The 54,511-nt window shown below is 62.3% G+C and carries 72 protein-coding genes (1 of these 72 running past the window's edge); 62 read left to right on the plus strand and 10 right to left on the minus strand.

Annotation, left to right across the window (positions count from 1 at the left end):
* The first annotated feature begins 454 nt into the window (after positions 1-454).
* From CXY72_RS13600 to CXY72_RS13675, 19 genes are all read left to right on the plus strand, one after another.
* Positions 455-763 (plus strand): hypothetical protein, encoded by a 309-nt coding sequence (locus tag CXY72_RS13600; RefSeq protein ID WP_104128199.1) that lies wholly within the window; start codon positions 455-457, stop codon positions 761-763.
* Between the two features lie 323 nt (positions 764-1,086).
* Entirely contained in the window at positions 1,087-1,338 is a 252-nt protein-coding gene (locus CXY72_RS13605; protein ID WP_104128200.1) for a hypothetical protein, read from the plus strand.
* Positions 1,332-1,586: a hypothetical protein gene (locus CXY72_RS13610; RefSeq protein WP_104128201.1), complete on the plus strand. Its 255-nt coding sequence runs from the start codon at positions 1,332-1,334 to the stop codon at positions 1,584-1,586. The genes CXY72_RS13605 and CXY72_RS13610 overlap by 7 nt, the downstream gene beginning before the upstream one ends.
* A complete protein-coding gene (locus CXY72_RS19605; RefSeq protein WP_158252574.1) occupies positions 1,583-1,744 on the plus strand; it encodes a hypothetical protein in 162 nt (53 codons plus the stop codon). The genes CXY72_RS13610 and CXY72_RS19605 overlap by 4 nt, the downstream gene beginning before the upstream one ends.
* On the plus strand, positions 1,741-3,012 hold the full coding sequence (locus tag CXY72_RS13615; RefSeq protein WP_104128202.1) for a hypothetical protein: 1,272 nt from the start codon (positions 1,741-1,743) through the stop codon (positions 3,010-3,012). The genes CXY72_RS19605 and CXY72_RS13615 overlap by 4 nt, the downstream gene beginning before the upstream one ends.
* Positions 3,009-3,602 (plus strand): YqaJ viral recombinase family protein, encoded by a 594-nt coding sequence (locus CXY72_RS13620; protein WP_104128203.1) that lies wholly within the window; start codon positions 3,009-3,011, stop codon positions 3,600-3,602. The genes CXY72_RS13615 and CXY72_RS13620 overlap by 4 nt, the downstream gene beginning before the upstream one ends.
* Positions 3,599-4,540: a hypothetical protein gene (locus CXY72_RS13625; RefSeq protein ID WP_104128204.1), complete on the plus strand. Its 942-nt coding sequence runs from the start codon at positions 3,599-3,601 to the stop codon at positions 4,538-4,540. Before CXY72_RS13620 ends, CXY72_RS13625 begins: the two co-directional genes overlap by 4 nt.
* Positions 4,533-5,000 carry a hypothetical protein gene (locus CXY72_RS13630; RefSeq protein ID WP_104128205.1) on the plus strand — a complete coding sequence of 156 codons (468 nt, stop codon included), beginning with the start codon at positions 4,533-4,535 and terminating at the stop codon, positions 4,998-5,000. Before CXY72_RS13625 ends, CXY72_RS13630 begins: the two co-directional genes overlap by 8 nt.
* Positions 4,997-5,236 carry a hypothetical protein gene (locus tag CXY72_RS13635; protein ID WP_104128206.1) on the plus strand — a complete coding sequence of 80 codons (240 nt, stop codon included), beginning with the start codon at positions 4,997-4,999 and terminating at the stop codon, positions 5,234-5,236. Before CXY72_RS13630 ends, CXY72_RS13635 begins: the two co-directional genes overlap by 4 nt.
* Entirely contained in the window at positions 5,205-5,597 is a 393-nt protein-coding gene (locus tag CXY72_RS13640; RefSeq protein WP_233197833.1) for a hypothetical protein, read from the plus strand. Before CXY72_RS13635 ends, CXY72_RS13640 begins: the two co-directional genes overlap by 32 nt.
* A 53-nt stretch (positions 5,598-5,650) precedes the next feature.
* The gene (locus CXY72_RS13645; RefSeq protein ID WP_104128207.1) at positions 5,651-6,076 is read left to right on the plus strand and encodes a hypothetical protein; all 426 of its coding nucleotides are present in this window, start codon (positions 5,651-5,653) and stop codon (positions 6,074-6,076) included.
* A 299-nt stretch (positions 6,077-6,375) separates the two neighbouring features.
* Entirely contained in the window at positions 6,376-6,573 is a 198-nt protein-coding gene (locus tag CXY72_RS19845; RefSeq protein ID WP_104128208.1) for a hypothetical protein, read from the plus strand.
* Positions 6,573-6,704, plus strand: a complete 132-nt coding sequence (locus tag CXY72_RS20375) for a hypothetical protein (RefSeq protein WP_255409287.1) — start codon at positions 6,573-6,575, stop codon at positions 6,702-6,704. The genes CXY72_RS19845 and CXY72_RS20375 overlap by 1 nt, the downstream gene beginning before the upstream one ends.
* Positions 6,704-7,588: a hypothetical protein gene (locus tag CXY72_RS13655; protein WP_104128209.1), complete on the plus strand. Its 885-nt coding sequence runs from the start codon at positions 6,704-6,706 to the stop codon at positions 7,586-7,588. Before CXY72_RS20375 ends, CXY72_RS13655 begins: the two co-directional genes overlap by 1 nt.
* Complete coding sequence (locus CXY72_RS13660) at positions 7,585-8,763, plus strand: AAA family ATPase (protein ID WP_158252575.1); 1,179 nt, start codon at positions 7,585-7,587, stop codon at positions 8,761-8,763. Before CXY72_RS13655 ends, CXY72_RS13660 begins: the two co-directional genes overlap by 4 nt.
* Positions 8,745-9,047 carry a hypothetical protein gene (locus CXY72_RS13665; protein ID WP_104128211.1) on the plus strand — a complete coding sequence of 101 codons (303 nt, stop codon included), beginning with the start codon at positions 8,745-8,747 and terminating at the stop codon, positions 9,045-9,047. The genes CXY72_RS13660 and CXY72_RS13665 overlap by 19 nt, the downstream gene beginning before the upstream one ends.
* Positions 9,048-9,200: 153 nt before the next feature.
* Positions 9,201-9,362, plus strand: a complete 162-nt coding sequence (locus tag CXY72_RS19610; RefSeq protein WP_158252576.1) for a hypothetical protein — start codon at positions 9,201-9,203, stop codon at positions 9,360-9,362.
* 559 nt (positions 9,363-9,921) lie between these two features.
* Positions 9,922-10,446, plus strand: a complete 525-nt coding sequence (locus CXY72_RS13670) for a single-stranded DNA-binding protein (protein ID WP_104128212.1) — start codon at positions 9,922-9,924, stop codon at positions 10,444-10,446.
* A gap of 257 nt (positions 10,447-10,703) precedes the next feature.
* Positions 10,704-11,012, plus strand: a complete 309-nt coding sequence (locus tag CXY72_RS13675; RefSeq protein ID WP_104128213.1) for a hypothetical protein — start codon at positions 10,704-10,706, stop codon at positions 11,010-11,012.
* 35 nt (positions 11,013-11,047) lie between these two features.
* On the opposite strand, the gene CXY72_RS19615 is transcribed toward CXY72_RS13675, so the two are convergent.
* Positions 11,048-11,197, minus strand: a complete 150-nt coding sequence (locus CXY72_RS19615) for a hypothetical protein (protein WP_158252577.1) — start codon at positions 11,195-11,197, stop codon at positions 11,048-11,050.
* 272 nt (positions 11,198-11,469) lie between these two features.
* On the opposite strand from CXY72_RS19615, the gene CXY72_RS13685 reads away from it, so the two are divergent.
* From CXY72_RS13685 to CXY72_RS19620, 4 genes are read left to right on the plus strand one after another with little or no spacing between them, the layout of a single operon-like run.
* Positions 11,470-11,826 (plus strand): hypothetical protein, encoded by a 357-nt coding sequence (locus tag CXY72_RS13685; RefSeq protein ID WP_104128215.1) that lies wholly within the window; start codon positions 11,470-11,472, stop codon positions 11,824-11,826.
* Entirely contained in the window at positions 11,823-12,083 is a 261-nt protein-coding gene (locus tag CXY72_RS13690) for a hypothetical protein (RefSeq protein WP_104128216.1), read from the plus strand. Before CXY72_RS13685 ends, CXY72_RS13690 begins: the two co-directional genes overlap by 4 nt.
* A gap of 44 nt (positions 12,084-12,127) precedes the next feature.
* Positions 12,128-12,385 (plus strand): hypothetical protein, encoded by a 258-nt coding sequence (locus tag CXY72_RS13695; protein ID WP_104128217.1) that lies wholly within the window; start codon positions 12,128-12,130, stop codon positions 12,383-12,385.
* Positions 12,382-12,660 carry a hypothetical protein gene (locus CXY72_RS19620; protein ID WP_104128218.1) on the plus strand — a complete coding sequence of 93 codons (279 nt, stop codon included), beginning with the start codon at positions 12,382-12,384 and terminating at the stop codon, positions 12,658-12,660. Before CXY72_RS13695 ends, CXY72_RS19620 begins: the two co-directional genes overlap by 4 nt.
* A gap of 61 nt (positions 12,661-12,721) precedes the next feature.
* Here the strand turns inward: CXY72_RS19620 and CXY72_RS13705 are convergent, their stop codons facing one another.
* Positions 12,722-12,901 (minus strand): hypothetical protein, encoded by a 180-nt coding sequence (locus tag CXY72_RS13705; RefSeq protein WP_104128219.1) that lies wholly within the window; start codon positions 12,899-12,901, stop codon positions 12,722-12,724.
* 256 nt (positions 12,902-13,157) lie between these two features.
* Here CXY72_RS13705 and CXY72_RS20380 point away from each other — a divergent pair, with 256 nt between their 5' ends.
* The 14 genes from CXY72_RS20380 to CXY72_RS13770 all read left to right on the plus strand — a co-directional run bounded on the left by CXY72_RS20380 (position 13,158) and on the right by CXY72_RS13770 (position 23,375).
* On the plus strand, positions 13,158-13,280 hold the full coding sequence (locus CXY72_RS20380; RefSeq protein WP_255409289.1) for a hypothetical protein: 123 nt from the start codon (positions 13,158-13,160) through the stop codon (positions 13,278-13,280).
* A 304-nt stretch (positions 13,281-13,584) separates the two neighbouring features.
* Positions 13,585-13,842, plus strand: a complete 258-nt coding sequence (locus CXY72_RS13710) for a hypothetical protein (protein ID WP_104128220.1) — start codon at positions 13,585-13,587, stop codon at positions 13,840-13,842.
* Positions 13,839-14,603, plus strand: a complete 765-nt coding sequence (locus CXY72_RS13715) for a hypothetical protein (RefSeq protein ID WP_104128221.1) — start codon at positions 13,839-13,841, stop codon at positions 14,601-14,603. The genes CXY72_RS13710 and CXY72_RS13715 overlap by 4 nt, the downstream gene beginning before the upstream one ends.
* Entirely contained in the window at positions 14,596-14,814 is a 219-nt protein-coding gene (locus CXY72_RS13720; protein ID WP_104128222.1) for a hypothetical protein, read from the plus strand. Before CXY72_RS13715 ends, CXY72_RS13720 begins: the two co-directional genes overlap by 8 nt.
* Positions 14,815-15,568: 754 nt before the next feature.
* Entirely contained in the window at positions 15,569-15,889 is a 321-nt protein-coding gene (locus tag CXY72_RS13725; RefSeq protein WP_104128223.1) for a hypothetical protein, read from the plus strand.
* A 23-nt stretch (positions 15,890-15,912) separates the two neighbouring features.
* On the plus strand, positions 15,913-16,413 hold the full coding sequence (locus CXY72_RS13730) for a hypothetical protein (protein WP_104128224.1): 501 nt from the start codon (positions 15,913-15,915) through the stop codon (positions 16,411-16,413).
* A gap of 145 nt (positions 16,414-16,558) precedes the next feature.
* Positions 16,559-16,903, plus strand: a complete 345-nt coding sequence (locus tag CXY72_RS13735; RefSeq protein WP_104128225.1) for a hypothetical protein — start codon at positions 16,559-16,561, stop codon at positions 16,901-16,903.
* Between the two features lie 17 nt (positions 16,904-16,920).
* Entirely contained in the window at positions 16,921-18,552 is a 1,632-nt protein-coding gene (locus tag CXY72_RS13740) for a hypothetical protein (RefSeq protein ID WP_199184045.1), read from the plus strand.
* Positions 18,553-18,576: 24 nt separating this feature from the next.
* Positions 18,577-19,986: a DUF935 family protein gene (locus CXY72_RS13745; protein WP_104128226.1), complete on the plus strand. Its 1,410-nt coding sequence runs from the start codon at positions 18,577-18,579 to the stop codon at positions 19,984-19,986.
* The gene (locus CXY72_RS13750) at positions 19,983-21,491 is read left to right on the plus strand and encodes a head maturation protease, ClpP-related (protein WP_104128227.1); all 1,509 of its coding nucleotides are present in this window, start codon (positions 19,983-19,985) and stop codon (positions 21,489-21,491) included. Before CXY72_RS13745 ends, CXY72_RS13750 begins: the two co-directional genes overlap by 4 nt.
* Before the next feature lie 14 nt (positions 21,492-21,505).
* Positions 21,506-22,426, plus strand: a complete 921-nt coding sequence (locus CXY72_RS13755; RefSeq protein WP_104128228.1) for a hypothetical protein — start codon at positions 21,506-21,508, stop codon at positions 22,424-22,426.
* Entirely contained in the window at positions 22,426-22,671 is a 246-nt protein-coding gene (locus CXY72_RS13760; RefSeq protein ID WP_104128229.1) for a hypothetical protein, read from the plus strand. The genes CXY72_RS13755 and CXY72_RS13760 overlap by 1 nt, the downstream gene beginning before the upstream one ends.
* 18 nt (positions 22,672-22,689) lie before the next feature.
* Positions 22,690-23,049 (plus strand): hypothetical protein, encoded by a 360-nt coding sequence (locus CXY72_RS13765; protein ID WP_104128230.1) that lies wholly within the window; start codon positions 22,690-22,692, stop codon positions 23,047-23,049.
* On the plus strand, positions 23,046-23,375 hold the full coding sequence (locus CXY72_RS13770; protein WP_104128231.1) for a hypothetical protein: 330 nt from the start codon (positions 23,046-23,048) through the stop codon (positions 23,373-23,375). Before CXY72_RS13765 ends, CXY72_RS13770 begins: the two co-directional genes overlap by 4 nt.
* Here CXY72_RS13770 and CXY72_RS19320 read toward each other — a convergent pair whose 3' ends face one another.
* On the minus strand, positions 23,376-23,930 hold the full coding sequence (locus CXY72_RS19320) for a hypothetical protein (protein ID WP_146071184.1): 555 nt from the start codon (positions 23,928-23,930) through the stop codon (positions 23,376-23,378).
* 26 nt (positions 23,931-23,956) lie between these two features.
* Between CXY72_RS19320 and CXY72_RS13780 the strand changes: the two genes are divergently transcribed.
* From CXY72_RS13780 to CXY72_RS13870, 19 genes are all read left to right on the plus strand, one after another.
* On the plus strand, positions 23,957-24,274 hold the full coding sequence (locus CXY72_RS13780; RefSeq protein WP_104128233.1) for a hypothetical protein: 318 nt from the start codon (positions 23,957-23,959) through the stop codon (positions 24,272-24,274).
* Complete coding sequence (locus CXY72_RS13785) at positions 24,267-24,680, plus strand: minor capsid protein (RefSeq protein WP_233197834.1); 414 nt, start codon at positions 24,267-24,269, stop codon at positions 24,678-24,680. Before CXY72_RS13780 ends, CXY72_RS13785 begins: the two co-directional genes overlap by 8 nt.
* The gene (locus CXY72_RS13790; RefSeq protein WP_104128235.1) at positions 24,677-25,450 is read left to right on the plus strand and encodes a phage tail tube protein; all 774 of its coding nucleotides are present in this window, start codon (positions 24,677-24,679) and stop codon (positions 25,448-25,450) included. Before CXY72_RS13785 ends, CXY72_RS13790 begins: the two co-directional genes overlap by 4 nt.
* A gap of 3 nt (positions 25,451-25,453) precedes the next feature.
* Positions 25,454-25,852, plus strand: coding sequence for a hypothetical protein (locus tag CXY72_RS13795; RefSeq protein WP_104128236.1), 399 nt, complete (start codon positions 25,454-25,456; stop codon positions 25,850-25,852).
* Positions 25,853-25,926: 74 nt separating this feature from the next.
* The gene (locus CXY72_RS13800) at positions 25,927-26,172 is read left to right on the plus strand and encodes a hypothetical protein (protein ID WP_104128237.1); all 246 of its coding nucleotides are present in this window, start codon (positions 25,927-25,929) and stop codon (positions 26,170-26,172) included.
* 3 nt (positions 26,173-26,175) lie between these two features.
* The gene (locus CXY72_RS13805; protein WP_233197835.1) at positions 26,176-29,328 is read left to right on the plus strand and encodes a phage tail tape measure protein; all 3,153 of its coding nucleotides are present in this window, start codon (positions 26,176-26,178) and stop codon (positions 29,326-29,328) included.
* A 202-nt stretch (positions 29,329-29,530) separates the two neighbouring features.
* Entirely contained in the window at positions 29,531-30,199 is a 669-nt protein-coding gene (locus CXY72_RS13810) for a hypothetical protein (protein WP_146071185.1), read from the plus strand.
* Positions 30,199-30,669: a hypothetical protein gene (locus CXY72_RS13815; protein ID WP_104128239.1), complete on the plus strand. Its 471-nt coding sequence runs from the start codon at positions 30,199-30,201 to the stop codon at positions 30,667-30,669. Before CXY72_RS13810 ends, CXY72_RS13815 begins: the two co-directional genes overlap by 1 nt.
* A gap of 2 nt (positions 30,670-30,671) precedes the next feature.
* Complete coding sequence (locus CXY72_RS13820) at positions 30,672-31,493, plus strand: hypothetical protein (protein ID WP_104128240.1); 822 nt, start codon at positions 30,672-30,674, stop codon at positions 31,491-31,493.
* A gap of 6 nt (positions 31,494-31,499) precedes the next feature.
* On the plus strand, positions 31,500-31,904 hold the full coding sequence (locus CXY72_RS13825) for a hypothetical protein (RefSeq protein ID WP_104128241.1): 405 nt from the start codon (positions 31,500-31,502) through the stop codon (positions 31,902-31,904).
* The gene (locus CXY72_RS19625) at positions 31,901-32,287 is read left to right on the plus strand and encodes a hypothetical protein (RefSeq protein ID WP_158252578.1); all 387 of its coding nucleotides are present in this window, start codon (positions 31,901-31,903) and stop codon (positions 32,285-32,287) included. Before CXY72_RS13825 ends, CXY72_RS19625 begins: the two co-directional genes overlap by 4 nt.
* Positions 32,284-32,961, plus strand: coding sequence for a M23 family metallopeptidase (locus CXY72_RS13830; protein ID WP_158252579.1), 678 nt, complete (start codon positions 32,284-32,286; stop codon positions 32,959-32,961). The genes CXY72_RS19625 and CXY72_RS13830 overlap by 4 nt, the downstream gene beginning before the upstream one ends.
* Before the next feature lie 52 nt (positions 32,962-33,013).
* Entirely contained in the window at positions 33,014-33,532 is a 519-nt protein-coding gene (locus CXY72_RS13835) for a hypothetical protein (RefSeq protein WP_104128243.1), read from the plus strand.
* Complete coding sequence (locus tag CXY72_RS13840) at positions 33,519-33,818, plus strand: hypothetical protein (RefSeq protein ID WP_104128244.1); 300 nt, start codon at positions 33,519-33,521, stop codon at positions 33,816-33,818. Before CXY72_RS13835 ends, CXY72_RS13840 begins: the two co-directional genes overlap by 14 nt.
* A 244-nt stretch (positions 33,819-34,062) precedes the next feature.
* Complete coding sequence (locus CXY72_RS13845; RefSeq protein WP_158252580.1) at positions 34,063-34,812, plus strand: GAF domain-containing protein; 750 nt, start codon at positions 34,063-34,065, stop codon at positions 34,810-34,812.
* 983 nt (positions 34,813-35,795) lie between these two features.
* Positions 35,796-35,987, plus strand: coding sequence for a hypothetical protein (locus tag CXY72_RS13850; RefSeq protein ID WP_104128246.1), 192 nt, complete (start codon positions 35,796-35,798; stop codon positions 35,985-35,987).
* A gap of 862 nt (positions 35,988-36,849) precedes the next feature.
* Positions 36,850-38,340 (plus strand): PQQ-binding-like beta-propeller repeat protein, encoded by a 1,491-nt coding sequence (locus CXY72_RS13860; RefSeq protein WP_104128248.1) that lies wholly within the window; start codon positions 36,850-36,852, stop codon positions 38,338-38,340.
* 83 nt (positions 38,341-38,423) lie between these two features.
* Positions 38,424-39,359 (plus strand): hypothetical protein, encoded by a 936-nt coding sequence (locus tag CXY72_RS13865; RefSeq protein ID WP_158252581.1) that lies wholly within the window; start codon positions 38,424-38,426, stop codon positions 39,357-39,359.
* 700 nt (positions 39,360-40,059) lie between these two features.
* Positions 40,060-40,239 carry a hypothetical protein gene (locus tag CXY72_RS13870; protein WP_104128250.1) on the plus strand — a complete coding sequence of 60 codons (180 nt, stop codon included), beginning with the start codon at positions 40,060-40,062 and terminating at the stop codon, positions 40,237-40,239.
* Between the two features lie 200 nt (positions 40,240-40,439).
* Here CXY72_RS13870 and CXY72_RS13875 read toward each other — a convergent pair whose 3' ends face one another.
* On the minus strand, positions 40,440-41,639 hold the full coding sequence (locus CXY72_RS13875) for a TerC family protein (protein WP_104128251.1): 1,200 nt from the start codon (positions 41,637-41,639) through the stop codon (positions 40,440-40,442).
* Positions 41,640-41,885: 246 nt separating this feature from the next.
* Between CXY72_RS13875 and CXY72_RS13880 the strand changes: the two genes are divergently transcribed.
* Together CXY72_RS13880 and CXY72_RS13885 are read left to right on the plus strand one after the other, a co-directional pair.
* Positions 41,886-43,067: an enoyl-CoA hydratase/isomerase family protein gene (locus CXY72_RS13880; RefSeq protein ID WP_104128252.1), complete on the plus strand. Its 1,182-nt coding sequence runs from the start codon at positions 41,886-41,888 to the stop codon at positions 43,065-43,067.
* On the plus strand, positions 43,064-43,885 hold the full coding sequence (locus CXY72_RS13885) for an enoyl-CoA hydratase (RefSeq protein WP_104128253.1): 822 nt from the start codon (positions 43,064-43,066) through the stop codon (positions 43,883-43,885). The genes CXY72_RS13880 and CXY72_RS13885 overlap by 4 nt, the downstream gene beginning before the upstream one ends.
* Here the strand turns inward: CXY72_RS13885 and CXY72_RS13890 are convergent.
* Both CXY72_RS13890 and CXY72_RS13895 read right to left on the minus strand, forming a co-directional pair.
* A complete protein-coding gene (locus CXY72_RS13890) occupies positions 43,882-44,598 on the minus strand; it encodes a response regulator (RefSeq protein WP_104128254.1) in 717 nt (238 codons plus the stop codon). The genes CXY72_RS13885 and CXY72_RS13890 overlap by 4 nt on opposite strands.
* A complete protein-coding gene (locus CXY72_RS13895; RefSeq protein WP_104128255.1) occupies positions 44,591-46,306 on the minus strand; it encodes a sensor histidine kinase in 1,716 nt (571 codons plus the stop codon). The genes CXY72_RS13890 and CXY72_RS13895 overlap by 8 nt, the downstream gene beginning before the upstream one ends.
* 136 nt (positions 46,307-46,442) lie before the next feature.
* Between CXY72_RS13895 and CXY72_RS13900 the strand changes: the two genes are divergently transcribed.
* The 4 genes from CXY72_RS13900 to CXY72_RS13915 all read left to right on the plus strand — a co-directional run bounded on the left by CXY72_RS13900 (position 46,443) and on the right by CXY72_RS13915 (position 51,471).
* Complete coding sequence (locus CXY72_RS13900; protein ID WP_104128256.1) at positions 46,443-47,840, plus strand: cation:dicarboxylate symporter family transporter; 1,398 nt, start codon at positions 46,443-46,445, stop codon at positions 47,838-47,840.
* Between the two features lie 339 nt (positions 47,841-48,179).
* Positions 48,180-49,502 carry a glycine betaine/L-proline ABC transporter ATP-binding protein gene (locus tag CXY72_RS13905; protein WP_233197837.1) on the plus strand — a complete coding sequence of 441 codons (1,323 nt, stop codon included), beginning with the start codon at positions 48,180-48,182 and terminating at the stop codon, positions 49,500-49,502.
* A complete protein-coding gene (locus CXY72_RS13910; protein ID WP_104128257.1) occupies positions 49,499-50,446 on the plus strand; it encodes a proline/glycine betaine ABC transporter permease in 948 nt (315 codons plus the stop codon). The genes CXY72_RS13905 and CXY72_RS13910 overlap by 4 nt, the downstream gene beginning before the upstream one ends.
* A 116-nt stretch (positions 50,447-50,562) precedes the next feature.
* Entirely contained in the window at positions 50,563-51,471 is a 909-nt protein-coding gene (locus CXY72_RS13915; protein ID WP_104128258.1) for a glycine betaine ABC transporter substrate-binding protein, read from the plus strand.
* Between the two features lie 73 nt (positions 51,472-51,544).
* On the opposite strand, the gene CXY72_RS20195 is transcribed toward CXY72_RS13915, so the two are convergent.
* From CXY72_RS20195 to CXY72_RS13935, 4 genes are all read right to left on the minus strand, one after another.
* Positions 51,545-51,946 carry a DUF1801 domain-containing protein gene (locus CXY72_RS20195; protein ID WP_104128259.1) on the minus strand — a complete coding sequence of 134 codons (402 nt, stop codon included), beginning with the start codon at positions 51,944-51,946 and terminating at the stop codon, positions 51,545-51,547.
* 184 nt (positions 51,947-52,130) lie between these two features.
* Complete coding sequence (locus tag CXY72_RS13925; protein WP_104128260.1) at positions 52,131-53,123, minus strand: FKBP-type peptidyl-prolyl cis-trans isomerase; 993 nt, start codon at positions 53,121-53,123, stop codon at positions 52,131-52,133.
* Between the two features lie 145 nt (positions 53,124-53,268).
* A complete protein-coding gene (locus CXY72_RS13930) occupies positions 53,269-53,862 on the minus strand; it encodes an energy-coupling factor transporter transmembrane protein EcfT (protein WP_104128261.1) in 594 nt (197 codons plus the stop codon).
* 10 nt (positions 53,863-53,872) lie between these two features.
* Positions 53,873-54,511: the 3' portion of an ABC transporter ATP-binding protein gene (locus CXY72_RS13935; protein WP_104128262.1), read on the minus strand. Its footprint extends 42 nt past the window's final position; 639 of the gene's 681 nt are visible here — the last part of the coding sequence; its start codon lies off the right edge, out of view; its stop codon occupies positions 53,873-53,875.

Consider the following 54,511-nt stretch of genomic DNA (forward strand, 5'->3'; position numbering starts at 1 on the left):
TCTTTCCCCTCGCTCTGAGGGGAATCCGCCGGCGTGCCCTCGGGCATCCGGCAACTGCACCAAATTCCCCTGGCCGTGCGCCGCTGTCAAAGGCCGTGCATAGGAGGGGGAGCACGTTGATTGGTAACTACACACAGAACCCCGCGAAATATACGAGGGGAGGCCTCCGCACGGTTTTACACCCGGCCGGAGAGGCGCAGCCATTCGCTGCGTAACGACAAACGGGGACTGGCCCGCATAACCCAGTCACGCGCCGAGCCTGCAATCGGTATTCCGGGAGCATCACCCGGCGGCGCACTCAACCGCGGGATCGGCGGGGACAGGGATCACGGCAGCAGGACGAGGCAGGACCTCGATACCGGATGGAGAGCCGCCACGAGGGTACTCCGGACCTCACCCTCATCCCCGATTCGGCGGGACAAACCCACCAACGAATATCACGAAAGGACATCGCATGTCAGACAAGAAGATCAGCCCCCGCAAGATCCGCAACACCGCGGCGAACGAAGAACGGCACGCGGCAAACGTCGCCCGGGTCTCCACTCTGGACATCGGTTCTTACACCAGCGAGCACGTCAAGCTACGGCGCGATGCAAAGGGCAACACGTACGCGGTGACAGTCACTCGCCGCGTCAGCCCCTCGAAGATGCTGCGCACCGCCGACAGGCATCGCGCCCGCCTGATCGCCGGCCAGGTTGCGGCTGCCGCTGCGCGTGCCGAGGATGCCGCGATCGAAGCCGAGCTCGCCGAGACGGTTCGTTAACTCCAAACATGAAAAAGCCCCCGATCACTACTCGGGGGCCATGACACCGAAACGAGATCCAATGCCCAATCAGAATACCGGCTACAACAAGTACCCCAATCCTCCTTGGATGGACGACGACCTCAGCCACCTCCCAAGTTCGACGGCCGCCGCCCGTCATCCCCGTACCCGCCTGAACCCACGCACGGCTCGCGCATAATCGAGAGCGATCGACACCGGCGAGTGAGTGGACGCGCCCGTCGTCGCCTCGTCATGGAGTGGCTGCTCGTCGGCCTCATCTTGGCCTTGCTTGTGGTCGGCGGCCGATTGATTGCGATCTGGTCATGAGCACGACGGAAGACCTCACGGTCGCGATCCGTACGCTCACCGACCTGACCGACCCCCGGGCGCGCAGTGAGTCCGCACAGAAGGCCAACGATGCCGACCTGCGCGCCGCACTCAAGCGCACCGTCCCCGAGCTCCTCGCGATCATGACGGCAGGATTCGGCGGTGACGACGACCTGACCATTCATGCGGTGAATCTGGCGCGGCTCGTGAACGCTCAGCCCGACTCGCATCCCGAGCAGCCGTGTTGAAGTCGCCGGGATTCATTCCGCCGGCCATCGCAGTCGACGGCGACCGGGTCAGGGTGATTCGGAGAAACAGCGACGGCGACGGGCTGGTCGGCTACCAACTGCCCGCGCCGCCCGGCGTTGTTCGACTGGCCGCCGAGGCCGTCGACGACAACAGGAATGATCCGCCGGACGACTGGTGGCGCGCTACGTATCGCGCCGACGAAGTCCGTGTCGTCCTGATTCGACGGCGTCCGTGCGTGTTCGCATGACCGCAGCGAACTGGGTCATCGTCCTCGCCGTCATCGGCGCCCTACTCATCTTCGCGGGTGCCTGGTTCCTATCGAACCCGCTCGCACTCTTCGGCGTGGCCCTCATGGTCCCGCTGCTCTTAGTACTCGCTTTCACCTACGCAAGGAAAATGCAATGACCCAAACATTTACCGCCACGAACTTCAAGCGCCTCATCGGCGAGGCGACCATCACCCCATCAGGCAATGAGCTTGTCGTGCTCGCCGGGGAAAACAGGGCGGGCAAGTCGAGCTTTCGCCAGGCGATGCAATCGCTCCTCAAGTACGCGTCCAAGCTGATCCCTGACCCGATCCACGAGGGTCAGGACGAATCCCGCGCCGAGTTCATCGACACCGAGCTGGGCGTGAGACTCCTGCGGGTGTGGAAGCGCAAGGCGGACGGCACGATTACCTCGACGTTCAGTGCCTACGCTCTCGACGGCGCCAAGTACCCCTCAGCCGTCGCACTGGTCGCTGAGCTCATGGGTGGCAACCTGATCGACCCCAGTGAGTTCGTGGGGTTCGACGAGAAGAAGCAGCGTGACGAGTTGCTGCGTCAGGTGGAACTGCCCTTCGACATCGACAAACTCGACGCCGAGCGCAAGAAAATCTTCGACGGCCGCACGGAAAAGAATGGCGAGGTCAAGCGCCTTACCGCGCAGCTCGCCGGATTCGTTCCCCTCGATTCGACAGTTCCTGATGAGCAGGTGTCGGCCGCCTCGCTGTACGCCGAAATGGACGCGATCCGCGAGCACAACGTGGATGTGGACCGCCGCAAGGATGTCGCGGAGCGGGCGTGCATCGCCCGGACCGCTCTCGACGAGCGCGGCAAGGCGCTGGCGATTGAGATGGATGCGCTGCGTGCCGAGCGCGCGGCAATGCTCGCCGCCGAGCGTGACGCGATCGCCGCGGCTGTGTCGATCGCTCCGCAGGCGCCGGATGCCGTTGCCGCGCAGCTGGCCAGCCTTGACGAGACGAACACCAAGGTGCGCGAGCAAATCGCTCGGGCCGCGATCGCCACGGCACTCGCCAAAAGCACCGCCGACAGCGAGGGCCTTACCGCGAAGCTCGACGCGATCGACAAGCGCAAGGCTGACGGTCTCGCCGCCGCCAAGTTCCCTGTCGAGGGACTGAACGTGAGCGACGAGGGCATCACCGTCAACGAGCTGTCGTTCCTGTCGCTCAGTGAAAGCGAGCAGCTGTGGGTTGCTCTCCGCATCGCGACGGCTGGCAACCCGAAGCTCAAGCTGATCTTCCTCAAGAATGGCGATGCGTTCGACGACAAGACGCTCGCGAAGGTTCAGGCGTACGCCGCTGAGAACAAGTGGACGATCATCGCCGACCGGGGCCGCGACAACTCGGCTGACTTCGGGTTCGTCTTCGAAGAGGGAATCTTGGCGGTGGCATGAGCTACGTGGACCGCATCATGGCCGACTCGCTCGACCGGCCTGCGTGGCTCACTGCGCGAGAACCAATCATCGGGGCGAGCGACGCGGCCAAGCTCGTGAAGATGTCGTCGGTTCCGACGTACCTATCCGCGAAGCTCAAGCCTTCGACGTTCTCGGGTAACCGGTTCACCGAGTCAGGCAACGAGTGGGAGCCGATCATGCTCGCCTGGGCAGGCATCCCCCAGAACACCCTACTGATTCATTCCGCAGAACACCCGGGACTTGCGGCCACCCCCGACGGGCTGCTCGTGAAGCCTGAGGGCATCGTGCTCTCTGAGGTAAAAGCCAAACACGATCGCATCGTCTACGGCCCTACACCGGGCGAATTCCGGCAGGTCGCATTCCAGCAGTACTGCGTTGGTCCCGAGGTCCTCTACACGGAATTCATCTGGGCCGAGATCGTCAACGGCGAGATGCGCACCGAGGTTCCCAAGAGCCTGCGCATCTACCCCGCCGACGTCGCCGACGTGCTGGCCGCCATGCTGCCGATCGCCATTGAACTATCCAAGCGACTCACCACCGCACTCGAATTTGAAAGAGGTATGCCATGAGCAAGGAAGTAACTCAGTACGAAGCCGCCGGGCTGGACGAGAAGATGCGCTACGTGCAGACGATCAGCAGCGCGGGCAGCCTCATCCCTACCGGCTTGCACGAGAAGGGCCAGCCATCCCCCGGCAAGGTGCTGCTCGTGATGGAGACCGGCGCTATGCTCGGCATCCACCCAATGGCGGCGCTCGGCGGCGTGCACATCATCGAGGGCAAAGCATCCATTTCGCCCGGGCTAATGTCTGGCCTGGTACGGAAGGCCGGCCACAAGCTGCGCATCACGACAACGGGCACGATCAAGGGCGGCGATTTCGCGGCCACGGCCAGCCTGACCCGCGCCGACAACGCCGACTTCACCTTTTCCGCGACGTGGACGATGGACCGGGCCCAGCGCGCCGGACTCGCAGGTAAGGCCGTCTGGAAAAGCTACGGCGAGGCGATGTGCAAGGCCCGTGCAATCGGCGAGGTCGTGCGTGAAGGTGCCGAAGACGTCCTCATGGGTGTCAGCTACACCCCCGAGGAAATGGGCGCGCTCGTCGACGACGCCGGCGAGCTGCAGTCCACCCCCGACAAAGACGCTGAGCCCGCCGAGGATTGGGCTGCACTCGTGGCCGCGGCGACGACGATTCCCCAGCTCAAGGCGATCAGGGACCGGGCTAACGCAGCCGATCAGTACACGGCCAACCGCGCGACGTTCCTCACGAGGCAGGGCGAACTCAGCCGAGCCGAGGAATTCGCAGCGGCACCCGCACCGGCCGCCGCCGAGGCTGAGCCGGACGAGAACGTGATCGACGCCGAGATCGTTCCCGATGACGAACCTGCTGCCGAGGCACCTGCAGACCCGGCACCCGCCGAGCCCGAGGACGAAGAGTCCGCGCTGGACAAGTACGAGCGCGAGAGCGCCGAAGAGTACGCGGCAGAGATGAAGATCACCGGTGCCTGACATCTCGCCCCAGCTGCTCGACGTTCTCCGCGACATCGGCATGGACCACCCCGACCCCGAGGTACCGCTGCACACCAAGCTCATTGCGACGATCGAGCGGCTCGGGCCCGGCGCCACCTTCGGGCAACGCCTGGCCGCGATCCGGTTCGACTTCAACTGGGAGTTGAACGACGCCGGCAAGGTATTCGCCAAGGCCAAGGCTGACCATGAGCACTACCTCGATGCCGAGACGGTTCGACTGCGCGCCAACTCCGAGAAGATGTCGCGGGTCGAGGGCGAGCAGATTGTCCGTGCCCGGGACAAGGCCTACGAGCTGCGACTGCAATTTCTTCTCGCCGAGCAGCGCGAGCGGGCCATGCGGAACTTCCTGCTCACGATCCAGTCCGCGTTGGACAACCACCGTACGGACCGCGCGGACTGGCGTGCCGCGGATACCGAACACCGAACTAGCGCCACATGATGCCGGTTGCACCTGGCCGGGACGTGGTGCGGTATCCCGTCGCCGCCGGCCACAAGGTGCAGCGATGGTTCCTCAAATTCTCGGAAGCCGACGAGTTCGCACAGCCGAAGGGTCTGGACGTGTTCTTCATCGACGCGCTCAAGGTCATTCACCGGTGCGAACGACTCCCGTACGAGATCAACTTCGAACAGAAAAGGAAGCCGCATGATCAGCATGGACAAAGGGCTGACGGCTGAGACGCATCAGACGGGCGCGATCAGCTTGCCCGAGGTTGCCGCGAAAAAACCCCGCCGCAACCTCCGCAGTGCGAAAGCTGCCGGCACATGGATGGAGCGAATCACCGCCGAGTTCCTGGCGTTTCGACTCGCTGACGACCGGATTGAACGGCGCACGAAGAACGGCTCGAAAGATCGGGGCGACATCACCGGAGTGAAGACCTTGCAGGGCGGGCGCGTGGTCATCGAGTGCAAGAACGTGACGACGCTGGCGCTGCCCCAATGGCTGCGCGAGGCTGAGGCTGAGAGGGGCAACGATGACGCGGTGATCGGTGTCGTCGCCCACAAGCGGCACGGCACCGGAAACCCCGCCGATCAGTAAGTGACGATGACGCTCGAGACGTTCGCCAAGCTGCTCGAGGGTGGGTTGGCGCTGTGATCCTCCCGAAGGTCGCCAAACCCACCAAGGCGCAGGAGACGGATGCCTACGAGCTGGCCACGCTGCGAGATCTCGACACCTGCCAGCGTTGCCGCCGCCGGTGTGGCCCGTCGAACCGTGACCACCGGCAGAACCGCTCGCAAGGCGGACTGACCATCGTCTGCAATTTGCAGGTGCTAGGTGGGACCGGCACGACCGGCTGTCATGGCTGGGCGACGGCTCACCCCGCCTTGGCGATTCAAGAGGGCTGGGCGTGTCCCGGCTGGGCCGATCCGAGCACGTGGCCGGCGCGGCGATGGCTGCCCGGGAACCTCGGCACGCTGCACCTTGCGTGGGTCATCTACGACAACGAGGGCGGCTGGCTGGAACTGACCGATGAGCAAGCGAAAGCAGCCATGAGCGGTGACGGCATTATCTACTAACTCGAACATTCAGCACGTACTTGAATCTTTTTTTGTTTATTTCACAATCCGGGTAATTCGGCCCGTATTCAGAGGGATCGGAGGCGCAATTGATTAGTTATCCCCAACCTGATCCACAGATTATCGAGAGTTATTTCTGGGATTCCACATTTTGTCCACAGAGTTATCCACAGGCCGAGTTGTGGACAAGCGTTCGATCCAGCCAGCATTGCACTGCGCCTGAAAAGGCGAAGCGGCCCTGTGCTCTTACACGAAGGCCGCTTCTCATCCGCTCTCTGGATTACACCATTGAAGGGACTTTGCAAAAGTCTAACAACGGGCTCACGGCCGCGGCCGAAACCCACCTCAACCTGCTCCGTCAAGAACGGGTCACGCTCGCACGCCAGGATCGGTATTATGTCGATCTGGCGTTCAAGTACGGCGTCACCGTCCCAGAGATTGCCCAGCGGTCCGGGCTTACTGTGGCCGCCGTGCAGAGCATTTTGGTCGGCACCTGATGGGCGTCGATCGGGACAAGCTCATCGCCTGGCTGTCGACTCGCGGCAACTCAGAGAACGTCGTGGTGTTCGCGATCTACTCGGGGCTAGTAATGCGCCTCAAGCGCGGCGACTTCGACGAGGTGCCGTAGTGGCCCGCGACCGCGCGAACATCCGCGTCGACATCTGGGCAGATCAGGATTTCCGAGATCTGACCGGCGAAGCGCAACGGCTATATATGCAGCTCACGACGCACCCGACGCTGAATTATGCGGGCGTCTGCGAGTGGCGGCCAGGGCGACTCGCCGCCATGGCCCGCGATCTGACGGCAGGCAGCATCGAGCGCGCCGGCCGAGAGCTTGGCGAACGATTCTTCATCGTCGTCGACGAGCAGACCGAAGAAGTCCTAGTGCGCTCGTACGTGAAGCATGACGGTCTTTTGAAGCAGCCGAAGCTGGTTGTCTCGATGACCAATGCTTATGCGGCGATCGCGTCGAAACTGATTCGGAATGTGATCGCTTTCGAGGTGCAGAAGATGCATGACCGAGAGCCGAATATGGCCGCGTGGAAGGTCACGCAGACCGAGACGGTTCTTCGGGCCGAAGCGCAGGACGTTCGGGAGTTATCACCGGGGCTAACCCTACTGTTTACCCCAGAGCTAACCCCTGCGTTTACCCCAGGTTTTACCCCAGAGCTAACCCCTAGCTCTGGGCAGGCCCAAGGGTTAGCTACTACTACAGCTACTACTACAGCTACTACTACAGCTACTATTACAGCTATAGGAACTTCGTTCCTTACACCCGAGGCGAAGGCGAAGGAAGGTCGATTACCAACTGACTGGGTGCCGTCGAAAGCTCACTACGAGCGAGCCCAGGAACGTGGCGTCGACATTGCGACCGAGGCTGAGGCCTTCCGGCTCCATGCCGAGACTCACAACCGGCACGCGGCGCAATGGAATTCCGCGTTCACGTCTTGGCTGATCAAAGCCAAGCCTGCTGCCGCCAAGTCCAACCGTGACTCTTGGATGCAAAAGTGACCGGCTCACCTGCCGAGCGGAACCTGATCGGCGCGGTGATTCTTGATCCGCGCCAGTTCCGCTCGGTCCGTGACCTGGTCTCGGGCGCCGACTTCGAGAATCCAAACATGGGCGATGTCTTCGCCGGCATCGGTGACATGGTTGCTCGCGGCCTTCCGGTGGATCACATCACGGTCGTGAACCAGTGGCCGGCGTGGGGCATCCGCGGTATCGACGCTAACGAGGTGTTCGAATGGACGGGCGCTGAGGTGTACACCCAGGCGGCGACGGAGTACGCGCACTCGGTTCGTGACTCATCGGTGCGGCGCGGATTGAAGTCCATCGTCGGGCTCATGATGACGGGCGTTTCAGACTCGGTAGCATCACCGCTGGATATTGCAGCGATGGTGGCGACGGCGCTGGAAGGACTTCGAGCCGGATCAAGGTCCGGCGAGCTCGTGGCGAAACCGCTGGCCGAGATTCTGGCCGGTGAAGATGCCTACGACTGGATCATCCCGGGGCTACTCGAGCGTCAGGATCGTCTGGTCCTCACCGGCGCGGAGGGCGCGGGCAAAACCACGTGGGTTCGGCAGATGGCGGTGTTGGCGGCGGCGGGAATTCACCCGACAACGTTCGCCCCGATCGATCCGGTCAACGTGCTCGTGGTCGATGCGGAGAACACCGAACGGCAGTGGCGGCGTGCAGTGCGGTGGATGTCGTCTCGTGCGGCCGAGATCGGCGCGGCTGATCCTCGGCTGAGCATGCACATCACGGCGGGCAAGCGAATCGACGTGACGAGGGGTTCGCACCTCGGCGAGATTCACCGGCTGGTCGATCTGCACAAGCCGGATGTTCTGTTCATCGGGCCGCTGTACAAGCTCGTGCCGAAGGCGATCACGAATGACGACGACGCCTCACCGCTGATCGTCGCACTCGATTCGCTGCGTGAGCGCGGGCTGGCTTTGATCATGGAAGCTCACGCGGGCAAGGCGAACGGTTCGGACGGTGAGCGCAACCTGGCGCCGCGCGGATCCGCTGCGCTGATGGGCTGGCCTGAATTCGGACTGGGGCTGCGGCACAACCCCGATGATCCGAAGCTGGTTGACGTCGTTCGGTGGCGTGGTGACCGCGATGAGCGGGACTGGCCGACGCGGATGTACAAGGGCGGTGACTGGCCATGGACGCCGGCGCAGTAGCCTCCGACTTCACTCTCGCCCGCTACCTCGAATTCCCGGACGTCGTCAAGATCGAGGCCGAGCGGTTCCCGCCGCTGGCCGTGGTGTTGCGTGAGTCGTTCGGGTCTTCCGCGCATCAGCTCATGGTGATGGAGCACGAGATCCGCGTGGCCCGGTTCAACACCCGGGATCGGGATCGATCGATCATCGGCGACTGGAACGGGGACGCGCGTCTCTACGAAGCGCATGCCGAGGCGATGGCCTTTAGCGACCGACAACGAGCGATCAACTCGGACCGCGCCTAACCGCCCATTTACCCACAACGCTCCACCACGTGCCCGCTCGCACGATTACAGGCGAAAAGCACACTGGCGCGCGGGAAGCCAATCCCAACGCCGCACAGAGGCACACAGCCTCTCCGGCTGATCACGAAAACAAACAGGAAACGAGCAATTGACATGGCACGCAGAACCCCCCAGCAGGAACTGGAACACCAGATGCAGAAAATGAAAGACATGGGCGTGACCATCAGCGTCAGCCCGGCTCCCGGCGAGTGGGCCAAGACGATCGCCGAAGCCGCAAAAACTGCCGGAATATACGAGGAAAAAGAGGCAAAATAGCTGGTCAAATCGTCAAATTGGCACGGCTCCAAACCGAGTGCTGCAACACCCGCCGGGACCTGACCCACCATCGTCAAACCGATCGGAGAGCTGCCATGAATGGTACCCGAATAGACCAAATTCCATGCCTAGAGTTCGACGGAGCGCGGAACAAGAACGGCTACGGAGTGCTACCGAAGCCCGTCAATGGGTCTCGGCTCGCTCACCGCGCGGCGCTGTCATCAAAGCTGGGAAGACCGGTCATCGGCATGGCGCGGCACACCTGCGACAACCCGCCGTGCATCGAACCTACGCATCTCATCGAGGGAACCCAAGCGCAAAACATCGCTGATGCCGTAGCTCGCGGGCGAAATCGTGGTGGCCGATACAACCAGACGACCTGCTCAAAGGGCCACGCGCTCACGAAAGAGAACACGAGATTGAAGCCGAACGCAGAGTGCCGACTCGGAGTCGAGCGCGTCTGTATGACCTGCAGCAAAGAGTTCAACCGTACGCAATCTGCCCGGCGCAAACAAGCACGTCACGAACGCGGATTACTCCGCCAACGAAAGGAACTCCCATGAGTGGAGAAACCATTTTGACCGTGGTGGGTGACCTCACCGCAGATCCCGAACTCAGGTATACCCAGAACGGCCTGGCCGTGGCGAACTTAACCATCGCAAGCACACCGCGCACCTTCGACCGGGCCAAGAACGTATGGGTCGACGGCGACGCGCTGTTCCTCCGCGCAAGCGTCTGGCGCGAGTTCGCCGAGCACGTGGCCGGCAGCCTCACCAAGGGCAGCCGCGTCATTGCCTCGGGTCGCCTGAAGCAGCGGTCGTATGAGACGAAGGAAGGGGAAAAGCGCACGTCGATGGAACTGGAGATCGACGAGATCGGCCCCAGCCTCAGGTACGCGACGGCGAGCCTGACCCGTGCGCAGTCCGGCGGCCGCGGTGCTCCCGCGACGGGGGGCCAAGGGCACGACGAGCCATGGACGCCGACCGGACCCGGCGGTGCAACCTCGCAGCCCGAAGCGACCTCGGCCGCCGGCGGCGACGTCTGGAACAAGCCGGGGAATTTCTCGGACGAGACACCGTTCTAAGCGCGTAACCCGGGGGCGGCACAAGTCGCCCCGCCGAATCCGGCGCGGACATTCCGCTACTTAACTTCGCACAAAAACGCCCACCTATTCACAAGGCACCCGCCATCTGGCCGGTGCCTTTACTCGTACCCCAGAGAGGAAATCATGACGGAGCAGTTCGCAGCGTGCGAGGATCACCAATCGCTGAACGGAATGGAGTTTGAGCGGGCGCTGGAGATTGCCCGCGAATGCGATCAGTGCATGGTCGAGGCGCGGACGTGACGTTCGACCTCACCGCACCAGTCGCCCGGTTCGGGGTCGGCGATCACGTCTCGTGGATCTACCAGAGCGTCAAACCTGTGTTCGGGACCATCCGCCGCATGGACGAGCACGATGCTCGCGGCGGCGAAGACGGGTCACTGACCTCGTTCGACGGGCTCTATTACGGTCGCCGTGTCTACATCGAATGCGACAGCGCCGACTGTCACGTGAACTGCGAAACCGATGGATGGTTGCACTGCTGCAACGAGTGCCAACTGACCATCGAGGATGGGTCGCTGCCGCAACTTACTGGGGCGCTGTTTTGACCGGCCAAATTGCCTGGGACTTCGACGCCCTCGGCCTAGAACCCACCCCTGGCGCCGATCAGTGGGCGTGCATCCCTGAGCGGGTGGACGTTCACCGGGTCGGCATCTGCGGCCATTGCGAATTCTGCGGCAAGCCGTGCTTTCAGAAAATCATGGGCGAGCTTGCCCACCTGTGCGGCGGACATGAGGTCGCCGCATGACGCTCAAAGGCGCATTCAACGCGCCTCAACCAACCCCGGGCCGGTCGTGGGATTCACCACCGGCCCATATCTGCTCGAACTGTCGAACTCCGTTCGGCAAGAGCGCTGTGCGATGCCCCAACGAACCGAAGGAGACGAAATGATCACCTACACGATCCCGCAACTGGACCACATGATCGACCTCGCGCAGCAGCTGGGGTTCTGGGATGACGTAGAGCACGGACTGCAGTGCGGGCAGAGATGAAGCGGGGCAACTCGTGAGCACCCGTTGCCTGCATTGTGGCCAGACCCGCGAGGGCATCAAGCGCGATAACACCATCTGCGGGATTGAGGGCGGCTACGAGTACGTCGAACTCCAGGAGGAATGGCCGCGCCACCGATGGGCTGACTGGTCGGACAAAATTCTGACGGGTTTCGGGATAGTGCCGGAGGCGTTCGAGCGCTACCGGCGAGTCCCGGTCATGGATGTGCAGTGGTTGGCGTGCGACGACCTGAAGCGGGGCCACATTTACCCGAAGGCGAACGACCCCGAGTCCGGGTTTCGGACTAACCAGTGCATGGCCTGCGGGCGAGAAATCACAGCAAACGAGACAGAGCAAGGAGAAGAGCAATGACCACAGCAACGACAGCCTGGCAAGCCCGAGAGGTCGAGCGGGGCACGACACGCAGTTGCAATCCACAGACGGAGTTTCGGGCGGGGTTCGCGGCGGGTGAGGCTTCAATCGACGCCGCCGAGCCTGAGCGGTTCCGGGCGCTCCGCATGATCCACACCGAAGAGCAGTTCGGCGACTGCGTTGAGGACGGCGAGCGGTTCCCATGCAAGACGATCAGCATCCTCGATTGGGTGCCAGCAGAGAAGGACAACGACTGAGGGGCGCAACGTTATCGACGGAGCGGATTGCCGACCTGTTCACAATGGCAATCGCATGGCGAAGCGAAGACCCGGACGGCGGCACAGACCTGAGTGGGTTGCGCGCATCGAACCGGGCTGAGTTTGACGCATGGCTGGCCGCGCACGATCGGGAGGTAGGTTCGAAGGCTCTGGCGCTGGCTGCGGAAGCTGTATATGTGCGGATGGGCTTCGGCCTATTCGAGAGTCCAGATCAGCACCGAGAGGCTATGGCCAAGTGGCTACGCGATCGTGCCGCCGAGTATCGGGCGGTGAGCGAGTGACTGCCGACGAGTGCCGCCCGGCCTACGTGGACGGCGAGGTTGTCAGTATTCGAGGCGGCGAGCCGATGAATGCCGAGGATCAGGAGATATTCGGCGGCGTCATTCGGTCTGCGAAGGCAAGATTACTGGCCGAGCGAGCCGCGCATGATGCCGAGGTCTGGGACGAGGGCGTTGAGGCGTACCTGTCACGGTATGAGCGCGACGAGTCCCTGCCGCTCACTAACCCTTACCGCCCGGCCCCTGAGCCGCCCACAATATCAAGGGGTGACTCGTGAGCGCCGACGATGCGCACCACACCTTGACGCCTCGGGATCGCCTCAGATCGGGCGACAAGCCCTAGTACGGGCTGCCGACCGATCGGGCGCTCTGCTGTTCACTCGAGTGCTCGCGGAGAGCCGCCAGAACGGCACTTTTGATTACTGCACGCACCACGAAGATCGAAATAATCGCGCCGATCATCGTGACAGTCAGGGCGAGCAGGGACCAAAGCATCACGGTATTTGCGTCGAAAGGCATACCCGCATGCTAACGCCACCAAAGCGAATCCCGGAGTGCGGGGCATGAGCTCGCGACGGTGACGGCAGGCGGATGCCCCCGGCCGGGATGCGGGCGAAGTCGGGTCGGTTTGTCAGATCTGTCCGGCAACGATGCGAACCCGGACGCGCATATCGCAGAAGCCCATGGTTCGACAGAGCCGCAACCACCCCAAACAACATTCAACAACGAATTCAACTCACAACACGGCCGCTACGGCCAGAGACGAGCAGGACGCATGAGCGAGAACGACAAGACGGCCCGGTTGCAGAACGCGGTGCGGAAGCTCGCCGGATCGAGCGGCAACGACATCAGCGAACTGATCGAAGACGGGCTGATCGAAGACGGAGACATGGAATGAGCACGCACACGGAGACAATCGCGGAGCTAGGGTCCCTGATGGGCGACCTCGTTGCCGGGTTCGGGGTGCAAGGGCCCGGTTGCGTGACGATTCTGCAAAGTGCGATAGCAGCACTCTAAGCCGCTGAATCACCGACCACTGTTGAGTGGGGAGTGCGAGTAGGCGACACCGCACGCGTCAACAAGTTTCAGGATCGCGACGCGTGCGACCGGTTCATTCGTAACCCGCCGCTCTGGTTCGACGGAAACACGGACGCACTGAGCGTAGTCACCCGGACCGCTGCGAGCCCTTGGGTGGTGCAGTCATGACCCGCGCAATCGATTCCGGCCAGCCGCCGGCGCCCATCCCACGGTTGAAGATCACCTCCCTGGTTGGCGGCGGCCACGAGATCCGTGTGAGGCAGTCCGAGATCGACGGCCTGACCCTGAGCGAACTCACCGCGGCGATCTGCAACCTGCGCATCGGAGGTAGGCGCATCGGACCCGACGACCTCAGCCCCGCTATCGAGAAACAGTACCCACACCGATGGGTGATCCCCATCACGAACGGAGACACCGAATGACAACCGACCATGACGCGCAAGCCGCAGCGTTCCCATGTGTTCGCGGATGCATTCACCCGCACGCCGAAGATGCCCCGCCCAAGCCGAAAGGCGCGCGGCATGGGGATCTGTGCGACTCGTGCTTCTACCGGCTCGTGGCGGCGCTCAAGCTCGTGCCTGACCTGGTGGCGAACATGCGCGCGCAACTCTGGGGAATCGGCGCGGCTGACTACTCCGAGCGGGTCGGTGGGGGCGGTGCTGAAGCGCCGGCGCCACTGAACCTCGGGCCGCTCGATGCTTCGGATGCGCTGTTCGCCAAACTCGCCTCATGGATCGAAGTGTTCGCGGAAGAGTTCGGGCACACCGGGCCGAACATTCCGATGTGGGCCAATGGCCGGGAGGTGCAGGGGTCGCGTCCGGTGAGCGTTGAAGTCGCCACGGGGCAAGCCGCGCAGCAAGTCGGTTGGCTCGCTGACCGACTCGAGCGGATCTGTGGCACGACATCGGCCACTGAATTCCACAACGACATCTGCGTCGGTCACGAGGATGCACGCGGCGTGTTCAGCCTGTCGGCTGCGTACGGGGTCAAGGCTCGGCCTGTTCCGTCGTCCGAGAAGAGACCGTGCCCGGTATGTCGCGAGCACTCGGTGTTCCTCAAGCTGCCCGACAAGCTGAACGCCGAATTCGCCGTAATGTGCGAGAACTGCGAATGGGTGCAAGAGCCCGCCACGTTCGAGAAACACCTGAAACCGTTCCGAGAACTTGAGGCAATGTATGTCTAAACCGATCAACCAGAAGACGTACACCATCAAGACCGCCGCACGACGGGTGAAGCGCAGCGAATGGACCATCAAGCAGTGGATGCGCGACGGGATGCCGCGGCGCATGGTGGCTGGGGTGGTCGTCATCGAGCACGACGACCTCATGGTGCGCTACCGAGCGAACATCATGGGCAATCGGACCCGCGCAGCAGACGCGCCAGAAACGGTGTAGCGCGACCTACCCCCCCCCCGTAGGCTCAATGCTATGCATTGAGCAACTTTCGTCCCCTCGGCGGTTGCCTTCTTCGTTCCCGAGAGAGGCCGTCGCATCCCCCATGCGGCGGCCTTTTTCGCGTTAACTTTCGGTCGCACCCCCGACACAAACATGCCCTATTATAGGCCATTCACGGGCGAGTCGCGACCGAATCATCTTGCCAGGCACTCTTTCCTGGTCATGCCGGTACTGGATCTCCGGTGCAAGTAGAAACGATCTGGCGGGTGAAGTGCAGGGCTTACGAGCCTGAGTCATCGCCACCCGCGTCCAACACTTGCCACCCGGACCTACATGGAACGGGCCGTCCACCGCGCTCAGCGGCGGCAAGGCAGCGAGCATAAACAGTCAGCGTAAGGCTGGCTCACACGCACTGGTAGGCCGCAGGCGCATACGGCTCAAGCTTCCCACCCATCGTGTCAACGCCGTATGCATTGGCGGCAAAGGACCCCCACAGGCTGACTCTCTGCAGCTGGTGTACCTGCACGGATGGGTGGGGCCATACCTGAGAGGCCAGCCGTGACGGACGCCGAGATCGAGGAAGCGTACGCCGTGCAGTTCGATGACGAACACCTGCTGGAAGTGCGATAGGCGCTGATCACCTCGGTACACAGGCTTGAGAATCACGGGCTAAGACCACTCACGAGGCATCCGGAATCGACTCGCCTACCGTAAAGACGCGGAAGTCGCCCGATGTTTGTACCAAGGAGGCGGCATGGCAAGGTCGAACACCCGCCGGATGAACCTTCTGCGCGATGAGTTCTTAGCCGAGGGCCGCAAGCAATCAGAGTCCGACGATCCCGAAGTGCGCGACCTGTCCGAATGCTGGCTCTGCAAGATGCCGATCGACTACGTTGCCGACCCGCACAGCACTGACGACTCGCACAACCTCGACCACTACTTCATTGTTCGCGATTACCCCGAGCTCGAAGAAGACGTCGGTAATTTTCGCCATGCGCATCGACTCTGCAACTTGAACCGCGGAACAAAATCACCGAGCCTCGGGCTCGGCACTGCAGTCGCCGATTGGTGGTAACCACGATGACAGGAGAACCAACCATGGCCGCAATGCTACCCATCACCGGAACCGTGAGCGTTGGATTCGACGGCAGGGAGACTCAGGCAGTCGGCACGTTCAGCATCCCTGTACGCATGACCATGGATACTGAGACCGGCCTCGCCCACGTTGAGGGCGCGACCGACAGCTCTATCATCTTCGCCATGGTCGCCGCCTTGCAAGGTGCAGCCGATGAACTGCTCGCAACGATCCAGCCCGCCACGGTCGAGATCGCAGCACCTGAGTCAATGAGTGACGCGGACGCATACCGCGCGCTCCTCGAAGCATCCCGACGTCAGAGCGGCAGGATGTACCGCAGTTACGCGGAGGACATCGCCGAGCGTTGCTGGTCAGCAACCGGAGGCAGCGAGACCATCCCCACCGTCAAGGCCGAGACCATCGCCGTCTGCCCGACCTGCAGCGCTGAGCTGGGAGTAGCTGACGCATCGATCACCATCGAGCACGGTCACGACGGCGCCCACATCGAGAACCACCGATACTGACCATCGAATGCCCCTCAATAGGGGGAGTCGCCAAAAAATCCAGTCTTCGGGTTGGGGGGTGGACAGAGCCAAGGGGACCTTTCCTCCCTCCCCGACCCTCTGACCGGGGGTCGCACGCGCGCACACGCGTAGAAGGGATTCCGAAATGGGTGCAGTCGTTGAGGGAACTGTCGTTTCTGTCGCGGCCGCCGAGCACCTTGACCGTGAAGGCAAGGACGCCGGCGCGATCGCGGCCCTGCTCGCCTTGGCACACAAGATCGACGACTACGACACGATCCTCGATCACATTCTTGATCAGATCGAGAGCGACCCTGAGTCGAAGGTTCGCCCGCCGGCGTCGGACAATGTCTCTATTCCCACCTACCTGAAGTACTGCGAGTCCCTTGGCTTGACCCCTGGTGGTCGCGGCGAGCTTGCGACTGGCAAGAAGTCGGGGCCCGCTCCCAAGGATGAGCTGGCTGAGTTCCGAATGGAGCACGGTATCGCCTAGTTTTCCCGGAGGTTCACGTGGCTGCGAAGCTCCTAGGGCGCACCGAACCCCGCATTTTCACGAAGCCTCTTCGCGAATTGACCCCGGAAACGTCGCGCGGGTTCGAGGTGATCAAGTTTGCGCTGGTGATTCTCGGCGTAAATCTTTACCCCTGGCAGAAGTTTTTGCTAATCCACGCGTTAGAGATCATGCCTGATGGGCAGTACCGGTTCAAGCGCGTCATCGTTCTGGTCGCCAGGCAGCAAGGCAAGACCACTATCGCCTCCGTTCTTGCCGCGTGGTGGCTGTTCGTTGACTCGAAGCGTCACCCTGACATGGTTCCGCCGGTGAAGTTCAAGGTCGTCGGCGTCGCCCAGAACCTTGACATCGCCCGTGAGCCGTGGGCCGCGGTGAAGATGTGGTGCGATCCAGAGCCGAACACGGACGAGGAGATGGAGCTCGCACTGCCGGCCCTGCAGAACGCGACTGCGAAGGTGTCGGATACGAACGGCAAGGAGGGCATCTACGCCCGGTCTCGTGCTCACTATGAGATCCGTGCTGCGGCGAACGCTCGTGGAAAGCCTGCCGCGCGAGTGCTCATGGATGAGATGCGCGAGCAGAAGACGTGGACCGCGTGGAACGCCGTCTCGCAGACTCTGAAGTCGTTCTGGTCCGGACAGATGTGGGGCATCTCGAACGCGGGGGACTCGTCGGCGGTCGTCTTGCGAACGCAGCGCACCGCCGGTTTGGAGTCCATCGAGGAGTGGGAGACGTACGTCGAAGCCTGCGTCATGTCGGCTGAGGACTTCGCTAACGGGCACGATGTCACCCTTGGACTGTTCGAGTGGTCGGCGCCCGATGGGTGCACGCTCGACGACGTCGAGGCGATCCTTCAGGCGAACCCTTCCATTGGCTTCGGTGCGATGACGGTGCAGTCGGCGCTCTCGGATATTCGGGGCATGACTGAGGCTGGGTATCGCACTGAGGTTTTGTGCCAGTGGGTTGTCGCTGATGTGGATTCGTTCATTGACGTGAAGGAGTTTCGTCTCCGAGTTCTGCCCGCCGACGAGATCATTATTCCGAAAGGTTCCCGCACTGTGTGGGGCGTAGATGTTTCCCACGACCGCAAGACGACATGGCTTTCTTCTGCAGTGCTCACCGAGGACGGGCAGCCGTTCACCACCGTTCGCCTATCGCGTGCCGGAATGATGTGGCTGCCCGAATACCTTGCCGAGCTTGCGGAGGCGTCGGGCCAACGTGAGGTAGCTCTGAACGTCAAGGGCTGCCCCGCGATGGAGTTCCTCGAGCCGCTCAGAAAGCTCGGCCTCACCATCCACGAGTTCGACGGCCCGAAGTACGCGATCGCCACCGGCCGATTCCGGGACGCGGTGCGCGACGAGAACCTCGTCGTCAGCGCTCAGCCCGACATCGACCTAGCCGTCCAGGGCGGCGTCGTTGTTCCGTACGCCGACAACATGGCGTGGTCGCGGCCGAAGTCCCTGCCCATCGATATCTCTGGCCTCATCGCGGAGACGATCGCGCTGTACGCGCTCGAACTGCTCAATCCCGAGCCTGTCGAAGCAACTCCGCCACCCCCGCCGCAGGCCGAGATGGTCACCCGCGACGACGTCGCACCGACCGACGTGAACCTGGCGTCCGTTTCGTTTTAGCCCAATTCTGAAAGTAGGTACCGCATGCCCGACGAACAGGGTTATCAGGTCAGCGGCCTGTCGTCGTGGGCGAGCATGGCTGCGGAGTCTCACGAGACGAACCCGGATTTGTTCTGGCCGTTTTCGGTGGAGGTGTTCGACAAGATGCGCCGCGAGGATTCCCAGATCGGGTCCGTGCTGCGCGCGGTCACGCTCCCGATCCGTGGCGCCGAGTGGATGATCGATCCTGCCGGCGCGAGCGATGAGGTCGTGGATCTTGTGGCTACCGACCTCGGCTTGCCGGTGAAGGGTCGCTCTCGGGCGGAGGCGCTGCGCACTCGCGGGCGCTTCCAATGGGGCGAGCACCTGCGCCTGGCGCTGCTGGAACTGGTCTACGGCCACTCGTACTTCGAGCAGGTCTACCAGCCGGAAGGTGGAAAGCTGCGGCTCAAGAAGCTCGCATGGCGTCCCCCTCGCAGCATCTCGAACATCAAGGTCGCACGCGACGGCGGCCTCGTCTCGATCAATCAGCATGGACTCACGGCACCCATTCCCGTCGACCGGCTCGTCGCGTACGTCAACGACCGCGAGGGCGGCAACTGGATCGGCCAAAGCCTGCTGCGCACGGCGTACAAGAACTGGCTACTGAAGGATCGGATGTTGCGCGCTCAGGCTCTCACTGTGGAGCGCAACGGTCTCGGCGTGCCGGTCTACACGGGCGCACCTGTCCCCGATGGTGCGGATGCTGCCGAGCGTGTGGCGTGGCAGGAGTCGGAGAAGGAAGCTGGCCTCAAGCTCGCGAAGGGTTTCCGCGCTGGCGCCGCCGCTGGCGCGTCGATCCCGGATGGTTCAAACCTTGTTCTGATGGGTGTCACGGGCAAGCTGCCCGACACGGATCAGCCGATCCGGTACCACGACGAGCAAATCGCCCGCGCGGTGCTGGCGCACTTCCTGAACCTCGGGACCGAGACCGGCTCGTGGGCGCTCGGATCAACCTTCGCTGACTTCTTCACCAGCTCGCTCAACGCAGTCGCGGCGCACATTGCCGAGGTCACCCAGGCGCACGTGGTCGAAGATCTCGTTGACTGGAACTGGGGCGAGAACGAGCCTGCCCCGCGGCTGGTGTTCAAGCCCATCGGTTCAGGCGGGTCGCTCACTGCGGAGGCACTCAAGAGCCTCATCGATGGCGGCGTGATCAAGCCCGACGAGACGCTCGAAGCATTCATGCGGGCAGCATTCAGCCTGCCAGTGAAGGACGCGACCGAGCCCGAAGCTAATTCTGATGGGTCGCTGACGGACGCGGAGTTTGCGCGGGCGGCCGCCGAGGTGGTCCAGAAGGTCTACCTCGGGGTGGGCACCGTGCTCTCGAAGGCCGAGGCGCGCGACATCGTTCGCCGCTCCGGAGCCGCCCTCAACGCAGCAAACGATAACGACCAGCCAGAGGAGGCGGCATGACTATCAAACAGAAAGCTCGGGACTGGTTCCGCATCGAGCCACGAGCCGCGGTGGACGAGATAACTTCGGCCGACGTGTTCATCTACGACGAGATCGGCGAGAGCTTTTGGGGCGGTGGCGTATCAGCTTCGAGCATGGCGGTTGAACTCGCCGCGCTCGACGTGGACAATCTCGCCGTCTACATCAACTCTCCCGGCGGCGCAGCGTGGGACGGCATCGCAATCATGAACGCCATCCGCCGGCACCGCGCGTTCGTCACGGTGCACATCGACGGCCTCGCCGCTTCGGCTGCGTCGATCATCGCCATGGCGGGCGACAAGGTCATCATGAATCGCGGCTCCCAGCTAATGATCCATGATGCATCCGGCGGTGTCTACGGCAACGCGACGGACATGGAAGAGACTGCGGCGATCCTGCAGAAGCTGGCCGACTCCCTCGCGGATGTCTACGCGGGCCGCACCGGAACCGACCGGGCCGAGTGGCGCGACGCCATGAAGGCTGAGACCTGGTATACGGCTGAGGAAGCCGTAGCCGCCGGTCTCGCCGACGAATGGTCCGACATCCCCGCATCTCAGCCAGTGGACCGCGCGCGGTTCTCTGCACGAGCGCGAACGGCGATTCCGTCGCTCGCGTCCCTTGATCTCCCGAGCTCGTCCAAGCCGGGAACACCCAACCGAAAGGAACCGCTCATCGTGAGTGAAACTCTTCTTAAGGCTGGCCTCCGCGAGCGGCTCGGCATTACCGATTCCGCAACCACCGACGACCAGCTTCTCGCGGCCGTTGACGTGGTACTCGACCAGGCCACCGCCCCTTCCCCAACCGTCCCAGCCGGAACTGTGCTCATCGACTCCGCCGTGCTGTCTGACCTGCAGGCCAACGCCGCGCTGGGTCGTCAGGCGCACGAGTCGCAGGTCGCCGCACGCCGCACCGCGATCGTCGACAGCGCCGTTGCAGACGGACGCATCGCGCGACCTGTGGCTGACCAACCTCGCCGCGAGCGAAGAGGGCACCACTGCCGTCATCGCCTCGCTGGCGAAGAACACCGTCCCGGTGACCGAGATCGGCACCGCCGACGAACCGACCGCCGCATCCAGCCTCTACGCCGCCGCGTGGGGCACCGACACGAAGGAGGCCTAACCATGGCTGACTACCTCCCCAAGTTCAGCGCCGGCAAGTCCGTCACGTTCAACACCTCTACTGCCGTCGTCGGTGGCCGCCTGGTCGCTGTGACCGGCGACCTCACCGTGGGCCCCGCTGGTGCCGACTCTGCCGCCGTGGTGGGTGTCGCCTCAGTCGACACCATCGTGGGCGATGCCGTCACCGTTTACACCCGGCCCTCCGGCGTGCAGCGACTCGTCGCCAGCGGCGCCATCGCCGCCGGCGCGAAGGTCATCTCGGCTGCCGCCGGAAAGATCGCCACCCAGGGTGCCGGCGTCAATCCCATCGGCATCGCCCTCGAGGCTGCCACCGCCGACCTGGACGTCATCGACGTCCTGTTCATCTAAGGAGCAAAGAAGACATGGCGTCTTACACCTACCCGGTTGCGCGACCCTCGGGCGCGCTGACCACCGAGCAGATCCACCTTTTGCTCCGCAACCCGCTGCTGATCGCAAAGCGCGTTTCGACGCTCGTCGACCAGCGTTTCATCTCTGACTTCCTGCTCTCGGGCCGGTACACCGCCGAGGGTGGCGGGATCTTCTACGAGACCGGCGAGGAGATCTTCCCGACCGACGGGTCGCAGTCCGTCGCGCCTGGTGGCGAGTACCCGAAGACCATCATCAATGATGGCGGCATGGCCTCGGCCAAGACCGACAAGCGCGGCCTCGAGACCGACATCACCGACGAGCGCATTAAGCGCGGCGCACTCGGTGCCGTCGACCGCGCTCTCAACCAGATCGTCAACGGCGTTATCCGCGACGTCGACGGCATCGCGATGAGCGTCATCGCGTCGAAGGTCACCGACACGTTCGCTTCCAGCGCGTGGACCTCGATCGACAACGTCGTGAAGGCTCTCGCTGCGGCGAAGGCTGAGCGTGAGGATCTGGCCCTCGGCCTCGGCCTCGACCTCGACACCGTCGCGCTCAGTGGCGCGCAGTGGGCGAAGGTCATGGGTCTGTTCGCCTCCGCCGGCGTACTGCCCCGCGAGGATGGTAACCCCATCGTCAATGGGCAGTTCCCGACCAACCTGCTCGGCTACACGTGGGTGACCTCGCCGCACATCGTCGGCTCGAACCCGATGTTGGTCGACCGCGTACAGCTCGGCGGTATGGCCGACGAGGATCTCGGCTCCCCCGACTACACGCGCTCCGGCGACTTCAACGTGGAGACCTACTCGCAGCGCAACAAGACGGACAGCTACACCGTCCGTGCGCGCCGCGTCGTGGTGCCCGTCGTGCTCGAGCCGCACGCCGGTCTGCACATCACCGGAACGACTCTCTGATGGCTGATCGTTACGTCGTCAAGGGCGCAGCCGTCGTACTCCCCATCGAGGGCGGCACCGAGCGGTACCTGTACCGCGGCGCGCAGATTGGCGACGGTTTCACCGTCAAAGGCATCAAGCACGCCCTGGCCCTCGGGCTCATCGAGAAGCTGAAGGCGCCCACGGCTGCTGAAAAGGCGGCGGCCGATGAGGCCGCCGCAGAGAAGGCCGCGGCCGACAAGGTCGCCGCCGAAACCAAGCAGTAACGAGAAGGGGGCGATGGAGTGATTCTTCCAATCCAAATAAGTGACAACGAGAATCTCGCTCGGCGCATCCTGGTGCGCGCGCGCTCCATCGCCCCCTGTCTCAATTCGATCCCCGACGACGACGACCGGAAGCTCGACACAATCGCAATCCTCAAGGGCGTCATCGCTGAGGTGCCGGCGCCCGGTGCTCGCCGGGTCAAGTCGCGCGGTCGCAATGGCACGTCGATCAGCTACAACGACCCCGGCGGCGCATTCAGCGAGGACGACATCATGAGCCTCCGCTCGCTGTGTGACGTGGCATCTGCTGGCCTCCCGGTCGGCAGCTTCCCGAAGGCGCGAGCTTTCGGACGCGAGTGGGCCGAGGGAGAGTACTCGTGAGCTGGGATGACCCGTTCTGGTACCCGCACACGCTGAGCATCCGAAACGCCCTCTCGGCCGGTGGCATGGGAACCGGATACGGCACGGCACGCACCGTCCGAGGCGAGGTCAAAGACGAGCAGCGCCTCGTCCGCAACTCCGCCGGGGCCGAGGTCGTGTCTTCATCATCGGTGACCGTGCCGATCGGCGAACACGTCCCGGTCGGTTCGCTCGTCACTGTGTGGCCCGGCACCAGCCGGGAGCGCGCGGCGGAAGTGCTCGCTGTCGGTGTCGATGAGAACGGCGACGATGGCCTCGATTCGTTCCTTGTTCTGTCGCTTACCTGATTATTTCCAGTTCGAGTCCAACGGCCTATTCGTCGTGTCCCAGAGGAACAATTCATAATCGGTCTGAATCACCCCAAGATTCTCGTCTTGCTTTACCGAATCGCCATCAGGCACCCAGGGGCTGATCATCAGCAGCGTCACTTGCTCGTGCGTGGGCACGGCGTATACGGCCTTCGCGATGCTGTTACCCACGGCGACTAGCTCCTCGCGCATTAGGAAATCACTGCAAACACGAGCGACTACCTCGAACGTTGCAGGGTCATCCACCGAAGTAATCACCTGGACACCGAGCTTGAGTGTCACGTTTTCTGGCAGCTCTGCGTTCTGTGCCGCCGTAACAATTTCTTCGGCTCCGGTCGGCGGAGCCAATGGTTCGGTCGGGGAATAGCTCGCGCACGGCTCGACGAACGGCTCAGCCGATGGCGCGGACAATGCTTTCCCCGCGGGAGACGGCGTGCTTGTACCGGCGGACTGCAGCATTTCCCCCTCTGCACTCGAACATGCAGACAGAGACAGGGCGCTCAAGAGCACCGCAACTAATAGAAGTTTGCGCACGCCCACACGCTACCGGAAGGAACCACGTGAAGATAAATGTGCCGGTCCTTGACATTCTTGAGAAGGCCGTTCAGGACGGTCTAAAAGACGCGGGCAAGCAGATCCTCAAGCTTGCGCGCAAGAAGAGCCCGACCGATGGCGGCGACTCCGATAAGTCGGGGTTCTCCGTGGTGGACGACCTCACCCTGCAGGTCGGGTTCAAGTCGCACATCTCGCGCATTCAGCACGAGGACCTCGACTACCAGCACAAGCCGGGCGAGCAGGCGAAGTTCCTCGAGGCTGCCCTCGATGAGGTCGACGTGCGCGCGATCCTTGCGGCGGAAGTGCGGGCCGCTTTTGGATGACGTTGCGCTGACGAAAATTATCTGTGGCGAGCTCGGCGCCATAGCCGGGTGGGCGTGGCGCGAGAACGGGCCGGTCTACACGGCTGACGAGGTCGCTGTCTTCTACGGCACGCTTGGCACTGGGCCCGACAAGGCCGCCGGCGTCCGCGTGTACGGCACCACCGACGAGCGGTTCTTGGGGTGGCGCCGCGTGCAACTGCGACTGCGCGGCGGGCCTGGCCGACCCGATGGTGCCGACGCTCTTTCTACCCCGTCGTTCGCGGCTCTCCATGGACTTTCCCGTATGGGAGGGATTAGCAGCATCAGTCGTGAATCCATGGCGCCAGCCGGCGCCGACGACAACCGTCGCGAAATGCGCACGGAGAACTACCTCATCATTCTCGATAATTTGGAGGCTCTCACATGAGCAATACAGTTTCCCTTCCCGCTGGTTCTACGCTCGGTAAGAGCTTTGAGTACGGCATCGACGTCAACCTCGGTACGTATAACGCGCCGGCGTGGCAGCCAGTGCGCCGCATCAGCGGTTTCCAGCCCTCTCCGACCCCGAACATGCAGGACGCGCAGACCTACGACGACCTCGGCTCCGCAAACTCGGATGTAACTGGGTGGTCGTTTGCTCTCGCGTTCAATGTCCAGGTGAACCGCTCGATCACGACCGGGCTGTACCTGCTCGAGATCGAAGCTCTCCTCGCACGCACAAAGCCGACCGCCAAGGGCGAGTCGGCCGTGCTCGACGTGCGCTGGTATCACAAGCCGGAGTCGGGCGAACCAAACCCGAACGACGCGGGCCGTGGCTTCACGACGGTTTCCTACACCCGCCAGAACACCGGCCCGAACGGCGAGATCGAGGTGCTGTCGATTTCCCTCACCGGCAAGGGCCCCTATGAAGAGATTGCGAACCCGTTCGTTGGGTGGGGTGCAGCAGCCCCGACCATCACGTCGATCACCCCGACCGGCAAGCGGATCGGCGACCAGGTCACCATCACAGGTACCGGGTTCACCGGCGTCACTCAGCTCAAGTTCGACGCGATCGTCCTCGACGTCGACACCTACACCGTGGTGGGCGCTTCAACGATCATCGCGACGATCCCGCCGCTCGCGGCCGGCGTCGAGCCCGTCACCATCACCAATGCGGTGGGTATCTCGGCTGCGGTCAACTACACCGTGGCGGCGTAACCCGTGGGCGCTATCGACTTCGGCGAGTGGGTTGCGCCCGACCTCAGGCTCGAGCTGGGAGGGCGCACGTACACTGTGCGTCCTCTCACAGTTGAGGCAGCGAAGATGATCCTCGCGGCGGCGGTCCGCGGCGAAGTGAACCTTGGCCTCGTCACAGGTGGGATTCCCGCTGAGGTGCAGGCAATGCTCGACAGCATCGGCAACGAGCACCCCGCCCTGGGTGATGCTTATGCTGCGATGGTCGCCGACAAAGTCCCCGCCGCAACCATTGACCGCGTGACTTACTACGCAGTGTTCTACTGGGCGCGCGGCAAGGAATACGCCGACACCCTCGCAAAGCTGCTGTGGATGCCGCGCGAACTCACACCTGGCATTGCAGGTGGTGCGGCCCCAAAAGACTGAACACCGCGGAGGACTGGGCGCCCTTCGGTATCGGTGAGCCTGACGCGGACGGCTGGTATCAGGACTACAAGCCTGTGCCCCAACATCTGAAACCAGAATCACCCGACGCGCTGCCAGGCAAGACGCCGGCTGCTGACATCGACGGATCACTGCTGGCTCTCATCATCAACTGGCGGCTGGTCGTTGCAGAGCTCGCTGAGCGCGGCATCGACCTGTACGACCCCGCTGTCCTTGCACGACCATGGCCCGGCGTTCGGGCGGTGATATTCAGTCTGATCGATTCGCCGACGCGGTTACGCGCGGTACTCACCCGGAGGTGATCCATGGCTACTCTCCGAGCTGCCCAGCTGGAAGTACTCTTTACCGCTGACACCAGTCAGGTTCAGAAGGCCGACAAGGACGTGAAGTCCATCGGCGAACGTATCGAGAAGAAGCCGATCAAGCAGAAGCTGACCGCCGATGCCAGCGAGGTCCTGTCCAGCGCAGATCGGATTGAGGCCGCCTATAAGGTCGCATTCGCGAACACAACCGAGGCATCCGCCCGGCAGAAGCGCGCGCTTGTCTCCAACTACCTTGAATCGGATCGCGCCGCCGGAAAGTCTGCCGCGCAGATTCAGAGCGTCCTCACGCGCTCCTATGGCATCGCGGAATCGGCCGCCCGTGAGCTCGCCAAAGTTGCGAGCGGGGAGATCCGGATCAAGGTTGACGTGGCGCCGGCGCTCGAGAGCATGGACCGGGTTGAGGCGGCCGCTAGAAAGCTTGTCTCGCAGGACACGTCGCTGAAGCTGGATGCGGACGTTACCCGGGCTGAGAAGGGTCTCGCCCGGGCGCAGCAGCGTCTCGCCGACCTTGAGGTCCGCGCGCTTGGCGGCCTTGACGTGACGGCGGATGTTCGTCGTGCCGAGGCGGCCCTGTCGAAGATCGAGCGCAACCTCGCCGGGCTACAGTCTGCCCGGACTATGATCGCTGTTGACGCCGACCCGACACCGGCGGAAAGCCGCCTGAGTCGTTTCTTCTCCCGCTTCCGCAGCGAGGCCGATGCTGCGGGCCAGGAAGGCGGTAAGTCTTTCTCGAAGGGATTGGACTCCGCAACACGTGGTGCGGGCCAGAAGGTCGGCGAGGCTGTCGGTGGCGATATCGAGGGGACTCTCATCGCAGCGCTGGCCGCTATCCCCATTGCCGGCGGCATCGTGCTCGCTGGTGTCGCGATTGGCAAGGCCATCAGTGGCGCGATTCAGGATGGGCTACAGGTCGAGGTCGGCAACGACAGGCTGCAAGCCCTAACCGGGATCAGCGAGGCTGACGCGCTCCGGCTAGGACGTGCTGCTGGTGAGGCGTACACAAAGAACTTTGGCGATTCTGTCGAGGCGAACATGGACACGACCCGCCTCGCTCTGCAGTTCGACCTGATCGACGAGGATGCTTCCACAAAGAGTGCTCAGAAGGTTGTCGAGGGGCTGTCCGGTATCGCTGACGTTCTCGGTGAGGATGTGCGCCCGATCGCTGCCGCGGTCACCACCTTGCTCAGTTCCGGTGTGGCGAAGTCGGCGGAGAATGCATTCGATCTTCTCGCGACCGGCGCTCGTGAGGGCGTGAACCGGAGCGAAGATCTGATTGACACCTTCACCGAGTACCCGGCGGTATTCGCGCGACTCGGGCTGTCCGGGGAAGAAGCGCTTGGACTGATGAACCAGGGATTGGATGCGGGCGCACGAAACAGCGACATCGCCGCCGACGCTCTCAAAGAGTTCCAGATCCGCGCCACTGATGCGTCGAAGGCCTCCACCGTTGCTTTTGAATCCCTGGGCTTCAATGCGGAAGAGATGACCGCGAAGATTTCCCGCGGTGGTGCTGACGCACGTGACGGGCTCGACGAGGTATTGAAGAAGCTGCGCGAGACCGAGGATCCGGTACTACGCAATGCGGCGGCCGTGGGATTGTTCGGCACGAAGGCTGAAGACATGGGCGCTGCCCTATTCGCCATGGACCTGTCCACCGCTGTCACCCAGCTCAACGGCGTGCAGGGTGCCGCACAGAAGATGTTCGATACCCTCACGGACAATGACGCGACGAAGATGGAGCAGGCGAAGCGCAACATCGAGGTCGCCACTGACGGAATGAAAGGCGCCCTCGCGGCCGCTTTCTCCGACCCACTAGGGGAGGCCGCCGATTGGATCTCGCAAAACCGTGGTCCAATGCTTCAGTTCTTCCAAGATCTCGCGAACGGCGCGCTGGACTTCGGTCACACACTGATCGACGCAGCGGCGGACGGTGCCGAGGCTTTCGGTGAATTCGTTTCTGGTCCCCTCGCAGACATGGTCGAAGGTATTGCCGGCGCAATCGACGTTATGAATGGTTGGGAGGGGCGGCCCAAGGAACTCGACGCCCTCGCGGATAGTATGCGCGGTTTTGACTCCACCACCGAGGATGCAGCGGACACTATCCGTGGCCTGCATGACGACCTCGACGATACTGCGGGCACGTTCAACGGGTTCATGGACGGCACCACGGCGATGGGGTACCTGAACGATGCCTCGCTGCGGCTAATCGATACCATCGGCGAGGTCGGCGTCACCGCTGAGGGTGCCACCTACGGCCTCGACGGGATCGACCTAGCCAACATCCGCGCGTCTGATTCGGGCAAGCTGCTCGAGGATCAGGTGCGCAACTCGCTAGCGGCAATGGGGGAACAGACGACTGCGGCAGCGACGGCTGGTGAAAGCCAGGACGAACTGGCCGCGCGGTATCGGACTTCGACGGACGCCCTCGTAGGGCAACTTACGCAGATGGGCCTCACGGAGGAGCAGACGCGCAAGCTCATCGACACGGTTCTGCAGACTCCTCCTTCGGCGACGACTGAGTTTGGCTCCAACGCTGAGGCGCAGCAGGCCAAGGTGCAGGGCCTCGCGGACCGCATCACGACTCTGCCTGACGGCACAGTTGTGATTGACGCGAACACCGCGACGGCAGAGGCGAAAGTGAACCGGTGGATCGAAGGCGTGAACGGCCGTCGTGTCCGGGCTACGGTCGATTCTGTCGGCGGAGAAACCTACCGGATCGACGGTACGAATATCAGATTCAGCCCCAATGCCCAGGGTAGTGTCACAGAGTTCATGGCCGCTGGTGGTGTGCGCGGACTGACCCCGATGCAGCCGATTGCTCAGGTCGTGCCCGCGAACACGTGGCGCGTGGTCGGCGACAGGGGTGACGTTCCTGAGTCGTTCATTCCCATCGACGGGTCCGCCCGGTCGATGTCGATTCTTCTCGAAACGATGCGTCGGATGGAGGTGATGCCGATGGCTGCTGGCGGGATCACTGCGTCCACGCCTAGCAATACCTCACGGACTGCGCCCGGGATCACAAACAACTTCAACGGCCCGATTGGAGCGAACGCTGACGACGTCATTCGCAAGCTGCGGATTGGTCAGCATCGCGCACAGATGATGTCTGGCATTCGAGGGGTAGGTGTCATATGAGCGAATACACCTTGACAGGTCAGGATGGGACTGAGTACGACATCAAGCGCGGTCCCATCCGTCTCAGTAGCGCCGGGCTCATGGGACTGTCGATGCCCCCCCCTTCGAGACATTTACCAGGGAAACTCCAGCGCAAGATGGGCAGGAAGTCACCGGGTATAAAACGGGGGCGCGAACGGTTTTCCTCCCTCTGCTCATGCCGATGGGCATGGACGTAGAAGAGTGGATGGAATCCGAAAGCGCTTTCTGGAAAATGATGGATCCTGAGGTGACTTGCCGCCTCACGGTTTCGTCGTCTGAGACTAAAGTCCGCTTCTTGGATCTTCGTTTCGTGAGTGACGGTGACCTAGCGTTCAATCTAGATCCGACCGACGTGACCGGTTATCCATTCGGCCTGGAGATGGTCGCCGACAAGCCGTTCTGGCGTGGCCCTCTGTCCTCGAAGGTTTTCCAGACAGCCGCTGACACGGGCACTTTCTACGCCCCACCTGGTTCCAATTTCGTCTTCACGATCGGCTCAGCATCAACGGTGGACGGCGCAACTATTTCGAATCCTGGCGACACTCCGGCATGGCCGACACTGACTGTTTACGGTCCGGCTGTGAGCTTTTCCATCAATGTCGGAGGGTCGGTTATCTCGGCCACGTTGTCATTGGCGGCGGGTGAGAGCTTGGTGATTGATACGAATCCGACTGTGCAGGTTGCCCGAAAGTGGGTGGCCGGCGTGGGGACGATCGTTCCGTTTTTCCAGTTCTCATCGATCCAATTCGCGCAGATTCCTCGGGGCGGTTCGGTTCCGGTTGGCATTGTGCTGAACGGTGCAGGTTCCGTGCAGGTCGCTTTCTTCCCGCAATACAGAAGGGCTTTCTGATGGAATCACCATTCGTAGTGCAGATTTTCGACAAGGCGCTCAAGTGGCTGGGGAATCTTGCCGATCCGATCCGCCTGGATCTCACGCCGCAATTCAATGCAGTGGGGACGGGTGAGATCGAAGTTTCAGCGTCTGACGAGATGCTGCCGTTCATGCTGGCGAAGGGTGCGCGCTGCCGAATCACGTACAAGGGCGGGCACGAAATGTCCGGCCCGCTGCTGCATCCCAAGGGGAAGGTGGCAGCGTTCGGCACGGTCATCTTCCAAGTGGAGGACGACTACCGTCTCATGATGAACACCCTCGGCTGGGTCGCGCCGGATAAGAATCTTTCACCAGTCTCTATGAGCGACACAGCACAGTCGAATATCTATTTCAATTCAGGTGCCACCGTAACGCTCAGCAAAGCCCACTACTACCTCACACGGGTGGCGACTCTGCAGAAGGAGCCATTAAAGACCTCATATCTGTAAACATGATCGAGCGGCTTGGAAGGCCCGTCACTGTCGCGCCCAACCAGTTCCGCTTTCCCTTTCCTTACGCCTCCGATGATATTTTGCCAGTGCGAATGGCACCGCTGAATGAGGCCCTGGCGGGACTTTTGCTCGAAACCGGCTTGGGCCTCAGCTTTCAGCATGACGGTGTCTCTCCGACCATTACCGCCGATGTATGGGAGCCGACAACATGGCCTCTGGACCTGACTGTGGATTCTGCCGTGGTACTCGATGGCGACTGGTCACAGCAATACCCGACCGCAACCCGCATCGTCGTAGGTGGCCCTGGCGAGAATGTTGCACGAGCGTTCTGGGAGGTGCGCGATACGACCGGGATTGAGGATGAGTACGGCGACATCATCGAAGTATTTCGGGATGCTACGGGCTCGACCCTGAATTGGCCGGACACGCTCGCTGATCAATATCGGATCGCGAAGTATTACCTGCTGCGTGATGAAGTTTCCGCGGCTGATAAGAACGCTTTCAGGATCTACCTGAACGCGGCGGGCGCGAAGGGTCTTTCGGATGGTGCACCGACTGCTGGCCTATCACTGAGCCTCTCCGAAACGGATCAATTCCAGTACGCACCGGGCGGGTTTCGGCGTGGCGATCACATATCAGTCATGGCAAACGGCGTCCGATTCACTGATCAGATTCTGGCCGTGAATCTCACATGGGACAAGACCACGGGCGCGACGGTCACCCCGCAGGTCGGCGATCGCACTGACGACCCCGACAAGCTTTTTGCACGGGCTATCTCGCAGCTTGCCTCTGCACAACGACGACTTTCAACGAGCAGGTAGGACGACATGGCAATCACAGGATCTGGTTTCGACGGCACCATGAACGAGGCGCAATTCGCCAAGCTGATGCAGCTCGCAGCCGTGCGGTATGCGGTCGGCAGCACGGCAGATTTCGCGGCCACGCAGGTTTCGGGTGTGCGCTCGGTGTCGATCTCGGCGGGTGATGCTTATGCGCCCGGAGTGCTGACCACTTCTACCGCTGCCGAGGTTATCGCATTCTCCGCACCCGCTGCCGGACAGTGGCACCTGATCGTTCTGCGCCGCACGTGGGCGACGAACGTGTGCGAGCTCGTCGCCATTACCGGTGCCACTACGACCAGCGCCACCCCGACGGCACCGCCGACAGCCTACCCCACGATCAACACGACTCCCGGCGTTGTGGATGATCAGCCACTGTGGTGGGCGTGGTGAATTCCAGCACCACGACGGTAGCGCTTTTCGACCGGCGACCCATGCAGGTTGCGGACCAGCTAGCTGCATACAGAGGAACCCTGACCGCTCTCGGCTCGGGCTGGGTGCTGAATGAATCCGACCTCACCAAAAACAACGGCATCGTAACGGCCAACTTCATCCTGACCAAGAACGCAGCTTTCGGGAACAACGAGACGATACTCACCCTGCCCGCGGGGTTTCGGCCTGTATCGAATTCTGGGTGCGCTGCATGGCAGGGCACTGGTGGCACACCTGGGGCGTGCGGTTTGCAGCTCGGCGACGACGGCACGGTTACCGTCACCGGCCAAACGGGCAGCAACACTCAGGTCCGCATGTCACTGGCATTCAGGGCTGCGCAATGACCCGCATAATCCTCGCCGCACGCGGTGGGATCACTACCTATCACGAACAGCAGCTCAGCAACCGCAGCAGGCCGCACCGGGGCATCGATCAGGGCCACGGAAACATGACCGAGCAGGACCGGCAGATCAAGGCGCCCGCCGGGGGCGTGGTCACCGCGGTCGGCCCTGAGGGTAGCTACGGCGACCGTATCGTAATTCTTCACGACGACGGCACGACGTCGCTGCTCGCGCACCATGCCGAGCAGTTTGTCGCGGTCGGGCAGCGCGTCGCCCGGGGGCAGATCATCGCCGTCATGGGCAACTCGGGCACCCGCTATGTGCACTCGCATCAGGAATACCGCGACACTGACGGCACCCAGCTCGACCCGCTCGAACACCTCGGCTCTGCGCTCGCATCCGCCACCCTCATCGCCCTCGCACAGCCGGTCACTCGGCAGATCGGATCATCAACCATGAAGGTCATTCTCCACACCACGCACGCCTCGGACGGCTCGGGCAAGGTCACGGGGATCATGCACTACAAGGTGGGCGAGTTGACCGTGCGCCCGCTGATCACGCAGGCAGAAGTCGATGTGGCGATCAGTGTCTACGGCCCCGCGACGGCGGTGGACGATGCCCGGTTCGACAGCTTCATTTCCACGGTCAATGACAACCTCGCCGCAATCCGCGCCTGATGTGTCGGCATGCCCCAGATTCAACATGCGGCCATGATGGCGGCTTTGATTCATGCCAGCAGCCGACCAGCTGATGCCTGAGCTTTTCCCTGACTGGTTCATCGATTGGGCCGGGTCGGTCACGCTGCTCGAGCTGCTGATCTACGCACTCGCCATCGTCGCTGCCATTAAATGGGGCCGCAAATGGGGACTTGCGTTGGTGGCTGCCGCGCAAGCTTTCCTCGCATTCGCCGCGACCCTTGCGAGCATTCGTGGGCTGACAGCATTCATGGCTCGCACTGACCAGACGCTCGCGAACCAATCAGAAACGCTCGCGAGCCAGACGGAAACCCTGGCTGCGCAGGATGCGCGAATCGCGGGCATTTACCACGAGACCCACAAGAACGACGGCTCGAGCATCAAGGACGCCGGCGACCGCACAGAACTCGCCGTCGACCGGCTCGAGCGCGGCATGCTCGCCGTCTTCAAGCGCCTCGACGCCGCGGGCATCCAGGCTGCCGACGACGAAGACCAGATCCGGCAAGAACTCGAAGACACCCACCCCAAGGAGCAATACCATGACCACCACTGAACTCGCCCTCGGCGACACCATCCGCATCCGCGCCCTGGCGTATGTCCGAACTGGCGTCCCTGCACTCATCGGCGCACTGCTCACGTGGCTCGCCAGCCGCATCCTCGCCGTATTCGACTTTCTCGTCGCCGTCGATCCCGAATGGCGCACCCTGCTCTACTCCCTCGTCACAGCCCTCGTGATCCTCGCCTACTACGCCCTCGCTCGGTGGCTCGGCAACCGTTGGCCGAAGATCGAGACGCTCATGCTCGGCAGCTCCAAGACGCCGACGTACACCGCCGCATAGCCACCACCCGCACACCAATGCTCCGCTGCTTGATCCTTCACCGGATCAAGTGGCGGGGCTTTTTTCGTTGCGCGAGATCCATAATTTGCTGGCATAACGCGCAAGCATCGTTGATGTCGAGGCGTTGGGTGCGCGGCCTTGTGCAGTATGGTCAATTCTTATGGGGGATCGAGTTAAAAAAGCGCGGAGCCTTGCTCAAAACCGTTCACCGATTCAACGGATATTCACCGCGATTACTTGGCTCGTGGAATACGTTGCGTGGATACCTTCGGCTCTCGGAGGAATCGCGGCCGTTGGCGCCGCCGTCTGTTGGGCGTTCGTGGGCACCGGAGACGCCTACAACGGCACACTCTTCTGGTGGGGCATGGGCTTGTCCGCATGGACAGTGCTTACCAACATCATGTTGGAAGTTTGGAGGCACCAGAGCAGGAAATCTGAGCGAGGGGAAGCATCGCGGACGCGAAGCCTTCTCACAGACGCGCTCGTACCGATCATCGTGGACATGGCTCGGATGCCCTCCAAGACAAGACGCGTGCGTGAGATTGCGCTTGTCAGGATTGTCTCAAACGCCTGCGCCTCCATTAACGTAGCCCTCCCGGAGGGTGAGAACCTTCGGGTGATTGTCTATCGAATCGAGGAGAAGCAACCTGATGTGATGCAGCTCGTTTCAATGAATCACATTGGCAGGAGCGACAAACCGGGCAAGCTCATTGATGTTCCAAGTCATCGAGGGGCGGCGATTTTTCAGATGATCCGTCTCGGCAAGTCGCTCTTTGTAGGGGACATTGCCGTCTCGGATGAACCTGGAGTTGAAAGGAAGGGCAAGCGATACGGAACGTTCATCTCAAGTCCGATCATTGCTGATGGCAAGGCGTACGGCATGCTTTCCGTGGATTCTCCTTCGGTCGGCAGCCTGGATGAGAACGATATCGTCATCGTCGACGTGTTCGCAGGCCTCCTGGCCATCGCTTTCGCCGAGGCCGAGAAACAGTAGCGCGTGCACGTCTAGCCAACACGCAGTTCATCACCATAGAATCAAACCAACAGGGAGTCCAATGACTATCACCAGCATGCGGGTCAGTCCACGTCGAGCTCCGAGGAAGGATCTCACTAATCCTGAGGTGCTTAAAGCTCTACGAAAAGACGCCGACCGCGCCGTCCGCGACGAGCAAACTCGCAGGAACCTGCGACGCCTCCGGGCAGCGATGACGCGCTAACCACGAGCCACTAGGCCCCGCCCCTCTCACGAGGTGGCGGGGCTTTTTTGTCGTTCTTATTTGTCCTTGAGCTTCGCGTCGATCATTTCATTGATGACTTTCTCAAGGTCCGTACCAGCGTCGAGAAGTTTGCCATCAACTACATTTTGGTTGAGACCCTTAGCCAGGATGCTCGTTATCTTGCTAGACCAACTCATTTGCTATACCCCTCGATTGAGCGTTCCGTAGTTGAGACCTCAGCCACGGCCAAACCCCCATCCAATCAGGATGGGACGGCTAACGAAAGCGATGAGTTGCCCTACCTGCCCCGGCCGGCTCCCAGCGCCCTCACCGCAGGGAATGCCCCGCCCTTCTCACGAGGCGGCGGGGCGTTTCGCCTGTCCGGTACTTCCATGCCGTCGCCGACTGATTCACCGGTTTATGTGTGCAATGGTCGCACTATGCAGGCATCAAGCGCCCATATGCGCGGCGTTACCGTGAAAATGCGCAGATTCTGGCGCCGAGGGTAATCAGCCTCGGACACAGCACAAGCAGCGTTCACACTTTTCTGCGTATTGCATCAAGAATCTCGACATATCTGGACGTTATGTTCGTGACGCCATACGGTTAACACATCACAGGCAACTTGAAAATTCTTGATTCCAGAACCGGCTCCTACTCAGTAGCCGGCGAAAAGGTTCAAGGCACAGGAACAAGGACGACCGATCATGCACGGCCGATCTCACCACCTGGAACCGGCGCATGACGAAAGGCAACACACATGGACTTCACAACCGCCACCGACGCCGACCTCGACGCCGACCGCATCACCATCATCACTGAGCAGGAACGCCGGGCGAAACTGGTCGCCATCCCCGCGGAAGTCGCCAGGCTAACCAAACAGTACCGCGAACTTGGCGGCGACCAAGACGAAATAGACGCCGCGATTGCGCCGTTCAAAAAAACCTTCTAATTCCCCTGACAGCTGCACAAACTGACGCTGCGTGACGAAACCCAGTCTCTTCGGAGGCTGGGTTTTTTCGCCGTCAACGCCGCGGGATCGAAAGGGTTGATCATGCGAGACGGTGGCAGAGGGGGGGGATCGTGCAGTTCCCAGAATCCGCTACTTATTCGCTACTTTGAGATACGAATCACTCCAAATGGATACTTGTCTCTCCATATGTAATGGCCTTGGACGCCGGTATTCTCCCGCTTATTACTCATACGTCCCATTCCCTACTGTTCGCACTTCATATCAGTGGGTTCCCGGTTCAAGTCCGGGGGGGGGGACCATGAAGGGCCTGAAGCCCAGTGAAACACCGGGATCTAGTTCATCTGGGTTTATTGCTGATCACCGTAAATCATTGAAATAAACGCTGACTGACCGTGTACTTTGCGTGTACTCAACACAGACTAAATGCCCCAGCTACCGCACTGGCAGCTGGGGCATGAACGTGTCCTTCGGCGTTTTCGAGACGGCGCCTGTTGCCATGTTGGATGTCAGGGCATCACACCGGAGCGCGAGTTCCATCGTCTTTGTGGAGACAGCGCGGATGAGCTTGGCTTCGGATGGAGATGCCGAGAGCGGTTTGATTCCGTGCACGAGTGACCTGGTCGCGATCGAAGGCAACGCGTACTCGGCCGCTGCCGTGCGTATGGCCGGCCGAGAAACCGCCGAGTACACCTTCGTTGTTTGGCGGAGCGTCGGGGCTGTCGGCCTATACACTGCCCGACTGATCCGGGCGCATCGGAGAATTCGCTCGCCCGCAATGCGGCATAGTTATCGAAGGTCGTGTGTTCGCGATCGGGGACGATCGACGAACTACGGGGAACCTATGTCACGGCATGTCACGAAAACCGCATTGATCGGCCTGGCTGTCATCACCGCGTTGAGCGGATGCGCCACCTCCACTGCAGAACCGAAACCGACCACGGCGGTTGCCGTTACCGACTTCGTAACCCCCATCGAGCCGGCATGGACGATCGATGTCGACCTCGTTGGAAAACCGATCTCCCAGAACGGCTACGTCGCATCGTACGTCGCGGCCGCGGACGGCGCACTCAACGTGGTCGCGTGGGATGCTGCTACCGGCGTCGAGGTCTGGCGAGATGTTGCGGCCGTCGGTGCAACAACCCAGGGCGTCGTGGTCGACCTGGGTGGTCTGAAGTCTGGCGAAAAATCCTTCGTCACCTACCTGAGCCCGATCGTGGGCGATGACTCCGGCTGGTCCGAGCTCGTGATCGCGGAAATCGGCTCCGGCGTCTCGACGTCCATCAGCAACAACATGGTCTGGGCGACCCAGCGGCCAGCTGCCTGCGCCGATGACATCGCCGTGTGCTTCACCGGCTTTCTCGAAGCGGCCGACGACGCCGACAGAGCGAATTTTCGCATCGACCCCAAAGTCGGCACCATCGTGGCCGACACCGATGTGGTGATGCCTGCTAGAGCCCGCATGCTCAGCGACCGCCTGTTCTCCACCAATGCTCGTTCCCCCGACGGGGTGGAAGAACTCGGTTACAGCGCTGACGGTGCCGTCGCTTGGCAGCTTCCCTACAGTGACATCTTTGCTGAGGGCTACTCGAGCGACGGCGGCTGGAACTGGGACCTGTTCAGATCCGACGAGGTGCTCGTGGGTAGCGGCAGCTACTTCGACCGCGCCAGACTCGACATCGGCGAAAGAGTGATCGATCTGACCCAGACCCAAACCGTCGGCCTCGACCCCGCCAGCGGTGACTCCCTGTGGAGCCTCGACGCCACCAGCGACTGCCCGGCGAGCTCTATTGGCCCCGAACTCATCGACGACGTCCTGCCTCTGTGTCGCTACAATTCTGGCACGATGACCTACGCCCTGCGTGCCGACGGCATCAATTTCGAGACAATCTACGCCGACGTCGACATTGATCTGCTGGGCATGGACCCACTCTCCGGCGAAGTCGAGTGGACCTTGGCGCTGGGCAGCACCAGCACCGAGTCAGGCGCCAGTGCCATCTTCTTCGAAACCGGGTCCGTGATCCGGGCGGTCAACGTGGCCGGCGCGGTCAGCCTGGTCAATGCGCTGACGGGCGACGTCACCGATCTGCCCGACGGCGCAATCTTTGCCTGTGGCCAGCACCGCGACGGATTCGAGGCCTTGCAGCATAGCAGCGGAGACGTGGTTGCGTATGGCGCCGGGCACGATGGATTCCCGTGCACGAGTGACCTCGCCGCGATCGAAGGCACCGCCTACTCGCCCGGCGCCCTGCGCATGGGCGGTCTGGAGACTGGCGAGAACACCTTCGTCATCGGTGGAGCGTCGGGGTTGTCGTCTTACACGCTGCTGGACTGAACCTGAGGTCGCGCCCGCCTCATCCGCTCACCGAGACGTGAGTCAAAGAGCGGCCGGCCGGCTCGGAAGATTCGATAGTGAATGTGACGGATTCTCAGTCCGTCGTGGATAGTGGAGACTACGAGGTAGACCAATATCGACGTTATCTAATGGGGCAGACGATTATTTTCAAGGATTCAACATATTCGCTCATCGGCCTCAGTCTTGCGGGCATGATGGCGCTCGGGCTTACAGGCTGCGCAGCCGCGCTTACGGGCGAATCGGCCGCTGAACCAACCATTATTTCGCCCAGTGAAGCGACAGTGAAAATCGGCTGCTCAATGGCAAACCCCGGTGACTACGGAGACGTGATACCCCTCGAGGACGTCACCGACGAATACGGTGCCTACTGTCACACCACCATTGACCCCGACTCAGACGCGCTCGTCTACGACGCGTCTAAGGTCGATCTGTCTTCTCTGGTTGAATTCGGCTTCACAGGAGAAGACGCGGCAAATGCCCAACAGAACGCAGTGAGATTTGTTGCGGAAGAAGCTCTCGATTCTCCGATATTGGATAGTAAAGACCCCGAGGCGTTGAACACTTGGGTTGAGGCCAACAAGAGCCTATTTTCTGGTGATTGGGACGTAGCTGCGACTTCCGGCGTTGTTTACAACGGCTCGCTTCCCGTTCTTATTCGTGATGGCGGTCCGCGGGCAGAAGAGATCACTGTTGCCGTGAAGGAGATCTTTGCGAAAGAAAGCACACTCACCCCGGGATACGGGATTCTGGTCGTCAAGACCGAGAATGTTGCGAAATACCGAATGTCTGATGAGGCCGCGACGGAATACATGATGTCAGAAGACGAGTCTATAACTCGAGAGGCACTACACGCTAAAAGCCCAGATCTTGTCGAGGGGGTGGAGAACATTCTTATCGTGGTGGCAAATTGTGGCTTTGGTTACGACGGCAAAGGCAAAATTAGCGGAAATTCCTACATGTATAGTCAGGCCCCCGTTACTCTCAACAACAACGGATAACGGGACGCAATCAGGCGCGAGTTAGGGCGTCCAGGCCGGCGAGGGGCACGAGGCCTCCAGCCTGGCCACCAGCATCGGTCAATCGTGCCAGTCTGATGTCGTTGCGCCCGCCGCGGGTCGAGGAGCTGGTACAGTTTACGACGGGTTCTCGACCCACAGGAGTACCGGTGGGGTCGCACATCGATATCGTCGTGGCTCTGAAATTAGAAAGGCACCGCCGGTGCCCGGCACTCATACGAATGCGCAGACTATGACGTCGAGAAGCCGAGCCCGCTTCCTACGGCGTTAGCGGGCAACATGTAGCGTGAGCGACGCTGGGCGGAGAATGGTCGCGAGCCGAGCCTGCCGTTCTTCGGTGAACGGTGGCGCTGTCGCAAGGTTGCGTGCTACCCACGCGGCCGTGGTCGTGTTAACGCCAACTGAAAACAGGGCCAGAAGTGACCTTGTTTTCAGTCGGCGTTAACAACTGTTCGTCATCCGTCGGGTGCTTTACCTATGAAGGCCGTAACCACACCTATTCAACAGGCCCAGCGCCACCGTTGCACAGATATCGGTGGCCGCTCGTTGCTTCATCAGGATTGGCGGGACTATCGTTTCAGCTAGCCAGCGTTGTCCTCGGCTTCATGCTCTACGCAGTGGCTATGACTTTCTGGGGCTGCTCGTTGCTCGGTACGGCAACACCAACAGGAGTGAGCCTCGTATGAGCAATCGCACAGATGCTCCGTTATCGCTCACGATTTTCGGGCTCTTCTTCATTGGCCTCGGAGTGTGGACTGCCCTGTCAGGCAGCAACATCTGGCTAGCGGCTGGATACGCCGGCCTGGGTATCACTCAGGCGGTCTGCTTCGAGCGTCGTTACCTTCGAAAACGACGAGTATAAAAGTGAACTTCGCCGCGTCCTCCACGGTTTACGCGAGCCAGCGGCCTGGGTCGGCGTTTCTTTGCCGCATTTGATGCGAACGACACGACTGGGTGCGCGGCCCTCTTCATCCCGCGGCTGGTTGACGCCACGCTCGCATCGACGCCGGGGAAGCGCACAGCGAATCCCTGAACGACAGTGACCGGAACCGTGATGCTCGACTATTCGCGCGCTGCGCGCCGCACCGACGCGTCATGTTCGGTGTGTGCGGCATGGAGAAGTTCCATCAGTCCAGCCTTGTCTTTGGCCAACGTCTGATATTTGGGCCGGAGTGCGCGGAGGGATTCTTCCTCCCGGGTCAGGGCCGCGTACACGCGGATGCGTTCGGTGTGGTCCTCGGTGTAGTCGAGGTCCAAATAGTTGATTGCGTGGCGTCGGGCGTTGGCGATAATGGTCTGCGCCCGGCCGGCCGGGCTGAGCAGAGACGCGAGCACCGTGACCACGAGCACACCGATGATGACGGTCAATGAGAGAGCTGTACTGATTTCGAATACCGGTACCGGTTCACCGCCGTTGATGAAAGGCAGGTTGTTCTCGTGCAGGGCGTGGAGGATGAGCTTCACGCCGATGAAGGCGAGGATGGACGCAAGACCGAAGGAGAGGTAGATCAGTCGGTCCAGCAGGCCGTCGAGCAGGAAGTACAGCTGTCGGAGCCCGAGGAGCGAGAACGCGGTGGCGGTGAACACGATGTAGACGTTCTGCGTCAGGCCGAAGATGGCGGGGATCGAATCGAGAGCGAACAATAGATCGGTACCAGCGATTGCGACCATGACGAGCAGCATCGGGGTCAGCGCTCGCTTGCCCTCGTGCACGGTGAAGAGTTTGTCTCCGTCGTAGTCCGGACTGGTGTGAAAGATTTTGCGTGCGATTCGCACCATGAAGTTTTCAGATGATCGGGACTCTGAACTCTCCGGTTTGAGCATGTTGCCCGCAGTCATCAACAGGATGATGCCGAAGAAATAGAACACCCAGGCGAATGAATTGATCAGCGCTGCGCCCAGGAAGATGAATCCGGTACGGGCGATGAGCGAGAAGGTGATGCCGAACAGCAAAACCTTTTGTTGGTCTTCGCGCGGGACTCGGAAACTCGTCATGATGATGAGAAAGACAAAGAGATTGTCGACCGACAGCGCTTTTTCGGTGATGTAGCCAGCGAAATACTCCGCACCCGGGGTGGCACCGCCCACGATGAGAACGCCCAGCCCGAAGAGGATGGCAATTCCCACGTAAAGCGAGGACCAGATCGCTGCTTCCTTCAAAGTCGGCGCATGCGCCTTGCGTACGTGAAAGACGTAGTCGAAAGCAAGGAGCGCGATGATAGCCGCGACGGTCAAGATCCAAGCGAGGGGCGAAACATCCATTTTTGCTGCTTTCAGTCAATGACGGGCCGCATTCGGACGTCCAGGGAAGAAGTTCTCTTCTCCAACGGTGGTACCGAGACTACGTGAGCCGGTCGCTCGGGGCGACAGTTTGCTTACTGGTTGTTCTTATACCAAAGAACGGATGCCGGCATCAGTTTCTCGAATGCTTGCGGATCAGAAAATTCACGTCGATAGACTGGCTCACGTTCACCCCTACTCAACCGCATCGACGCGGAAAGGTCTTCTATGCCCCGCACGGATTCGATCGACAGCATCTCGGGCGAGAGCACGAGAGTAGAGCCGAGTGTTGGCGCCGCAGCACCTGCAGCCGCACCGCTTAATTGCGACGGAGACGTGCTGCTGCAGCGCGATGGATCGCTCGCCCACATCATCCTGAACCGGCCGCAGGCGCTCAACGCGCTGACGCACGGCATGATCCGCGCTATCGCCACAGCCCTCACGGAGTGGGCCGACGATCCCGCCGTACACACCGTTCTGCTGACCGGAAGCGGAGATCGTGCCCTCTGTGCCGGCGGTGACATCGTCTCGATCTACCGTGACGCCCGCACCGCTTTCGGCGGTGACCCCGACGAGAACGCTCGATTCTGGGCAGATGAATACACGCTCAACGCGCAGATCAAGCGCTACCCCAAACCATTCGTCGCCCTGATGGACCGCATCGTGCTCGGCGGGGGAGTCGGGCTCTCCGGTCACGCCTCCTTCCGCGTCGTGACCGAACGCACCCGACTCGGTATGCCCGAGACCACTATCGGCTTCGTGCCCGACGTCGGCGGAAGCTACCTTTACTCGCGTATACCCGGTGAACTCGGCACCCACCTCGCCCTCACCGCCGCGACCATGACCGGCGCCGATGCGATCGCGCTTGGCCTCGCCGACAGCTTCGTCGACTCGGCCCGGCTCGATGGTCTGGCCGACGCCCTCAAACGGATGCCCGCTGCCGACGCCATCGCCGAGCACGCCGCGACGATCGTCCCCCCGGGGCCGCTCCTGACCGAGAGGCCCTGGATCGACGAGTGCTACGCCGGTGACGACCTGCCCGTGATCATCGACCGGTTGCAGAAATCATCCATTCCGGCTGCCCGCGCAGCAGCTACCGCGATTCTGGCCAAGTCGCCGACCGCCGTCACGGTCACTCTGGAGTCGCTCCGCCGCGCGCGGAACCTCGGCACCCTCGAAGAGGTGCTCGAACAGGAATACCGGGTGTCCCTGCGCATGGTGGCCGGGCACGACGTGATCGAGGGGATCCGTGCGCAGGTCATCGACAAGGACCGCACGCCCCGGTGGCAGCCGAGCACCCTGGACGCTGTCAGTGACAGTGACGTGCACGCGCACTTCGCGCCGCTAGGCGACCGCGAACTGCGTTTGCCGCGCCCACGCGACTGCGAATCCACACCGACCACCGAATGAAAGGCCACCACGTGAGCGACAGCACCCCAACCACTGCACAATCAGATACCTACGACAACATCCTGCTTGACCGGCACGGCCGCGTCGGTGTCATCACTCTGAACCGCCCGAAGGCACTCAACGCTCTCGACTTCGCCACCATGCAGGATGTCGTCGGTGCCGCCACCCGGCTCGATGCCGACCCCGAGATCGGTGCGATCATCATCACCGGTTCGGAACGCGCCTTCGCGGCCGGCGCCGACATCAAGGAGATGTCGACGATGAGCTACATGGACATGTATCTCGCAGACTGGTTCGCCGGCTGGGACCGACTCGCCGCCGTGCGCACGCCGGTTATCGCCGCCGTCTCCGGACACGCCCTCGGCGGCGGCTGCGAACTGGCCCTGATCTGCGATTTCATTATCGCCTCCGACACGGCCAGCTTCGGCCAGCCCGAGATCAAGCTCGGCGTCATCCCGGGTATGGGCGGGTCCCAGCGTCTCACCCGCGCGGTCGGCAAAGCCAAGGCGATGGAGATGATCCTCACCGGCCGCTCCATCGGCGCGGTCGAAGCCGAACGCGCCGGCCTCGTCGCCCGCATCGTGCCGGCTGCCGACCTCATGGCCGACGCACTCGCCACTGCCACCGACATCGCCGCGAAATCGGCGCCGATCGCCATGCTCGCCAAGGAAGTCGTCAACGCGGCATACGAGTCGCTGCTCAGCGGCGGCATCCACTTGGAACGTCGCCTGTTCCACTCGGTGTTCGCCACCGATGACCAGAGCGAGGGCATGGCCGCCTTTGTCGAGAAGCGGCCACCGGTTTTTACGAACCGCTAACGCCCCGGCTTCCAGCTGTACTCGTTCTCGGGCCGTCCCGGCGTGCCGTAACGGGCAGCGCGCAGCACCAGGCCGGAGTCAGCGAGATACTCCAGGTAGCGCCGTGCCGTCACGCGCGAGAGTCCGAGCGGCTCCATCAACTCACTCGCCGACACGGGCATGGCCTGCGCCTGAAGGTACCTGACCACCGGGTTCAGGGTCGATTCCGCCAGCCCCTTGGGCCGGGGAATATCGGTCGGCGCGCGCAGGCTCGCGAAGGCATGATCGACTGCCGACTGCGTCACGACGGATGCCTGCCCGTGCAGTTCCGCACGAAAGTCCCGGTAACTGGACAATTTTGTCGCGAAGGTCGAATAGGTGAACGGCTTGATCAGATACTGCACGATGCCGGCCGCGATGGCTCCGCGCACGTTGTCAAGGTCACGCACCGCGGTGATGGCGATAATGTCTGTGGCGAGGCCGGCCGAACGGATGCGCCGACTCACGTCGAGCCCGTGGCCGTCGGGCAGGTTCATGTCCATCAGCACCAGGTCGATCGGCGTTCCGGCCGAAGCAGCCGCTGCGACGCGACGAAACGCGTCCTGCCCGGTGCTTGCCGTGCCGGCGAGCTCGAAGCCGGCCAGTCGACCCACATAGACGGCATGAGCCTCGGCGGCGAGCGGTTCATCCTCGACGACGAGCACGCGAATGACCGGGAGCGCGGCCTCAGTCATGATGGACCTCCACCCGGGTCAGCTCTGAACGCGTTTCGGCCGGAATCGTCACCGTGAAGACGGCGCCCTCCCGCTGCCCGATGGTGAGCGTGCCGCCGAGGCGGGTCACCGCCTGCCGCACCAGAGCCAGGCCGAGACCACGGCCGCCGCTCGATTGGCTCGGCACTGGGATGCCTGTTTCGTGACCGTCTGTGTCCGTGCGGTCTGTGTGCGTGAGGCCGGCATTTTTGGTGCTGAAGCCGAGTCGAAGTACGTGGTCGATAATGTCGGGCGCTACGCCACCGCCGCTGTCGGCGACCTCGATCACGACGGCCTGCTCAGTAGAGGACACCGTGACAGAGACGTGACGAGGGTCCGGGCCGGCGGCCGCCGCGTCGAGTGCATTGTCGACCAGATTGCCGAGCACGGTCACCAGGTCCTGAATCGACAGCCCGGATCGGGTGAGCGTGCCGGAAGCCGTGACGGTCAGGGCGATTCCCAACTCATTAGCCTGCGCCGATTTGCCCATGATCAGGGCGCTGATCACCGGTTCGTCCACCGAACCGACCATCTCATCGGCGAGCTGCTGGCTCAGCTCGAGATCTCTCGTGGCGAATTCGAGGGCCTGATCGGTGCGGCCGAGCTCCATCAGCGAGACGATCGTATGCAATCGATTGGAATGCTCGTGGGTCTGCGCCCGCAGCGCGTCCGAGAGTGTGCGCATTGACTGCAACTCGCTGCCGAGGTTTTGCAAGTCGGTATGATCGCGAATCGTCGCCACGAATCCCATCGGGGTTGCCCGGGGCCCAGTCGCCGAGGTTGATGAGGCTATGGCGGGTTCCTGGCTGACCACGAGCACCCGCGTGTCGGTGACGTGAATCTCATCGTGCGCGGTGCGGCCGCTGCGCAGCAACTCGCCGAGGCTCGGCGGCAGACTCAATTCGGTAAGGGTGGGTGGCCGCTCGTCGCTGCCCGCAGCCGGCCGCGGCGGAATGCCGAGCAGGCGCGCGGCCTGATCGTTGTACAGAACGAGATCGCCGCGCAGGTCGACCAGCACAAGCCCCTCACGAACCGAGTGCAGTACCGAATCGTAATAGACGAATAGTTGCGCGAGACGTTCCGGTCCCCAGCCCAAGGTCACCCGGCGTAAGTAGCGCCCGAGCAGCCAGGTAACCACTGACCCCGAGGCGAGCAGTCCGAGAGCCAGACCGAGCACAGAGGGCAACCGGGCGTTCAGGGCGATCGTGATGTTGCTCGTGGTGGTGCCCACCGCGACGAGCGAGCGCACGGCGCCGTCGGCATCCGTTACCGGCACCACGGCACGAACGGATGGCCCGAGCGTTCCCGTGCTGATTTCGGTGAAGGAGGTTCCGGACAGAGCCGGCTCGATGGCGCCGATGTAGTCCCGGCCGATCTCTGTGTCGGTGGGGTGGGTCCAGCGAGTGCGGTTTGGAGCCATGATCGTGATGAAATCGAGCCCCGCGTCGGCGCTCAGCTCGAGCGCGTAGGGCTGTAACGACGCGCTCGGGTCGGCCGACCCACTGGCCGCGAGCACGAGCGGACTGTCGGCGATGGCGGTGGCGACTGCGAGCATCCGGTTGCCGGTCTCGATGTAGCCGCGATCACGCGTGTCGACGAAGAAGGCCGTTCCGACGAAGACCGTGAGCACGACGATGAACAGTGCGTGCGCGAAAAAGAGCCGTCGAGCGATGCTCCATTCCTTACGCACAGCCTGCCTCTTTCGTGACCTCGTGAACAATATGACCGCAACCGTGCGCGAGCGGGCTGCGTCGACCAGTGTGGAACGAATTGCACCGACCGGAGCCCCTGGTGGACCAGGTTAAGCCTAGACATAGGAGTCTGACATGGCATCGACGCCATCAACCCGAACCAAACTTAACAAATCCGGCAAGCCGAAGAAGAGAATCGACTCATCCCACTACCTCTACATGGCCGTCATCGTCGCGGTTATTCTGGGTATCGTCGTCGGATTGGTCTGGGGCGGACCCGAGGGCTTCGCGGTCTCGCTCAAGCCGCTTGGTGATCTGTTCATCGCCCTGATCAAGATGATGATCGCCCCGATCATCTTCTGCACGATCATTCTCGGCATCGGCTCCATCGCCAAGGCCGCCACCGTCGGCAAGATCGGTGGCCTGGCCCTCGGCTACTTTCTGATCATGTCGACCTTTGCACTCGGAATCGGCCTGGTCGTGGGTAACATGATCCACCCGGGCGAGGGCATCAATTTGTCGGATGCCACCTTCGAGGCGACCGAATCGGCCGACACCAAATCGTTCCTGCTCGGGATCGTGCCCGCTACCCTGTTCTCATCGCTGACCAGCGGCAACATTCTGCAGACGCTGCTCGTGGCGCTCATCGCCGGCTTCGCGCTGCAGCGCATGGGCCCGGCCGGTAAGCCGATTCTCGAGGGAATCGCACACGTGCAAGCCCTGGTCTTCCGCATTCTGATCATGGTCATGTGGCTTGCCCCGATCGGTGCGTTCGGTGCGATCGCCGCGGTCGTCGGTGCCACCGGCATCCAGGCCGTGATCAGCTTGTTCACGCTCATGGCCGCGTTCTACATCACCTGCATCATCTTCATCGTGGTCATCCTGGGCGGCCTGCTCAAACTGGTCACGGGTGTAAACCTGTTCAAGCTCATGCGCTACCTCGGCCGGGAATACCTGCTGATCGTGTCGACCTCGTCGTCCGAAGCTGCCCTGCCGCGACTGATTGCCAAGATGGAACACCTCGGCGTCTCCAAGCCCGTCGTCGGTGTCACCGTGCCCACCGGTTACTCATTCAACCTCGACGGCACCGCGATCTACCTCACCATGGCGTCGCTGTTCATCGCCAACGCACTCGGCCAGCCCCTCGCCCTCGGCGAACAGATCGGGCTGCTCGCCTTCATGATCATCGCCAGCAAGGGCGCCGCCGGAGTCTCCGGGGCCGGCCTCGCCACCCTGGCCGCGGGCCTGCAGGCCCACGCCCCGCAACTCGTCGGCGGTGTCGGCTTCATCGTCGGCATCGACCGCTTCATGTCTGAAGCTCGCGCGCTGACTAACTTCACCGGCAACGCCGTGGCGACCGTCATGATTGGCTCCTGGACCAAGGAACTCGACCGGGTGCAGGTTGACCGTGTGCTCGACAAGCTTGAACCGTTCGACGAGCGCACCATGCTCACGCACGGTCACGTGAGCGCGGCGGAGAGCCAGCGCACCGCCGAGCAGGCCGCGCAGTCCAAGGTTTTGGAACGCGCTTAAGCACAAATCGCGAGTATTCGACTCGCGCTACGGGTGTCGTCCGGAGAAGCCCTCCCGGGCGACACCTTTCTTTTATGCATTCTTTCGGTGGACCGAAAAGTCGGTATGTTAGGCTCATAAACGGTCTTACAACCCTTCACCAGGACGCGCACGCGTAGCCACCATTTGAGATGGAACGGCCGCATGCGTATGGTGAGGCGCTGACGGATGTGATCCCATGATCGCTCCAGCCCACGCTGATTGACGCGTCCGGGCCGCTCGGTGCCTACCCGTCCGACACGAGAGCACAGCGCTGCGTAGACCGTGAGATCGGCTACGGGGGCGTGCACCGGAGAACGCGTGACTGACAGTATTCCTCGTCCAGAATCCATAGCCGTCAAGGCAGATCACCTCTACAAAGCCTTCGGACGTCGTCCGCATGAGATCGTCAAGAAGCTCAAAGCCGGAAAGAGCCGCGCAGAGATCTCCTCTCTCGGAACGGCCGCCGTCATCGACGCCTCCTTCGAGGTTAAAACAGGCGAAATCTTCGTCGTCATGGGCCTGTCGGGGTCGGGTAAGTCGACCCTCATTCGCATGCTCAACGGCCTGTGGGAGACCACCTCCGGCTCCGTGACCGTCGGCGGCACCGACATCACGCGCGTGCCCGCCAAGGAACTGCGCGACGTGCGCCGCAAGAGCATCTCCATGGTGTTCCAGCACTTCGCCTTGTTGCCGCACCGTACTGTCATCGACAACGTCGCCTACGGCCTTGAAATCCAGGGTATGGGGCGCACGGAACGCCTTGCGAAGGCCCAAACGATCATCGACCTGGTTGGCCTGGCCGGCTGGGCCGACAACCTGCCCTCCGAGTTGTCCGGTGGAATGCAGCAGCGGGTGGGCCTCGGCCGAGCCCTCGCCGCCGACACCGACGTGCTGCTCATGGACGAAGCCTTCTCGGCCCTCGACCCGCTCATTCGCCGCGAAATGCAGGAGCAGCTCATCGAGTTGCAGGCCGCTCTCGGCAAGACGATCATCTTCATCACCCACGACCTGAACGAAGCCATGTTCCTCGGCGATCGTATCGCCGTCATGCGCGATGGTCGTATCGTGCAGATCGGCACGCCCGAGGAGATCCTCACCGACCCGGCCAACGACTACGTCGCCCAGTTCGTGCAGGATGTCGACCGGGCGCGCGTGCTCACCGCCGCGAGCGTGATGGAACCGGTGCGTTCGGTCATCACGAAGACCGCAGGCCCACGGGCGGCGCTGCGGACCATGCGCGACCTGCAGACATCCGTCACTTTTGTGCTCAACCGCGACCGCAGCTTCGCCGGTATCGTGCGCGACCGTGATGTATTGAAAATGGTCAAGGCCGGCGAGACCGATCTGCGCAGCATCATTCGTGATGACGCTAAAGCGGTGCTGCCCGAAACCGCCCTGGTCGACCTGGTCGAACCCTCGGTCGAGAGCGAATTACCGATCGCCGTCGTCGATGAGAAGAACCGCCTGCTCGGCGTGATTCCGCGCGTGACACTGCTCGCCGCCATCGGGAACGTCACGACGAATACCGGTCCACTGCCGGTGGTGATGCCGCCAGCCACCATCTCGATCAGCCAGATCACCGACATTTTGGGCGATACGGCCGATGACGTTCTCTTCAACACCGAAGGAGCGCGCGCATGACCGACTTTCGCCTTCCCCTGGGTTCCCTCATCGAATCCTTCGTCGATTACATCACCGATACCTTCGGTTTTCTGTTCGGCTTCATTCGGGCACTCTTCGACGGCGCCTACGAATCTGTGGAATTTCTGCTCGGAGCGCCGCCGTTTTGGGCGATCATGCTCGTGTTGGGCATACTCGCCTTCGGAATTCGTGGCTGGAAGTTCGCGGTCGGAACGGTCATCGGCCTGGTCGTCATCCTGGGCGTCGACCAGTGGGAGAACGCCATGGACACCCTCGCCCTCGTGCTCGTGGCGAGCGTGCTGGCGATTGTCATCAGCGTTCCCATCGGCATTCTCGCGGCCAAGTCCACGCTCGCCTCGAACATCATTCGACCGGTACTCGACTTCATGCAGACCATGCCGGCGTTCGTCTACCTCATTCCGGCGCTCATCCTCTTTCGCGTCGGAGTGGTACCCGGCATCGTGGCGACCATCATCTTCGCGATGGCCCCCGGAGTACGCCTGACCGAGCTGGGCATCCGCAGCGTGGACCAGGAAGTCGTCGAAGCCGGGCAGGCTTTCGGAGCGTCGCCGTGGCGCATCCTGCGTCAGATTCAGTTGCCACTGGCCACCCCGACCATCATGGCCGGCGTCAACCAGGTCATCATGCTCTCACTGTCCATGGTCGTCATCTCCGGCATGGTCGGAGCAGGCGGCCTCGGGGCGCAGGTCGTGGCAAGCCTCAACCGCATCGACATCGCGCTCGGTTTTGAAGCGGGACTGGCCGTCGTGATCCTCGCGATCTTCCTCGACCGCATCACCGCGTCGCTGGGCGGCAGCGATTCGCGGGGCCTCTTCGGCAGCCTCCGGCGCGCCCTGCGAGCGCGTCGGGCCACCGATGCCATGGCATGCGGTGCCGAGCCCATTCGTGCCACGCAGCCGGCCGGTGAACCAGCCCGAGTCTGACCGGCGGCAACACAGATTTACGGATGCAGCCGCATCCGTTCAACAGTGCGGCTTTGGCCGTATGCACCAAGCGTCAACCCCAGTCACCCACAGCAGGTGGCACGAAAGGAAGACCTATGAAGAACCGCTCTAGATCACGTATCAAGTCGAGCTTGGCATTGGGAGCCGTTGGTATTCTGGCTCTCACCGGCTGCGCCGCCTCCGGTGAGACCGAAACCGTCGGTAACGGCAATGAAGACAAGAAGGATATGTCGATCGCCGTGTTCAACGGCTGGGATGAGGCCATTGCCGCCTCCGAGCTGTGGAAAGCCATTCTCGACGAGAAGGGCTACAACGTCGAGCTGGAGTACGGGGACGTCGCGCCGGTGTACTCCGGTCTGTCGACCGGTGATTACGACCTCAACCTCGATGTCTGGTTACCGGTAACGCATGCGTCCTACCTCGAAGAATATGGCGACGACATCGTCGACCTCGGCGCCTGGAACGAGGAGTCGCGCAACGCGATCGCCGTCAACGCGGATGCCCCGATCGATTCACTCGAGGAACTCGCGGCCAACGCCGACCTGTTCGACAACCGCATAGTCGGTATCGAGCCCGGCGCCGGCCTGACCCTCGCGACCACGAACAACGTTATTCCGGGCTACGGCCTCGAGGACATGGAATACCTCACTTCGTCGACGGCGGCCATGCTGACCGAATTGCAGACGGCCACCGACAACGGCGAGAACATCGTCGTCACCCTGTGGGAGCCGCACTGGGCGTACAACAAGTTCCCGCTCAAGAACCTTGAGGACCCGCAGGGAGCCCTCGGCGGCGTGGAAAGTATCCATTCCTACGCCAGCACCGACTTCAAGACGGACTTCCCGCAGGCTGCGGAGTGGATCGAGAACTTCGAGATGGACCTCGACACGTTGTACTCGCTCGAGCAGGCCATGTTCGTCGATTATGACGGCCAGGACTATGCTCCGATCATCGCGCAGTGGATCGAAGACAACCAGGCGTACGTAGACGGCCTCACCAGCTAGTCACGCTTTCGCACGACGAACGGCCCGCGTCCTTGGACGCGGGCCGTTCTATTTTGCTGTGCGGGGTACGGAGTTAGGCGACGGTGAGCTCGCGCACCTGCTGCAGCCAGCCGTCGAACAGGTCGCTGTCGAAGTCGTCGACGCTTTTCAGCTTGAGCTCGCTCATCTCCGCCGACCCGCTCGCGTTGAGTTTGCCCGAGTCATCGGTGATGGCCTGGCCGCGCCAGAACAACACGGTCACAAACGTCGGGTAGGCCTTGAATCCGGCTACCGGCACGTCGTCGTCGAGCCAGACCGGATGTCCGTGCCACAGTTCCGTTGCGGTCTCGGGCAGTCCAAGATCGAACGTGGCCCGGAGCAGGACAGCGACGCTGGCGAGCGGCTCGGCGGGAACGGCAACGTACTCGTCAATATTCGACGGCTTGGTCGTTGGCTTGATCGTGATGATGGGGGCGGGTGCGGATGTCAGGGGGATAGCCTCTTTCGATGGGAGAGATCACGCCCGACACGCTGCCGGGCAATTGGTTCAGAACTCCACACTCTCACGTCAACCCCCCGGCGCGGCTGGGTAGACACTCAGGAACCGGCCCTCAGTACAAAAAAGGCACCGCCCGTCACCCCAAAGGCCGACGGGCGGTGCCCGGGTAAAAGGAACGTGTTTAGGCCTTCGGGCCGCCTTCGGAGGCGAGAATATCGATTACGAACACGAGGGTGTCGGTGCCCGAAATTCCCTGGGTGCCAGCTTCGCCGTAGCCGAACTCCGGCGGAATCACGGCGATGACCTGCGAACCGACGGTCTGGCCGACGAGCGCTGCAGTGAAACCTTTGATCACGCCACCCGTCGGGAAGACGCTGTACGGGGATCGGCCCCAGGAGGAGTCGAAGGTTTTGCCGGTCGCCCAGATCACACCGGTGTAGGCCACTGCCACGTTCGCACCGTCGGCGACGACCTTCCCGTCACCCTTCTTCAGGGTGGAGATCTTCAGATCCGTGGGAGCCTCGGTGGCGGGAATGGTTACGGTCGGTGCGCCATCATCAGCAAGAGCGACCGTCGGGAGACCGGCCTCGGCAGGCAAGTCGGTTCCTGACGCCTTGGTAGGTACGGATTTGATCACCTTGATGACGTCCATGACGAAGATGACGGGCTCGCCCGCAGCGACACCGGTGGCGCCCTGATCACTGAAAGCATCCGCTGCTGTGCTTACAGTCACAATTCGCTCGCCTTCGACGGCGCAATTGGCTGATCGAATGAGACCATGCAGTAAACCAGTGTCGTTAATGGGAATGACGAGGCTTGCACCGTCAGTGGAGTAGGTCGTCGGCTGCACGACTTTCTCGGTCTTGGCGTTGTAGAGAGTGAGCGCGACTTCCACGATCGAGTCTTTCTTAGCCGTGTCGGTTCCGGTTCCCTCAATCGCCACCGTGCGCTGGGTAGTGGTGGGGTCAAGCGGTGCATCGATCGCGATGTCGAGGGGCGCACCGAAATTACCGGTGACTTTGACGCTGTCGGAGAGTTTTCCCGGTTGCGTGCAGTCCGCCGATGGGGAACTGGCAGCAGCGGTATCCGTTGGCTGGGGGGTATCGCTGCTTCCGCAGGCGGTCAGCGCGAGCGTCAGGCCAACGATGGCGAGCAGGGCGGGAATCTTCGACACGGGGCCTCTTTCGAGAACGTAGCTGCAGGCAGGCTTTTTTTCGGTAGATGTCTGGTGGCGCGAACGCCCAAAGCCTTACTCTGCCACGGATCGCCTCTGAAGCGGCTGAGTGAATGCCCCGGCGTGCCGACCGAGCGGGGACCGATCAGTCGTCGAGACCGCGGGCGATCAGGGCCTCACCCAGGGCATCCGCTGCGTAGAGCGAGCGCACGACCACCGGGACGGCGATCGACAGGAGCGAGCCCCGCGTACCGCGAGCCGTGCGGGCTTCGAGCACCTCGCGCACGATGTCGCTCACCAACGGAATGCAGCGAATGGTGAGCGCGACGAGCAACCCCACCCGGTCGGCATCGATGAACCGGTGGAACGGTCGCAGCAGGGCCTGGAACGCTTCGAGCACGGCGGTGACCGTCGTGGTCATCGTGAACAGGGCGGCGAGGGCTACTGCCACGAGCAGACGGCCGGCCATCAAAGCGGCGACCATCCAGCCGGAGAGCAATCCCTGGATTGGTACCGCGACCAGCAGGATCAGCAGAATTGGGGCGATCTGGGCTGTGGCCGCTCGCACCGGAACTCGCGCCAACAAAAACAACAGCACGACGCCGGCTGCCGCGCCGCCGACGACCCACGGATTGGGCGAGATTCCGATCAGAACAACGCAGAGTGAGAGCAGAAACAGCTTGAGCAGGGTGGGCGCCCGGTGAATGAATGAGGTACCGGGGCTGTACAGGCCGATCATGTGCCGCTGCTCACTGCAGCAGGGCGCGGTACGCCGCCAGGGACTGCGCGGGCGCGCCGTCAGCGACGACCGTGCCGTCCTCGATCACGATCACGCGGTCGAATTCTTCGACCAGGTGCAGGTGGTGGGTGACGACGATGACCTGCTGGGGAAGCGTGTGCAGTAGCTCTCCGATGCGCCGGGCATTTCGGGCGTCGAGCAGGGTCGTCGGTTCGTCGGCGACGACCGTGGCTGGACGTGCCACCAAAACGGCGGCGAGGGCGAGCAGTTGTTTCTGCCCGCCGGAGAGGCGGTGCGCTGGTTGCTCGGCGTGCTCGCTCAAACCAAATTGTTCCAGGGCGGCCGCCGTGCGCTCGGCGATCTCGGCGGGGGAGAGACCGCGTCGACGCAGGGTGAACGCCACGTCTTCCTGCACGGTGGGCATCACGATCTGGTTGTCGGGATTCGTGAAAATGAACCCCACCTTGCGGCGCACGTCGCGAGCATGGCGGGCCACGTTGAGCCCGTCCACCGTCACGGTGCCGCTCGTTGGAGTGACGAGCCCATTGATCATGCGCACGAGCGTGGATTTACCCGAGCCGTTCGCGCCGACGATGCCGATGCGGTGCTCGGTCAGGCTGAGATTCACGTTGCGCAGCACCCTGCGCTC

Origin of the sequence: Cryobacterium sp. Y57 (assembly GCF_002929505.1) — a bacterium.
Lineage (GTDB): Bacteria > Actinomycetota > Actinomycetes > Actinomycetales > Microbacteriaceae > Cryobacterium.

Excerpts from the sequence above, each read along its gene's own strand:
- CXY72_RS13600 (WP_104128199.1), top strand. The coding sequence starts at position 455 with ATGTCAGACAAGAAGATCAGCCCCCGCAAGATCCGCAACACCGCGGCG.
- CXY72_RS13605 (WP_104128200.1), top strand. The coding sequence starts at position 1,087 with ATGAGCACGACGGAAGACCTCACGGTCGCGATCCGTACGCTCACCGAC.
- CXY72_RS19605 (WP_158252574.1), top strand. The coding sequence starts at position 1,583 with ATGACCGCAGCGAACTGGGTCATCGTCCTCGCCGTCATCGGCGCCCTA.
- CXY72_RS13615 (WP_104128202.1), top strand. The coding sequence starts at position 1,741 with ATGACCCAAACATTTACCGCCACGAACTTCAAGCGCCTCATCGGCGAG.
- CXY72_RS13620 (WP_104128203.1), top strand. The coding sequence starts at position 3,009 with ATGAGCTACGTGGACCGCATCATGGCCGACTCGCTCGACCGGCCTGCG.
- CXY72_RS13625 (WP_104128204.1), top strand. The coding sequence starts at position 3,599 with ATGAGCAAGGAAGTAACTCAGTACGAAGCCGCCGGGCTGGACGAGAAG.
- CXY72_RS13635 (WP_104128206.1), top strand. The coding sequence starts at position 4,997 with ATGATGCCGGTTGCACCTGGCCGGGACGTGGTGCGGTATCCCGTCGCC.
- CXY72_RS13640 (WP_233197833.1), top strand. The coding sequence starts at position 5,205 with ATGATCAGCATGGACAAAGGGCTGACGGCTGAGACGCATCAGACGGGC.
- CXY72_RS20375 (WP_255409287.1), top strand. The coding sequence starts at position 6,573 with ATGGGCGTCGATCGGGACAAGCTCATCGCCTGGCTGTCGACTCGCGGC.
- CXY72_RS13665 (WP_104128211.1), top strand. The coding sequence starts at position 8,745 with ATGGACGCCGGCGCAGTAGCCTCCGACTTCACTCTCGCCCGCTACCTC.
- CXY72_RS19610 (WP_158252576.1), top strand. The coding sequence starts at position 9,201 with ATGGCACGCAGAACCCCCCAGCAGGAACTGGAACACCAGATGCAGAAA.
- CXY72_RS13670 (WP_104128212.1), top strand. The coding sequence starts at position 9,922 with ATGAGTGGAGAAACCATTTTGACCGTGGTGGGTGACCTCACCGCAGAT.
- CXY72_RS19615 (WP_158252577.1), bottom strand. The coding sequence starts at position 11,197 with ATGTCCGCCGCACAGGTGGGCAAGCTCGCCCATGATTTTCTGAAAGCA.
- CXY72_RS13690 (WP_104128216.1), top strand. The coding sequence starts at position 11,823 with ATGACCACAGCAACGACAGCCTGGCAAGCCCGAGAGGTCGAGCGGGGC.
- CXY72_RS13695 (WP_104128217.1), top strand. The coding sequence starts at position 12,128 with ATGGCAATCGCATGGCGAAGCGAAGACCCGGACGGCGGCACAGACCTG.
- CXY72_RS13705 (WP_104128219.1), bottom strand. The coding sequence starts at position 12,901 with ATGCCTTTCGACGCAAATACCGTGATGCTTTGGTCCCTGCTCGCCCTG.
- CXY72_RS20380 (WP_255409289.1), top strand. The coding sequence starts at position 13,158 with ATGAGCGAGAACGACAAGACGGCCCGGTTGCAGAACGCGGTGCGGAAG.
- CXY72_RS13710 (WP_104128220.1), top strand. The coding sequence starts at position 13,585 with ATGACCCGCGCAATCGATTCCGGCCAGCCGCCGGCGCCCATCCCACGG.
- CXY72_RS13715 (WP_104128221.1), top strand. The coding sequence starts at position 13,839 with ATGACAACCGACCATGACGCGCAAGCCGCAGCGTTCCCATGTGTTCGC.
- CXY72_RS13720 (WP_104128222.1), top strand. The coding sequence starts at position 14,596 with ATGTCTAAACCGATCAACCAGAAGACGTACACCATCAAGACCGCCGCA.
- CXY72_RS13725 (WP_104128223.1), top strand. The coding sequence starts at position 15,569 with ATGGCAAGGTCGAACACCCGCCGGATGAACCTTCTGCGCGATGAGTTC.
- CXY72_RS13730 (WP_104128224.1), top strand. The coding sequence starts at position 15,913 with ATGGCCGCAATGCTACCCATCACCGGAACCGTGAGCGTTGGATTCGAC.
- CXY72_RS13735 (WP_104128225.1), top strand. The coding sequence starts at position 16,559 with ATGGGTGCAGTCGTTGAGGGAACTGTCGTTTCTGTCGCGGCCGCCGAG.
- CXY72_RS13745 (WP_104128226.1), top strand. The coding sequence starts at position 18,577 with ATGCCCGACGAACAGGGTTATCAGGTCAGCGGCCTGTCGTCGTGGGCG.
- CXY72_RS13750 (WP_104128227.1), top strand. The coding sequence starts at position 19,983 with ATGACTATCAAACAGAAAGCTCGGGACTGGTTCCGCATCGAGCCACGA.
- CXY72_RS13755 (WP_104128228.1), top strand. The coding sequence starts at position 21,506 with ATGGCGTCTTACACCTACCCGGTTGCGCGACCCTCGGGCGCGCTGACC.
- CXY72_RS13760 (WP_104128229.1), top strand. The coding sequence starts at position 22,426 with ATGGCTGATCGTTACGTCGTCAAGGGCGCAGCCGTCGTACTCCCCATC.
- CXY72_RS13790 (WP_104128235.1), top strand. The coding sequence starts at position 24,677 with ATGAGCAATACAGTTTCCCTTCCCGCTGGTTCTACGCTCGGTAAGAGC.
- CXY72_RS13805 (WP_233197835.1), top strand. The coding sequence starts at position 26,176 with ATGGCTACTCTCCGAGCTGCCCAGCTGGAAGTACTCTTTACCGCTGAC.
- CXY72_RS13810 (WP_146071185.1), top strand. The coding sequence starts at position 29,531 with ATGGGCATGGACGTAGAAGAGTGGATGGAATCCGAAAGCGCTTTCTGG.
- CXY72_RS13815 (WP_104128239.1), top strand. The coding sequence starts at position 30,199 with ATGGAATCACCATTCGTAGTGCAGATTTTCGACAAGGCGCTCAAGTGG.
- CXY72_RS13820 (WP_104128240.1), top strand. The coding sequence starts at position 30,672 with ATGATCGAGCGGCTTGGAAGGCCCGTCACTGTCGCGCCCAACCAGTTC.
- CXY72_RS13825 (WP_104128241.1), top strand. The coding sequence starts at position 31,500 with ATGGCAATCACAGGATCTGGTTTCGACGGCACCATGAACGAGGCGCAA.
- CXY72_RS13830 (WP_158252579.1), top strand. The coding sequence starts at position 32,284 with ATGACCCGCATAATCCTCGCCGCACGCGGTGGGATCACTACCTATCAC.
- CXY72_RS13835 (WP_104128243.1), top strand. The coding sequence starts at position 33,014 with ATGCCAGCAGCCGACCAGCTGATGCCTGAGCTTTTCCCTGACTGGTTC.
- CXY72_RS13840 (WP_104128244.1), top strand. The coding sequence starts at position 33,519 with ATGACCACCACTGAACTCGCCCTCGGCGACACCATCCGCATCCGCGCC.
- CXY72_RS13850 (WP_104128246.1), top strand. The coding sequence starts at position 35,796 with ATGGACTTCACAACCGCCACCGACGCCGACCTCGACGCCGACCGCATC.
- CXY72_RS13860 (WP_104128248.1), top strand. The coding sequence starts at position 36,850 with ATGTCACGGCATGTCACGAAAACCGCATTGATCGGCCTGGCTGTCATC.
- CXY72_RS13870 (WP_104128250.1), top strand. The coding sequence starts at position 40,060 with ATGAGCAATCGCACAGATGCTCCGTTATCGCTCACGATTTTCGGGCTC.
- CXY72_RS13875 (WP_104128251.1), bottom strand. The coding sequence starts at position 41,639 with ATGGATGTTTCGCCCCTCGCTTGGATCTTGACCGTCGCGGCTATCATC.
- CXY72_RS13880 (WP_104128252.1), top strand. The coding sequence starts at position 41,886 with ATGCCCCGCACGGATTCGATCGACAGCATCTCGGGCGAGAGCACGAGA.
- CXY72_RS13885 (WP_104128253.1), top strand. The coding sequence starts at position 43,064 with ATGAAAGGCCACCACGTGAGCGACAGCACCCCAACCACTGCACAATCA.
- CXY72_RS13890 (WP_104128254.1), bottom strand. The coding sequence starts at position 44,598 with ATGACTGAGGCCGCGCTCCCGGTCATTCGCGTGCTCGTCGTCGAGGAT.
- CXY72_RS13900 (WP_104128256.1), top strand. The coding sequence starts at position 46,443 with ATGGCATCGACGCCATCAACCCGAACCAAACTTAACAAATCCGGCAAG.
- CXY72_RS13910 (WP_104128257.1), top strand. The coding sequence starts at position 49,499 with ATGACCGACTTTCGCCTTCCCCTGGGTTCCCTCATCGAATCCTTCGTC.
- CXY72_RS13915 (WP_104128258.1), top strand. The coding sequence starts at position 50,563 with ATGAAGAACCGCTCTAGATCACGTATCAAGTCGAGCTTGGCATTGGGA.
- CXY72_RS13930 (WP_104128261.1), bottom strand. The coding sequence starts at position 53,862 with ATGATCGGCCTGTACAGCCCCGGTACCTCATTCATTCACCGGGCGCCC.